This window comes from Actinomadura sp. 6K520 (assembly GCF_004349245.1).
GTDB lineage: Bacteria > Actinomycetota > Actinomycetes > Streptosporangiales > Streptosporangiaceae > Spirillospora.
The window spans coordinates 1-54165 of sequence record NZ_SMLC01000001.1 but is presented as its reverse complement, the minus strand read 5'-3'; the positions used below and the strand labels follow the sequence as shown (position 1 = coordinate 54165).

The following is a 54165-nucleotide window of genomic DNA, read 5'->3' as shown; positions in this document are numbered from 1 at the left end:
GAGACGATGGAGATCACCGTCGTGCACGCCGACTCCCTGGAGGCCGGACGGTTCTTCCGCCCGGCCTCCTTCGACCTGATCGTCACCGATGCCCCGTACGGCGTGCAGCACGGCAGCCGCCCCAAGGGCGGGCGGCCGTCCGGCAAGGGCAGGCCGCAGCTGTCGCGGAGCCCGGTCGAACTGCTGGCGGCGGCCGTGCCGGAATGGGCCCGGCTGCTCCGTCCGGGCGGCGCCATCGGCATCTCCTGGAACACCTTCGTGGGGCGCCGTGAGGACATCGCGGAGATCCTCGCCTCCAGCGGTCTCCGGGTCCAGGACTCCGAGGCCCACCGCGCCTTCCGGCACCGCGTGGACCAGGCCATCTCGCGAGACCTGATCACCGCCCAGAAGCCCCCCGGCTAGATCCAGCGTTCGATGTGGGGAAGCAGCTCGTCCAGGCCGTGGATCACCGCGTCGGGCGGGGCGAGGCCGGGGCGTTCGAACGCGTGGGTGGTCTGGTGCCGGATCTGGACGGCGCGGAGACCGGCCGATTTGGCGCCGTGGATGTCGTCGTAGGGCCGGTCTCCGACGAAGACGCAGGAGGCGGGGTCGGTGGCACCGACGGCGTCCATGGCGGCGCGGAACGCGCCGGCGTGCGGCTTGGTCCAGGGGATCTCGCTGGAGTAGACGGCACCGTCGAGCATGTCCAGGACGTCGTCGCGGGCGAAGACGCGCTCATGCCATTCCCGGGACCAGATGGTGTTGGACAGGACGCCGATCCGGATGCCCTGCTCGCGGAGGGTGGTGAACAGGCCCGGGACGGCGGGGTCGGTGTGCGTGTGCGGCGTCCACGTCTCGAAGTGCGTCGCCAGCAGCTCCTCGGTGGGCTGGATGCCGGCCATCTCGAACGCCTCGGCGAGCGTGGCGCTGCGGTGCTCGTCGGTACCGCGGCGCCAGAGTTCCAGTTCCGCGTCGGCGAGCGCCGTCGCGGCCTTCTCGACGTCGTCCGTGGGTAGGTGGGCTGAGCAGATCGCGCGCCACATGTCGGCCAGTTCGAGGTCGTGCCACGGGGTCAGCGTGCCGCCCCAGTCGAAGATCACTGCTTGTACGCCCATGCCCGGATGGTAACCATCGAGGCGCCCTGGACGATCAACCTTTTGCGCGGTGGATCGTCCCGGAGGGCGCGACCGGGGCCGCCCGAGCCCGTCCAAAGCCTGCCCTCAGCCCGCCGTCCAGGAGCCGCCCCCATGCGCAGACCCTTGCTCGCCGCCCTCCTGTCCGTCGCGTTGTCCGCCGGTATGGCGGGGGTCGCCGTCCCGGCGGAGGCAGACCCGATCCCGGACGGCCCCGGCCGCGGTTTCGTCCCGGCCTACGTCGGCGGGCCCGCCACGCCGAAGCCGCTGGAGGGACGTCCCGTTCCGGCCAACCCGCACCAGGGGCCCGCGGGGTTGTCGTCCATGCACGCCGACAGTTACGCGTCCGACACGTACCCGTTCCTTGGGCCGCTCGGCCGCGACCCCGAAGTGCTCAACGAGGCGAAGGGCGACGGCCTGCCCGGACTGTGCTCGACGGTGACCTTCGCCCGCGGGACCGGACTGATCGTGGCGCAGTGCACGCGCGGGCAGAACTTCATGCTGCGGCTGATCGACCCCAGGACGCTGAAGGACCTCGCCACCTACGAGCTGCCGCCCCGACCGTCCACGGTCCAGGCGGTCTTCTCGCTGAGCCTGGACAAGGTGCTCACCGATACGTCGGGCGGGGCCTACTACTACCTGGACGCGCAAGACCGCGCCGTCCTCGCGGACTCGGCGTTCCATCTGCGGCGGTTCGCCCACGAGAAGGGCCCGGACGGCAGGTGGCGCTTCACGGTGACCGATGACTGGGATCTCAGCGGGTACCTCCCGCACGACTGCGCCACCTGGACGAATCCGTGGCCCGCGGGCGAGTGCGACCCCGTCACCGCCGTCGGCCCGGACTGGGGCGGCCTCATCTGGTGGATCACGCGGAACGGACGGATCGGCACCCTCGACCCCGATTCCGGCACCGTCCGGATGACGCGGCTCCAGGGCGAGAGCATCCAGAACTCGTTCGCGGCGTCCGAAGACGGTCTGTCGATCGTGTCCGACCATGCGCTCTACCAGATGCGCGCGGATCGGGACGGCACGCCCGAGGTCATCTGGCGCGAGCCCTACGACAGGGGAAGCGGACGCAAGCCCGGCCAGATCGACCAGGGCTCGGGGACGACGCCCACGTTCTTCGGCGACGGGTACGTGGCCATCACCGACAACGCCGACGACCGCATGCACGTGATCGTCCGCCGCAGGGCCGACGGCCGGCTGGTGTGCCAGGTCCCCGTGTTCGGCAGCGGAGCGAGCGCGACGGACAACTCGCTCGTCGGGTACGGCGGCAGCCTCCTCGTGGAGAACAACTACGGCTACCGCAACTTCTTGGAGCTTCCGCCGGGCGGCTCGTCCGTCGGCGGGGTCAGCCGCGTGGACGTGCGGCCGGGCGGGAACGGCTGCGAGACCGTATGGACGAGCAAGGAGCGTTCGCTCTCCACCGTCCCCAAGGTGTCGGTCCCCGCCGGGCTCCTCTACCTGTACACGAAGGAGCCGCGGAAGGACTTCATCGACGCCTGGTACCTGACGGCGGTGGACGTCCACACCGGCCGGACCGTCTACAAGGTGCTGACGGGCCCCGGCAAGTGGTTCGACAACAACTGGGCGCCCATCACCCTCGGCCCGGACGGAACCGCGTACGTGGGGGTCCTCGGCGGGCTCGTCGCCGTCCGCGACCGCGAGTAGGCCGCCCCTCAGCGGGGATACCGGTCCGATCAGCGGAACCGAGACGGACGAGCGAGACGGACGAGGAGGAGGCATGCGGGCACGCGAGCCCGGTGAGAGCCGCGACTTCCGCGAGGACGTCGACGAGATGGGCGACAACGACCAGGACCTGGAGATCGGGCTGACCGAGGAGTACGTGACCGACCCGCCCGAGGGCCTGCGCATCGAGGAACCGGAGGAGAGCAGGGACGGTCTGAGCATCTCCGAGCACGAACGGCAACTGGCCGACGAGGGCGCGGCCCAGCGGCCCCGCCCGGACACCCCCGCCGAGTCAGACGCGGTCAACCCCACCCGCAGACCCTGACCCGCAAAGGCGGCGCAGGTGGCCCGCAACGACGCCGACCGACACGCGAGCGCCTTATCTGACCGGCGAGGCGACGCCGAAGGCGAGCCTCGCCGGGAAGATCGCGAAGCGATGGGCGCTCGCACAGGCCAGGTCACGTAGCGAGCGCCGGCGAGCGAAGTGAGCCTGGCCTGCCTAAAGCACGGCCTCCGGGGCCCGTAGCCGGGTGAGGACCTGGACCGGGTCGGACAGGACCTCCGCGAACGCGAACTCGGCGGCGCCGACGAGGGTCGTGTCGTCGCCGAGGGCGGCGGTGCGGAGCTTGACCCTCTCGCGGGGCGCCGCGAGCGCGCCGGTCGCCATGACGCTGCGGATCTGCGCGGCGGCGCCGAGGTAGATGTCGCGGAGCGTCCCGCCGAAGACGACCATGCCGGGGTTGAAGACGTTGACGAGGTTGGCGACGCCGAGGCCGAGCCAGCTGCCGACCCGCTGCAGCGCCTCCCGGGCGACGATGTCGCCGGCGTCGGCGGCGGCGACGACGGAGCGGACCGCGTCGCGGCCCGGCTGGTCGGGGGACTCCTCGCGGCCGGCGTGGGCGAGCAGCGTCCGCTCCCCCACCTCGGCCTCCAGGCAGCCCTTCGACCCGCAGGCGCAGCGCCGCCCGCCCGGGTTGATGATCATGTGGCCGATCTCGCCGCCGAAGCCCTCGTCGCCGCCGAGCAGCCGCCCGTGCGCGATGATGCCGCCGCCGACGCCGACGTCGCCGTGCAGGTAGATGAGGTTGTCGCAGCCGACCCCCGCGCCCCGTTCGTGTTCGGCGAGGGCACCGAGGTTGGCGTCGTTGCAGACCGACACGGGGATGCCGAGGCCGAGCCGGCGGGACAGGGCGTCGCCGAGCCGCAGTTCCCCGACGTCGAGGTTGGGGCCGAACATGATCGTGTCGTCGGAGCGGCGGACGGTGCCGGGGAAGCCGAGCGTGGCGCCGACGCAGACGGCGTCGCGCTCGGCCTTGCGGACGAGGGCGCGTGCCCCGGCGACCAGCACGCCGAGCAGTTCCGCGGGGTCGGAGCCGCGGGCCCGCACACCCTCGCGGCGGTCCAGGACGACGCCGCCGAGCCCGACGCGCGCGACGACGAGCCGGTCGACGCCGACCTCGAACGCCAGCACGTAGACCCGGGTCGACTCGGGCCGGACGACCAGGGACGGGCGCCCGGCGCGGCGTCCGGGGCCGCGCGGCAGCTCCTCGCGGACGAGCCCGGCGGCGGTGAGGTCGGCGGTCAGCGCCATGATCGTGCTGCGGTTGAGGCCGAGGGACTCGGCGAGCGTGGCGCGCGACGCCGGGCCGCGCAGGTGCACGAAGCGCAGGAGTGTCCCGAGGTTGTGCCGCCGGATGTCCTCTTGTGACGGGCCGCCCTTCATCATCGGCGCAGCCCCAGCTCTCCGCTGGCACCCGAGGTGATCAGCTCGACGACCTGCCGGTGGGTGATGTCGGAGGTCCGCACCTGGGCGACCATCCGGCCGAGGTACATCGCGGCGATCCGGTCGGAGACCGCGAATACGTCGTTCATGTTGTGCGAGATCAGCACGACGGCCAGGCCCTTGTCCGCGAGCCGCCGGACGACCTCCAGCACCTGCTGGGTCTGGGCCATGCCGAGCGCGGCGGCGGGCTCGTCCAGGACGACGACCTTGCTGTCCCACAGGACGGCGCGGGCGATCGCGACGGTCTGCCGCTGCCCGCCCGAAAGCGTCGCGACCCGCTGCCGGACCGAGCCCATCGTGCGGACGGCGAGACCGGACAGCGTCGTGCGCGCCATCTCCTCCATCGCGGTCTCGTCCAGCGTGAGGCCGCGGCGCTGCTCCCGGCCGAGGAAGAGGTTCTGGACGATGTCCAGGTTCTCGCAGAGCGCGAGGTCCTGGTGGACGATCTCGATCCCGAGGCGGGTGGCCTCCCGGGGGCCGCCGACCCGCACCGGGCGGCCCTCGAAGCGGTACTCCCCCGCGTCGAACGGGTGGATGCCGCCGATGCACTTGACCAGTGTCGTCTTGCCGGCGCCGTTGTCGCCGACCAGTGCGGTGACCTCGCCGGGGTAGGCGGAGAACGCGACGTCGTGCAGGACCTTGACGGAACCGAAACTCTTTTCGATTCCGCGCAGGTCCAAGGCTGGTGTCACTGACATGCCGAGGGGCTCCCACCGTGCCGCACCGCCGCCGCGCGGCAGGCGGTCGTGGCCAGCGAGAATATCAGCAGCGCTCTTCGCCCGGAAACCGCCGGACGGCCCGCGGGGGCCGTCCGGCAGGGCCTGGGAGCCGATGGTGCGTGCCACCGGCTCCCAGGACTCCCCGGCCGTGTTCACGGGATCACCGCTCCCACGGCCACCGTGCGCACGTCGTCACCGTCCTACGTTGGATCGCCGTCGTCTGGCCAGCGCGTCCATGCTGGCGGCGAGCAGCAGCACCACACCGGTGATGAGGAAGCTGAGGTACGCCTTGGTGCCGAGCAGGCCGAGCCCGTTCTCGATGGTGGCGATCACGAGCCCGCCGAACACCGCGTCGCGGGCCTTGCCGCGCCCGCCGAACAGGCTCGTCCCGCCGATGACGGCGGCGCCGACCGCGTACAGCAGCGTGTTGCCGGCCCCCGCGCTCACCGCGACCGAGTTGAGCCGGGACGCGGCCAGGATGCCGCTGACCGCGGCGAGCCCGGAACAGATCATGAAGACCGAGATCCGGATGCGGATCACGTTGATGCCGGCCCGGCGGGCGGCCTCGGCGTTGCCGCCGACGGCGTAGATGTGCCGGCCGAAGGAGGTGCGGCTCAGGAGGAACGTGCACACGATCAGCAGGGTGCCGACCAGCGGCACGCCCCACGGGATGCCGGCCAGTTCGATCAGCGGGCTGGCGGCGCGGTCCAGGCTGAGCACGTACGTGGCGCCGAGCAGCACGGCCGCGACGACCGCGCACTGGATGAGCACGAGCTCGATCGGCTTGGAGTGCAGGTTGCGGGCGTGCTGGCGGCGCCAGCGCAGCAGCTGCGTGGCCGCGTAGCCGGCGGAGCAGGCCACGGCGAGCGCCCAGCCGAGCCATACCGGCATGTTCTTGGTGGCGAGCGCCACGATGACGTCGTCGCGGACGGGGACGGTCCCGCCCTCGCCGATCAGCCACAGCGTGATGCCCTGCAGCCCGAGGAAGAACGCCAGCGAGACGACGAACGAGGGGATGCGCAGGACCGCGACCAGCCAGCCGATCGCGGTGCCGATGATGATGCCGGCCGCGACGGCGCTGATCACCGCGACGTACCAGGGCTGCCCGCTCTCGACGAGGAGCTTGGCCATCAGCGCCGCGCAGAGACCGCTCGCCACACCGGCCGACAGGTCGATCTCCCCCACCAGCAGCACGAACACCAGGCCCATGGCGAGGATCGTGATGGGCAGCGCCTGCGTGGAGAGGTTCGCGATGTTCCCCGTGCTGAGGAACGTCTCGGGCTTCAGGATGGTGAACAGGACGAACAGCGAGGCCAGGCCGATGATGGCGGGGAGCGCGCCCAGCTCACCCGCCTTGAGCCGGTACCAGTAGTCCAGCAACGCCGACTTCACGTCGTGTTCGCGCCGGTCCGTTGCGAAATCCGAGTCCGCCAGCTTCACGGCGGCCTCCTTGCCTTCGGGGATGTCGGTGGACACCTGGTCCCCCTTCAGATGCTCTCGGCGGCGGTCTGCGGCGCGAGGCCGAGATCGCCGGAACGGCCGGCGGTGATGAGTTCCACGACCTGGCCGTGGGTGACCTCGGTACGGGCGACGTCCGCCGCGACCCTGCCGAGGTAGAGCGCGGTGATGCGGTCGGCGACCTCGAACACGTCGTTCATGTTGTGCGAGATGAGCACGACGGCGTGCCCGGTGTCGGCGAGCCGCCGGACGAGATCGAGCACCTGGCGGGTCTGCGCGACGCCGAGCGCGGCGGTGGGCTCGTCCAGGATCACGACCTTGGACTCCCACAGCGCGGCCTTGGCGATCGCGACGGTCTGCCGCTGCCCGCCGGACAGGCTCGCGACCTGCTGGCGGACGGACTTGACGGTGCGGACCGACAGCCGGGCGAGCGTCTCGCGCGCCGCCTCCTCCATCGACGGCTCGTCCAGGACGAGGCCCTTGCGCCGCTCGCGGCCGAGGAACATGTTCTGCACGATGTCGAGGTTGTCGGCGAGGGCGAGGTCCTGGTACACGACCTCGATGCCGAGTTCGGACGCGGCGCGCGGCCCGTCGATCGTCACCTGGCGGCCCTCGAACTCGATCTGCCCCGAGTCGAAGGGGTGGATGCCGGCGATGCACTTGATGAGGGTGGACTTGCCGGCGCCGTTGTCGCCGACGAGCGCCATCACTTCGCCCAGCCGCACCGTGAAGTCCACGTTGTGCAGCACATGGACGGCGCCGAAGCTCTTGTTGAGCCCGGTCAGGCGGAGGACGGGGTCTCCGTTTACAGCCACGTGGTTCCTTCCAGGGTTCACGTCGTGCCCGTGGCGGGCCCCCGGCGTCCCGGGTTTCCGGGTACCCGGGGCGCCCCTCAGCGGTGCGGGGGCCCGCCACGAGGTCAGCGGGGGGCGGCTACTGGATGCCCGCGTCCTTGCACTTCGCCGCGTAGGCCCCCTTGCAGAGGTCCTCGACCTTGACGAACCCGTCGTCCACGACCTTCTTCATGTTCTCCTCGTCGACGCCGATCGGGGTCAGCAGCACCGACGGCACGTCACGCTTGCCCTCCGGGTCGTTGGTGGTGCCGTTGGTCTCGCCCTTCTCGCCCTTGATCAGGGACACGGCCAGCTTGGCCGCCGCGTCGGCCTCCTGCTTGACCGGCTTGTAGACCGTCATGCACTGGGTGCCGTCGAGGATGTTCTGCAGCCCCTGGACGGTCGCGTCCTGGCCGGTGACGGGGACCTTGCCGGCCTGCTTGTTCTTCTTGAGGATCGAGATGACCGAGTTGCCGAGGTTGTCGTTGGCGGCGAGCACGCCGTCGATCTTGCCCTGCTGCTCGGTCCACATCTGCTCGAAGATCGTGGCGCCCTTCTCGGCGCTCCAGTCCGGAACGGGCTGCTCGGCGACCTTCGTGTAGTTGGCGTTCTTGTCGAGGATGTTGTGCGAGCCCTGGGCGAACAGGGTCGCGTTGTTGTCGGTCGGCGCACCGTTCAGGTACACGATGTTGGACTTCTCTTCGCCCAGGCACTTCGCCAGGCCCTTGCCCATCTCCTCGCCGACCTTCACGTTGTCGAACGACACGTAGTAGTCGGCGACGCCACCGAGCGTGAGCCGGTCGTAGTCGATGGTCTTGACGCCCTGCGACTGCGCCTTGCGCTGGACCGCGGCCGCCGAGTTGGAGTCGAGTCCGGTCAGGAGCAGGACGGTGGCGCCGCTGGTGAGCATCTGGTCGGCGATCGTCTGGAACCGCTGGGCCGAGCCCTCCGCGTTCTGGATGTCGCTCTCGACACCGGCCGCCTTGAACGCCTGCTCCAGGTACGGCCGGTCGAAGCTCTCCCAGCGGTCCGAGGAGGCGGTGTCGGGCAGGATCACACCGACCTTGCCCTTGACCTCGCCGGAGCCGCCGGCGTCGTCGGAACCGTCGTCGCCGCAGGCGGTGAGGGTGAGCGCCCCGGCCGTCATGACGGCCATCAGGCTGAGGATCCCCTTGCGCATATGCCCGGGTCCTTTCTGGGGTGGGCCGCCGTGGCGCGGCCGAGGGGGTCGCAGGCCGGTGAGCGAGATCACATGTCCACCGGCGTGAATGTTGTGCCCCGCAACTTATGTCGGCCTTGTCCGGTGCGCCAGACCTGTCGCCGGACCAATTTGTTGTCGGGCGTAACAATCACGTAACGCGAGATCAACACGGGCGTGACGCGGGGGTGCGCTGACGGGGGGATGAGACGCGGCGGGCAAAGCCGTCCCACCACGGGGGCGCGGTATGTTCGACGGCTCAACATTCCCCTGAGCCCGGGGGCGGCCGTTCCGGGGCGGCTCGCGGGCGCGCCAGGACCATGCCGGGGCGGCAGGAGACCACCCCGGCCGGCGGACGGGCCGTTTCGGTCGGTACTCGGCGCGGCGGCCTCAGTTGACGGCGGCCGCGCTTGACGGCGGCCTCAGTTGACGGCGGCCTCAGTTGACGGCGGCCTCAGTTGACGGCGGCCTCAGTTGACGGCGGCCTCAGTTGACGGCGGCCTCAGTTGACGGCGGCCTCAGTTGACGGCGGCCTCAGTTGACGGCGAGGACCAGCGCGACCCGGTCGGCCGCGGTGGCGACGTCGTCGGCGGCCGCGATCCGCTCCGCCCACGACCACCAGTACCACCAGCCGTCCGCGCCCTGCTCCGCCAGGATGTTCTCGGTGAGGGCGGACGCGTCCGGATTCAGCACGTGCAGGCTCGGCGACTGGCCGCGGGGCAGGGTGAGACGCACCCGGAAGCCACGCTTGACCAGCTCGTCGCCCAGTTCTTCCAGATATTCGATCCGCGTCTTCGACGGCGCGGCGGTTCCCGTATCGTCAGGCGTCATCCTCAGTTCCTCACGGACTCCGCGCGGCCCGACGAGACCTCAGCCTCCCGCTTCGCCCGCCCGTGCGCAAGTACTTCGGGCTGGTCAGCAGGGTGTCGGCGGTGCCCGGCCGGTGGGCCGGCCGGCGGACGGCCGGGGTGGGCCGCCGCGTTTCGGAGCGCCAGGGCACCTTATCCGGGATATCTTGCGCGTAGCACATGAACCGGAATGTGGGGGGACGATGACGGTTGGCGCGGGGGCGGACCCGGGAGCCACTCCGGTCACCGGTTCCGAAACGGGCGGCGGGGCGGGCGGCCCCGGAGCCGGCGGGGCCGGAGCCGGACCGGCGCCGGACCAGACCGTGCAGGAACCGCCCGTGCAGGACACGCCCGTGCGGGAGTCGCCCGTGCAGAAGGCGGCGCGGAAGGCTGCGCAGAGCTCGTCCACGTGGCACCGCTTCCACTACGCGGTCGGCGTCTTCCTGATCGCGTACGGCGGGACCGGCATGCTCAGCGCGGTGCTGATGTGGGGCGACCGGCAGGACGAGGTCGAGGGCTACTTCGGGGCCCTGCCCGCGACGGCCGTCCTGGTCCTGGTCAAGGTGATCGAGCTGGTGCTCGTCGCCTCGGCCGCCGCCGCGCTGGTGCTGCGCCGGGACATCCTGCTCGTGCCGCCGATGGTCGGCTGGATGGCCGGGTTCGCGATGTTCGCCGTACTGGACGTCTTCACGGCCAGGTGGGGCGGCCTGGTCGAGCACCTGCTGTACCTGGCGGCCTTCGTCGTCCTGCTGTTCCTGTCCTACGGGCTGAGCGCGAAGGCGCAGCTCGCGGGGGCGGCCGGGGACGACGGGGACGGCTCGCCCGGCGGCGGGCGGCAGCTCACCCGGACGCAGGAGTTCGCGCTCCAGGCGATCAACCGGGCCGCCGCCCTCACCGGGCCGCGGCCGCGCCCCGGCCGACCCGCCTGATCTTGGCAGATCTTGCCCTTGGTGGGTCACCGGCCCGGTGTCACTTTGTGGCTCATGAGAGCCCGAAAACTGGTGTGGCCGCTGGCGCTGGTCACGTCCCTGGCGCTGCCGGCGTCGCTCGCGGCCCCGGCCGCCGCGCAGTCCCCCGCCGCACCTCCGGCGAGCTGCGATCCGACGCGGACCGAACCGGTCTACCGGGGCAAGGTCCCCTCCCCCGAGCAGGTCCTCGGCTTCGAACTCGGCGAGCGGCCGGTCAGCGCGGCCGAGTCCGACAGGTACCTGGAGACGGTCGCCGCGAAGAGCGAGCGGGTCGTGTCCGGGACGCTGGCCACCTCCGCGCAGGGACGCCCGCTCAGGTACGCGATCGCGGGCCGCCCCGGGCTGGTGACCAAGGCGGGGCTGGCGAAGGTGCGCACGGAGGCCGGCCTGCTGCGCGAGCCCCGCACGCCCGACGCGCTGGCCGAGCGGATCACCAGGCACGGCGTCCCGATCCTGTGGGTCAGCGGCAACGTCCACGGCAACGAGCCGAGCGGCACGGACGCGGCGCTCCGGGTGCTGCGCGGCCTCGGCGACCGGACCGACTGCGCCGCGAAGGCGATCCTCGACAACGCGCTCGTGGTGATCCTGCCGACGCAGAACCCGGACGGCCGCGAGGCGGGGACGCGCCAGAACGCCTACGGCTTCGACATGAACCGCGACTGGTTCGCGCGCACCCAGCCGGAGACCGACGGCAAGCTGGCGATGCTCACCCGGTTCCCGCCGGCGCTGTACATCGACGCGCACGAGATGGGCGGGACGTCGTACTTCTTCCCGCCGAACGCCGACCCGATCTACCACGAGACGCCCGAGCAGGCGATCGGCTGGATCAACGACCTGTACGGCGCGTCGATGGCCGCCGAGTTCACACGGCGCGGCATCGACTTCTTCAACCGCGACGTCTACGACCTCTTCTACCAGGGGTACGGCGACTCGGTGCCGACCAGCGGGTTCCACGCCGCCGGGATGACGTTCGAGAAGGGCAACTCCAGCCCGTACCCGGAGAAGGTGGAGGAGCAGTACCTCACCCAGTGGGTGACGCTGTCGGCCGCGGCCGCCAACCGGCGGCGCGTCCTCACCGAGTGGCGCCAGATGACGGTGGACGCCCACCGGCAGGGCGTGGCCGGGAAGCTGGAGCCCAACCAGATCTACAATCCGCCGAACCAGATCGACCGGCAGGTGCCCGACCGCAAGGTGCGGCACTACTTCCTGCAGGAGGGCGACCCGGCCAAGCGCGACGAGGTCCGCACGGTCGTGCGCAGGCTCCAGCGGATGGGCGTCCGCGTCGAGAGGCTCGTCCGGCCGCTGACCGTCCCGGACTTCAGGCCGTACGGGGAGGCCGAGGGCAAGGAGACCCTCCCCGCCGGGACGTACTGGATCTCGATGGCCCAGGGGCAGAAGCACTGGATCCAGGCCATGCTGAACGAGGACTCCTACACCCCGTTCCCGTACTTCTACGACGTGACGGCGTGGAGCCTGCCGCTGCTGGCGAACGTGCGGGGCGGGTCGTCCGGCGCCGTCCTGCGCCCGCGGGCCGTCCCGGTGGGGACCGTCCCGGCGCCGCGTCCGGGCCACGAGGGGAAGGCGCCGCGGCTCGGCGTCCTCCAGCTCTCCGCGACGTCGTCGGCGGCGCGCGAGTCGGCCGGCTGGCTGCGGCACCGCCTCGACCGCGACTGGAAGCTGCCGTACACGATGCTGACCCCGGCGGACGTGGCGGCGGGCGGGCTCGCGGGCATCGAGGTCCTGGTCACCCCGGACGGCCCGGCGTCGTCCGCCTACGACGCGCTCGGCGACGCCGGGCGGGCCGCGCTCCAGGAGTGGACGCGCGGCGGCGGCCGCTACATCGGCTGGCAGGGCGGCACGCAGCTCGCGGCGCGGCTCGGCCTGACGACGGCGACGCTGTCGGAACCGACCTCCGACATCCCCGGCACGCTGTTCCGCGTGAAGGTGGACGAGGACGGCCCGCTCGCCGAGGACGTCGGCGGGACGGTCTGGAACTTCACGGCCTACGACCTGGTCATGCGGGCGTCCAGCGGCGTCGCCGCGGCGTACCCGGAGGCGGATTCGCCCGAGTGGTTCGTGTCCGGGTTCGAGCGGGGCGCGGCGGAGCTGGGCGGCACGGCCGCGGTCGTGGACCAGCCCGCGGGCGAGGGACGCTCGGTGCTGTTCGCCGCGGAGCCGAACTTCCGAGCGTTCACCGACGGCACGGCGAAGCTGCTCTACAACGCGATCCTGGGCCCGGCCCCGGAGCGTGCGGCGGCTCCGCGGGCGGCCGCGGCGGCCGAGGCGGCGCGGCGGGCGGCGGCCCTCCCGTCGCACGAGTCGCCGATCCGGGTCTCGGTGCGGGCGTCCGACGCGGCCGCGGCGGCGTCGGTCCTGCGGTCGGTCGGCGCGACGTGGGACGAGGGCCGCGACGGCGGCGTCGTCCACTACGTGGTCGACAACCCGCGCGGCCTGCCGACCGACCACCACCCGTTCGCGGGCAGGCTGCCCTCGCTGATCGCCGAGGCGGGGATCGACCCTGTCGCCGTCACGCTGCCCTGACCGCCTCCGATGACCGTGCGGCGTGCCGGACAACGGCGTCCGGCACGCCGCGCCGCGTTCAGGTCCCGCCCCGGGGGCTCCCGGCTACTCGCGCACGAGCCAGGCGGCGGCCGTCATCGTGCCGGGCGGGACCTCGGTGAAGCCGCCGTCGCGGACCACGACCGCCGCCTGCTTCACGCAGCTCCGCCACGGCACGTCCCTGACCAGGTGAACCGCCGCCCCGCCCCGCACCCAGTCGGCCACGTGCCCGCGGCGGCCCTTGCGCAGCAGGAGCTGGGCCGCGTGCCCGCACTGGGCGGCGGCCTTGCCGGTCGTGATCGTCACGTCCGGGTTGAGGGCGATCGCGGCGTACGGGGGCGCGGGCGGCGGGCCGGGCTCGTCCGCGTCGGCCAGGTCGAGGCCCGCGACCTGGAGCTTCGCCAGCTCCGGCGGGACGTCCGGCACCGGGCCGGGCGGGAAAGCCCGCACCTGCGCGCCCGCGTGCTCGACCGTCACGCCGGGCAGCGCCGCCGCCTCCGGCCAGCGGACGCCGCGGGCCCGCCGCGTCACCTTGCGGATGCGGCGCGACTCCCACTCGCGGACCGCGTCGTGCCACGCGCCGCCGGGCTCGGCCGCACGCGGATCGGTGAGCAGCATGACGACCGCGGCCGCCGCCGCCTCGCAGACCGCGCCGTGATTGGGCGGATCGGCCTTCTCGGCGCGTACCACCAACTGCATCGCCCACGGCGGGTCGTCGAGGGGGTCCACGAAAGGCGCATGGTCAGGTCGCACGTGTGGAGTATTCCAAACCCGATCCGGCTTCCCCGACACGGATGTGGGTACTGCAACTCTTACCGTCCCCCGGACGTCGTTCCCTATACGGGCTGGACGGTCCCCGCCGGAGAGGGCGGGGGGACACGGCGGAGAAGTCGGGTCGGAGGTCACCGGTGACCAGTGGCGCGTGGAACGATTCCATACCGGGGATCGGAACGTTTTTCGTCGGCATCGACGTGGCACCGGGCCGTTACCGGTGCGACGACGGCAAGGGCGGCTGGTGGGTGCGCTTCACCGGACCCGGCGGGGGCGACCCCGTGGGCTCGTGGCCGCTGCCCCCGGGCCCCACCGAGATCGAGATCGCGCAGACGGACTTCGCGTTCGAGACGCACGTGTCCACCTACTGGCGGCGGATCGCGCCGCCCCGCGCCCCCGAGGACGGCTCGCCCGCCGAGCCGCGCCCCGTCGCCGACCCCGCCCTGCGCGCCGAACTCGACACGATCGTCGCGCGCCGCCGCCCGCTGCTGTGGCTGGCGCCGCTGACGGTGCTCGGCCTCGGCCTGCTCGGCTCGCCGCTGCTCGGCTCGCTGTGGCTGATCGGCCTCGGCATGCTCGCGGTGCTGGTCGCGCTCGGCACCCCCTCGGTCTCCCTCGACCTGCGGCGCGCCCGGGAGCTGGAACGGCGCCGCGACCGCTACCTCACCCCGCAGGACTTCGACGACGAGGGCCGCGCGATGCTCGGGCGCGTGCAGGCCGCGATCGACGCCGTCCGCGACTCCGAGGTCAACCGGGAGGGGCTGCTGGACGCCGTCGACAACGCCGTCACGCTGCCGCGGCAGGAGTGGGAGATCGCGCAGGTGCTGGCGCGGCAGTCGAAGCTGCGCGCCGAGCAGGAGGAGCTGGCGGCCGGCGGCACGCTGCTCCCCGAGGTCGAGGCCGCGCTGGCCCCGCTGCGCGACAAGCTCGGCATCTCCGTCGAGGCGGTGACGCGGCGCGTGGAGGCGCTCGAACGCTACGCGGAGCGGGCCAGGTCGGCGGACGAGGTGCTGCGCGCCCAGCGGCACCTGGAGTCCATCGCGGAGAAGGCCCGCCAGTACGACGAGCTGATCGCCGACACCGTCCGCGACGATCTGGCGCTGCCCGCGATCGAGCGGCTGACCGAGCAGAGCGACGAGCTCGTCCGGACGCTGCGCGAGCGGCTGGCGAAGGCGGCCGAGGCGGGCGGCGAGCTCCCTCCCCCCTCCTAGCGAGGGCCGGTCAGAACAGCTCGTCCAGGTGGTGGCGCAGGATGTCCATGGCCGATTCGGGGCTCCGGTGTCCCACCAGCACGCTCGTCCCGAGCCCGTGCGCGAGCGCGAGCAGCCGCGCCGCCTCGGTCTCCGGGTCTCCGGCGACGCCCGCGCCGGCGAGGACCCGCGTGAGCCGCCGCTCCAGCCGGTCGGGCCCCGCCACGAACGGCTGGGCCGCCAGCGACGGATCGGTCAGCGCCAGGACGGCATAGGACGTCCAGACCTGGTGGAACACGCGGCTCTCGGAATCGGTGGGCAGCGCCTCGGCGACCAGCGCCTCGACGACCTCCCGCGGCGACGGGTCCCGCAGCCCCGCCAGCCGCGCCGCCCACCGCTCGTGGCTCTGCCGTTCGAGCCGGTCCAGCGCCGCCTTCATCAGCTGCGCCTTGCTCTCGAAGTAGTACTGGACGAGCCGCAGCGACACCCCGGCCTCCCCGGCCACCGCCCGCAGGGTGACGGCGTGCAGCCCGTCCCGCCCGGCCACCCGGACGAGCCCGTCGATGATCTGCGCGCGGCGCGCGTCGTGGTCGGCGGTCCTCGGCACGCTCCATCCCTCCCGGTGTGTGATACACACGTATCATATTGATACAGCCGTATCACAATGGAGGATGGATGACACCGCGCCGGCGGCTGGTGCTCGCCCTGGCATGCACCGCGCAGTTCATGGTCGTCCTGGACGTCTCCGTGGTGAACGTCGCCCTGCCGTCCGTCCAGGCGGACCTGGGCATCGCCCCGGTCGACCTGCAGTGGATCGTGAACGCCTACGCGCTGACCTTCGGCGGGCTCCTCCTGCTCGGCGGCCGCCTCGCCGACCTCTGCGGCCTGCGCCGCACCGTCCTCGGCGGCCTGGCCCTCTTCACCCTCGCCAGCCTGGCGGGCGGACTCGCCGCGGACCCCTGGACCCTCATCGCGGCCCGCGCCTTCCAGGGCCTCGGCGCCGCCGTCCTCGCCCCGGCCACCCTGACCATTCTCACCACCACGTTCGAGGAGGACCTGCGCCCGCGCGTCCTGGCCGCCTGGACGGCCGTGGGGCTGGCCGGAGGAACCGCCGGCAACCTCATCGGCGGCGTCCTCACCGACGCCCTGTCATGGCGCTGGATCCTGCTCATCAACGTCCCGGTCGGCGCGCTGGCCCTCCTGCCCACCCGCCTGCTGCCGGACAGCAGGCATCCACGCGGGCGCCTGGACGTCCCCGGAGCCGTCCTGGCCACCGCAGGCGTCGCCTCCCTCACTTACGGCATCACACGCGACTGGAACGTCCCGGCCCTCGCTTTCGGCGCCGCCGCCCTGGTGGCCTTCACCGTCCTGCAATCCCGGTCACAGACACCCCTGCTCCCCTTGCACCTCTTCCGCATCCGCACAGTGGCCGTAGGGAATGTGACGATGCTGCTCGCCGGTGCCTGCCTCAACCCGATGTGGTACTTCCTGACGCTGTCCATGCAGAACGTCCTGCACTACAGCCCCCTGCAAACGGGCTTGGGCTTCCTCCCCCACACACTCCTCACCCTGGCGGTCGCCCTGCACGTCACGCCCCGCCTGATGGAACGCACCGACGACCGCACCTTGATCACCATCGGCGCCCTGACAGCCGCCGCGGGCTTCCTCTGGCAGAGCCGCCTGGCCCCCGGCGACGGCTACCTCACCGGCATCCTCGGCCCGGCGATCCTCGTCTCCGCCGGCGCCGGCCTCCTCAACACCCCGCTCACCAAGGCCGTTACCTCGAACGTCCCCGCCCACGACGCCGGCGCCGCCTCCGGCCTGATGAACACCACCAAACAAACCGGCGCCGCCCTGGGCCTGGCCGTACTGGTCACCCTGACGGCCCCCCTCACGCCCCAGACGACCACATACGGCCACGCCTTCACCACGATCGCCGCCCTCCTCCTGGTCGCGGCCACCACCGCCCGCACCCTCCCCGCCCCGGACCGCCGGGATCGTGGTCTCGCCGTCCGGATGCGCGCCGAGGAGTGACCCGATGGAGGCGCGCAGGCGGTGGCGGCCCGGCGCGGGCGGGGGCCGTCAGCCGACGAGGGCGCGGACCTGGGCCGGGGAGGTGAAGAGCTCGGCGCGCATGCCGGTGTCGCGGGCGGCGAGGACGTTGCGCTCGTTGTCGTCGAAGAAGACGACGTCGGAGGGCCGGACGCCGAGGCGCTCGGCGCAGATCTCGTAGGCGCGGGGGTCGGGCTTGGCCACGCCGATGCGGCAGGAGTAGGTGAGCGCGTCGAAGCGGCCGAGCACGGCGCCGTGGCGGGCCTCGAAGCGGGGCACCAGGTCGCTGATGATGTTGGACAGGAGCCCGAGGGTGCGGCCCTCGTCGGCGAGTTCGTGGACGAGGGCGACCATGGTGTCGTCCACCTCGGTCCAGGACTCCAGGTCGGCCTCGATGAGGGCCGGGACGTCCGGGAAGGTGGTGCCGAGGAGTCCGGCCACGTCGGCCCAGTAGGCGGCGCTCCGCTGGCCGGCGTCGTAGGAGGGGCGGCACGACCAGTAGGCGTCCCAGAACGAGGGGCCCGGATCGCCGGCGATCTTCTCGATCCGCCGCACCGCCTCGGGGGACTGGGTACGGGCGATCACTCCGTACAGGTCGAAAACGATCACGTCGGGCATGGCCCGAGCCTATGCGGGACGCGCGGCGACCGAAATGCAGCAAGCGCTTGTTAACAGCAAGTAACCTTGGTGCGGGCGACGAGCAAGCGGTTGGGCGACACGGCATAATGAGAGGGTGACGACCACGAGCGCCGACTCCGGACGATCCAGAACCCGCGCCGGCGGTGCCCGCCGCCGCGGCAAGGGCTCCGCCGCGCTGGCGTCGGAACGGCGCGAGCACCTGGTCAGGCTGGCCGCGGAACTGTTCGCCGAGAAGGGCTTCCAGGCCACCACGGTCCGCAACATCGCCGACGAGGCCGGCATCCTCTCGGGCAGCCTCTACCACCACTTCGACTCGAAAGAGTCGATCGTCGACGAGATCCTCGCCAGCTTCTTCAACGAGATCATGGCGTCGTACCAGGCGGTGCTCGACCGGGGCGAAAGCCCGCGCGACACCATCGCCGGGCTCGTCCGCGTCGCGTTCGGGAGCCTGGAGCCGCACCGGGCCGCGATCACGGTGATGCAGAACGACTGGAACTACCTCAAGGGTATGGACCGCTTCTCCTACCTGAACAAGTCCGAGGACGAGGTCGAGAAGATGTGGGTCGACACCTTGAGCGCGGGCCAGAAGGAGGGGTTGTTCCGCGACGACCTCGACCCGAAGCTCACCTACCGGATGATCCGCGACACCATCTGGGTGGCGGTCCGCTGGTTCAAGCCGGGCGGCAGGCTGGACGCCCAGGGCCTCGCCGACCACTACCTCAAGGTGATGTTCGACGGCATCAACCTCCACTAGGCGGCCCGGGTCCCCGCGGCCGGGTCCGTCGGCGGCCGGGACCGTGCATGGTCACGGCACTCGCTTCGCAAAGATCACGCACCTCGCCACCGGGCGTCGCCATCCCCGGGGACCCGTCTTTACGGACATGCCGGGGCAATTCGGTTCGGCGAATACCTCCGTTCGGGCACAACCGGCGCGGAATCCCACTGTGCACGTGCCCTAACCCCCATAGTGTGCTTAGTCACTATTTGCCGAGTAGGGGTGACGCTTTGGCCCGTGGGGACGCTGTTACCGAGGAGATCTACGGGGGGAGGGCGACGTGACGGCTCACGGGGGCGCCGGCCGCGACGAGCCCACACCGGAGGCGATGCGCGCCGCGACGGCGCGCGGGCTGCAGGAGCAGTTCCCCGGGGTGCGCGTCTGGTTCGGTGAGGCCACCGGATCCTGGTGGGCCATGGTGCCGCTGCGCGGCGGTCCGCGGCTGCTGGAGGCGCCGTCTCCGCAGCGGCTCCGCGACGAGATCATGAGCGTGCGCAGCCGGGGATGACCGGCCGCCCACCGGGAACGGGGCGCGATCCGTCCCCGGAGGGCGTCCCAGCGACGCTAACCGAAACCCGTTCTACGCACAAGCGCTTGCTCGGTTACGTCTCCCTTTCGGCAGAACCCGCCTACGCCTCGTACTGGATGGACGCCCGCTCCGCGACGATCGGCGCGATGTACTGCTCGACCACCGCACGATGGGCCGGGTGGTCGCGGTAGGCGAGGTAGGCGTCGCGCCCGGCGAAGTCCGCGACCACGACGAAGTCGTACGCGCCGGGATTCACGCCGGCGTCCACGCCGATGCTGTACTCCCGTATCTCGCCGATGAGGCCGGGCAGTTCACCCAGCCTGGCCGCGACCTCTTCCTGCTGGCCCGTCGTCGTCCCCTCGGCCCACTTGAACATCACCACGTGCCGGAAACCACTCATGGCGGCACGCTATCGCCGCGAGCGTCAGATACCGGCGACCTCGGCCGCCGTGATCGCGCCGAGTTCCCAGCACGACTCCAGATCGGCCTTGGCGGGCTCGCCGGTGACGACCACCGGCGGCTGGACGGCCTTCCACTTCAGCCCGGTGGTGATCGACTCCAGCGCGCGCAACGCGCCGGTCGCGTCGTTGTTGCCGTGCAGGAAGGCCCCGAACGGGCGCCGGACGGTCTCCTCCAGGCACGGGTAGTAGATCAGGTCGAAGAAGTGCTTGAGGGCGCCGGACAGGTAGCCGAGGTTCACCGGCGAGCCCAGGAGGTAGCCGTCCGCCTCCAGGACGTCCACGGCGGAGGCCGCCAGCGCCGCCCGCGCCACCACCTCCACGCCTTCGACCTCGTCGGTGGACGCACCGGCGCGCACCGCCTCGAACATCGCTTGGACGGACGGCGAGGGGGTGTGGTGGACGAGCAGCAGCCTCTTCATCACCACGAGCCTAACCGCGCCCGCCCCTTGCCGTCCGTAGCGGCGAGTGACCGCATGTAGCGGTCGGTGACATCGAAACGCCGCCGCCGGGTAGGGCTCCTTGAAGGTTTCTGGTCGGGGATGGTGGTGCAGGTGTCCTTCGTGCGAACGGGCGAGGCGTCACGGACGGCGGCGTCCGGCGTGCCGGACCGGCCCGTGTGGCCCATCGCGCTCGCCACTCTGCTCGTCGCCGCCCTGGTCGCGATGCCCACGCCGGCGCACGCTCCGCCCTGGCTCGGCGGGCCCGCACGCCTCGTCACGGGCGGCGCGCCGCTCGCCCCCGCCCACGCCGCGGCCCTCGGCCTGGCCCTCGCGATCGTCGCCCGCGGTGTCCTGCTGCGGCGCCGCGCCGCCTGGTGCGGGCTGGTCCTGCTGGCCGTCCTGGGCCTGCTGTCCGCGCTCACCGGCGACGGCGAGCCGTGGCGGGTGCCGCTGCTCGCGGCCGTCCTGGGCGGGCTGTGGCTGGAGCGCGGCCGCTTCCCGGTCCCCGTGCACCCCGAGCGCGTCCGCGCGGCCGTGCGGACCGGGGCGCTCCTGGTCGCCGTCGCGGTCTCCGGCTCGCTGCTGTTCGGCGGCGTGTCGGCCAGGTCGGTCGGCCAGGTCGCGGGCGGGCTCGGCTCGACCGGCGCGCCCATGGACGGCGCGTCCTGGCTGCCGGACGTCCTCGGCCTCGCGGGCGCCGCCGGGCTCCTCGTCCTGGTGGTCATCCTCCTGGCGCCCGCCCCGGCGCCGCCGCCCGCCGACGAGGCCGACCGCCGCCACGTCGCGGGACTCGTCGCCCACCCCGGCTCGGACACCATCGCCCCGTTCGCGCTGCGGCGCGACAAGGCGTACGCGTTCAGCCCGGACGGGCGGGCCGCGGTCGGCTACCGCGTCCTGTTCGGCGTCGCGGTGGCGGGCGGCGACCCGGTCGGCGACCCGGCCTCGCACGCGGACGCGATCGGGTCGTTCCTCGCCCGGTGCCGGACCGCCGGCTGGCGGCCCGCCGTCCTCGGGGCGAGCGGCGGGGCGCTCCCCGCGTGGGGGCTCGCCCGCTCGATCGGCTACGGCGACGAGGTACTGGTCCGGCCCGGCGCGTTCAGCATGTCCGGACGCCGGATGCGCAACGTCCGCCAGGCGGTCCAGCGCACCGTGAACGCCGGGGTGACCACCCGGATCGTCCTGGAACGGGACCTCGACGCCGGCCTGCGCGAGCGGCTCCTGGACGTCGCGTCCCGCTCGCTCGGCGGGGCGGCCGAGCGCGGCTTCGCCATGAACCTCGACGAGCTCCTCACCGGACGCCACCCGGGGGCGATCGTCGCGGTCGCCTACGACGAGGACATGGAGCCGATCGCCTTCCAGCGGTACGTCACCGCCGGCGAGGGCGTCAGCCTGGACGCGATGCGGCGCGTCCCGGGCGGGCCGAACGGCGTCAACGAGCGCCTCATCGCCGAAATGGTCGAGTACGCGGCCGACCGGGGCCACGGCGTCGTCTCGCTGAACTTCGTCCCGTTCCGCGCACTGCTGGACACCCGGGAACGCACCACCCTGGAGCAGGCCGCGTACCGCGCGCTGCACCTGCTCGACCCATGGATCGCGGCCGAGTCCCTCTTCCTCTTCGACCGGAAGTTCGGCCCGTCCTACAAGCCTCGCCACGTCGCCTTCCGTTCCTGGCTCGATGTCGCCTGGCTGGCCGCCGCCCTCTTCACGCTGGAGTTCGGGCGGGTCCGTCCCGTCCAGCGGGCCGCGAGCCCGGTGACCGAACCCGCCCACGACCTGAGCCGCCCGTGACCGGGCTCGGCGGGACTTCCTAGAACGTGATTCGATGGAGCTTCCCGTCGAGAGGAAGCGCGCATGACCACGGTGCAGGGGCACTGCGACCCGGCGTTCGCCCGTGTCCGCGAGGTGTTCGAGGAGAACTTCGCCGAGGGGCGCGAGCTGGGCGCGGCCGTCGCCGTCTACGCGGGCGGCCGCAAGGTCGTGGACCTGTGGGGCGGCATCGCCGACCGGCGCACCGGGCGCGAGTGGCTGCCGGACACCCCCTGCTTCGGGTTCTCCTGCACCAAGGCGGTGACGGCCGCCGCGGCGCTGCTGCTCGCCGAGCGCGGCCTGTACCAGTTGGACGGCCCGGTGACGGCCTGGTGGCCGGAGTTCGGCGCCGCGGGCAAGGAGGCCACGACCGCCGAGCACCTGCTGACCCACCAGGCCGGCCTGCCCGCGTTCGCCCGCCCGGTGTCGGCGGAGGAGGCGGCCGACCCCGCGGCCCTCGCGGCCGAACTGGCCGCGCAGGAGCCGGAGTGGACGCCCGGTGAGACGCACGGCTACCACGCGCTGACCTACGGCTGGCTCGCCGGTGAGATCGTCCGGCGCCACTCGGGCAGGACGGTCGGCGGATTCGTCAGGGACGAGTTCGCCGGCGGGCTGGACCTGTGGGTCGGCGCCCCCGACGACGTGATCGAGCGCGCCGCGAAGCTGTCGGCGGGACGCCGGGTCCAGGGCGGCGGCCCCGCCCGCGCGGGGGAGGGCGGCGGCGCCGACTCCCCCAGGACCATGGCCAGCGACCTCCTCAACCGCCTGGCCGCCGCGTACACCGACCCGCAGAGCACCATGAACCGGTCGACAGGCAACCCGCATCCGGGCAAGGGCGGCTACAACAACCCGGTCGTGCTGCGCGCGGGATGGCCGTCCGCCGGGATGCTCGCCACCGCGCCCGCGCTCGCCGCCTTCTACCGCGACCTCGTCACGGGCCGGATCCTGCGCCCGGAGACCCTGCGGGAGGCGATCCGCCCGAGGGTCGCCGGGCCGGACCGGACGATGCTCATCGACAGCTCGTTCGGCCTCGGCTTCATGCGTCCCGCCCAGACGTTCTTCACCCCGAAGGCCAGCCGGGACTCTGCGTTCGGGCACACCGGCGCGGGCGGCTCGATCGGGCTCGGCGACCCCGAGGCCGGCCTCGCGTTCGCCTACCTGCCGAACCTGATGAGCGACATGGCGGCCGGCGACCTGCGCGCCTACCGGCTGGTGGACGCCGCGTACGCGTCGGTGTCCTGAGTCCGCGGTAGCGTGCCGCCCCATGGAGGTACGCGACCTGCACGCCTGGCCGTCCACCCCGCGCGAGGCCGAGGCCGTCCAGGACCGGCTGCGCCCGATGCTCGAACTGGGCGAGCCGGGCCCGGCGAGGCCGCGCACCGTCGCGGGCCTGGACGTCGCGTACGCGGGCGGCGGGGGTGGCGCCGGGACGCGCCTGGCCGCCGCCGTCGCCGTGCTGGACGGGACGAGCCTGGAGGTGATCGAGGAGTCGGTCGCCGTCGGCACCGCCGCGTTCCCCTACGTGCCCGGCCTGTTCGCGTTCCGCGAGCTGCCCACGCTCCTGGACGCGCTGCGCGGGCTGAGGACCGTCCCGGAGCTGCTCGTCTGCGACGGCTTCGGGGTCGCGCACCCGCGCCGGTTCGGGCTGGCGTGCCATGTGGGCGTGCTGACCGGGCTGCCCGCGATCGGCGTGGGCAAGACGGCCTTCGTCGGCGCGCACGAGGAGCCGGGACGGCGGCGCGGCGACGCGAGCCCCCTGCTGGACGGCGGCGAGGTCGTGGGGCGGGTGCTGCGGACGCGCGACGGCGTCAAACCGGTGTACGTCTCCGTCGGGCACCGCACCGACCTCGATACAGCGTGCCGGAACGTCCTCGATCTCACGCCCGAATACCGCCTTCCGGAGACCACCCGCAGGGCCGACCGGCTGGCGCGCGACGCCCTCGCCGGGTAGCGCGCGATACCGGAAGATGGCACTCTCGTGCACAAGGATGCGGAGACACCCCTGGTCATCCGCGACACCGCTGGACGGTGCCCATGGACACCCGGCCGATGCGGGCCGACGCCCGCCGCAACTACGAGCGACTGGTCGCCACGGCCCGCACGGCCTTCATGGAGCACGGGACGGACGCCTCCCTCGACGACATCGCGAGGCGCGCGGGCGTCGGCTCGGGGACGCTGTACCGCCACTTCCCCACCCGGGACACCCTCCTGCACGCCGTCCTGCACGACCGGATCGAGGGGCTTCTCGCGCACGCCGACGAGCTGCTGTCCGAACCGGAGCAGGACCCGGAGAGCGAGGCGCGCGGCGCGGACGCCGCGCTGGGCCGCTGGCTGCGCGCCTACCTCGCGGGCGCGATGACGCCGCGCGGCACCTCCACGGTGATCATCCAGGCCATGTCGGCGGAGTGGGCCGGGACCGGGCTGGGCGCGGCGGCGGCCTCGATCCGCGACGCCCTCGGGCTGCTGCTGGCGCGGGCGCAGCGGGCGGGCTCGATCCGCGCGGAGATCGATCCCGGCGACCTGCTGCGGCTCACCAACGCGATCGGCGTCGCGTCGGAACGCACGCGGGATCCCGCGGCGTACGCCGACCGGATGCTCACGCTGCTCTTCGACGGCCTGCGGGCACGCTGACCCCGCCCGCCGACCCCGCTTGTTGCCTTGACCAAGCGTTCGCTAGGTTTACGACGATGGTCACCGGCGACGAGGAGCGTTGATGGGGCAGCTTGACGGCAAGGTGGCGCTGATCACCGGCGGTGCGCGCGGCATGGGCAAGTCCCATGTCCGCCGCTTCCTGGACGAGGGCGCCAAGGTCGTGTTCGGCGACGTCCTGGAGAAGGAGGGCGCCGAACTGGCCGCCGAACTCGGCGACGACGCGCGGTTCGTCCGGATGGACGTGACGCGCGAGGAGGACTGGAAGAACGCGGTCGACACCGCCACGGAGACCTTCGGCGCGCTGCACGTCCTGGTCAACAACGCCGGCATCATCAGGCACAAGACGATCGAGGACATGACCCTCGACGAGTTCCGCCGCATCCTCGACGTCAACCTGATCGGCCAGTGGCTCGGCGTGAAGTCCGTGACCGCCGCCATGCGCGAGGCGGGCGGCGGCTCCATCATCAACGTCTCGTCCACCGAGGGCTTCATCGGGGCCCACGGGCTGGCCGCCTACAGCGCCAGCAAGTTCGGCGTCCGCGGCCTCACCAAGGCGGCCGCCCGGGAGCTCGGCCGGTACGAGATCCGCGTGAACAGCATCCATCCCGGCGGCGTCCTGACTCCCCTCTCCCTCCAGGACGACGTCGTCTCGGCCACCGCCGACAGCGCCGACGCCTTCCTGAAGGCCCTGCCCCTCGGCCGCATGGGCAAGTCCAAAGAGGTGTCGGGCCTCGTCGTCTACCTCGCCTCGGACGACTCCTCCTACTGCACGGGCAGCGAGGTCCTGGTCGACGGCGGCATGCTCACCGGCGCCGGGTACTGAGGTCCTGACACGGAACACGACGGGCCGCCGGCAACGGTTCGGACCCCCGGCGCCGGCGACCCGTCGCGCGGCTACGGACGCCGCTCGACCCACCCCTCGACGGCCTCCAGCTGAGCGGCGAGCGAAATGAGCGTCCCCTCGTCGGAGTCGTGCCCGAGGAGCTGGGCCCCGATCGGCAGCCCGGCCTTCGTGAAACCCGCGGGCACGTTCACGCCGGGCCATCCGAGGACGTTCCACGTCCACGCGTAGGGGCAGGCGGCGGCCACACCGGACTGCGTCTTCTGGTATCCGGCCCCGTCGAACGCCCCGATGCGCAACGGCGGCCGCGCCGTGGTCGGGGTCAGCACCACATCGGCCACCTGGAATATGCGGCCGACCTTCCTGCGCAGGTGGGGGTCCATTCTCTTGGCCAGCGGAAGCAGCCGCTTCCCGGCCACCCGCCCGATCCGCGCCTCGACCTCCGTCCGCCGCTCGGGCCGCGGGTCGGGCATCGCGTCGAGCATGTCGGCCACCGCCGACGTGCCGCGCGGAATGAGCCCGAGCCCCACGAGCCCGTAGTCGGGATCAGCGGGAAAGACCTTGTGGCCCAGGGCGGTGAGCCGCCTGGCGAGCCGCTCGACGGCGCCGCGGATCTCCGGGTCGAGTTTCCCGCTCACCCCGAAGGCCGTCCGGAACGAGACGGCGATGCGCAGCCGTCCGGGCTCCCGCTTCGCGAACTCCGCGAAAGGCGTGACCGGCGGATCGATCTGATACACGTCCTCGGGATGGCTGCCGGTCAGCACGTCCAGCAGCAAGGCGGCGTCTCCCACACTTCTGGCGAGTGGCCCCCACACGGTGATCCCATTGAACGGATCGGTATTCGGATACCCGGAAACACGTCCCCGCTGAGGTTTGATGCCCACCAATCCGCTCCAGGCCGCCGGAATGCGGATCGACCCGGCCCCGTCGGACCCGACCGCCCCGGCGACCATTCCCGCCGCCACGGCGGCCGCCGACCCGCCCGACGACCCGCCCGGGGTGTAATGGGGGTTCCACGGGTTCCTGGCGATCCCGAACTCGGGCGATTCACTGAAGGGCCACAACCCGAGCTCGCAGGTCGTGGTCTTGCCCACGACGATGGCTCCCGCGGCCCTCAGCCTGCGCACGACCTCCGCGTCCCGGGCCGCGGGGCGGTGGTCTCCGGCCACGGCGAACGGGGTCGTCTCCCCCGCCACGTCCGTGTCGTCCTTGACCGCGACGGGGACCCCCAGCAACGGCAGCCGCTCCCCGTCCGCCAGCCGCTTGTCGGCCTCCAGCGCCTCCTGCGCCGCCGCGTCCCAGCGCACCACCCGGAACGCCCCGAGCGACTCCTGCCGCCGGATGCTCTCCAGGGTGTCCTCGACGAGCTCGCGGGCGGACACCTCCCCCTTCGCCAGCGCCTCCGCCTGCCCCGCCAGCCCGCCCAGCACCACGCCGCCTCCCAGGGTATCGTTCGTTCGAACGAACGATACAGAACGAGTCGATCTTAGGGAAGACTGTGCAGCGATGAGCGCCCGCGACCAGATCCTCCAGGCCACCCTCCGCCTCATCGGCGAGCAGGGCATCGGCGCCGTGACCAACCGGGCCGTCGCACGCGCGGCAGGCGTCTCCCTCGGCTCCCTCACCTACCACTTCCCGAGCCAGGAGGACCTGCTCCGGGAGGCCCTGCAGACGTTCGTGGACGAGGAGATCTCCCGGATAACCGCCTACGTCACCGCCCTCGCCACCTCGGGCATGGCCCCCGTCGAGGCGGCCGACGCGGTCGAGAAGGCCGTCGTCGACTTCGCGTACGGCCCCGAGCAGATAGCCAACCTCGAACTCCACCTGCACGCCGCCCGCGACCCGGGCCTCCGCGAGACCTCGGCCCGCTCCGTCGACGCCTACGACCGCCTGGCCGCCGCCGTCCTCGCCGCCCTGGGCATCCCGGACGCCGAACGCCACGCCCCGTCGATCGTCGCCATGCTCTACGGCCTCGCCGTCCGCCGCCTCGCCACCGGCGACACCACCGCCACCGGCACCGCCGACGCCTTCCGCCTGCTCCTCCTGGGCGCACTCCCCCGGACCTGAAAAGGCTTCTGGCCCGCACGGCCCCAGAGCGGGGTTACGGGGCCGTGCGGGCCAGAAACCTGTCTCAATCAGGAACCTCAGTCGGAACCTCAGCCGACGTTCGCTCTGCTCTCCGCCTGTGCACCTCCGCCGTGTCTTCGATCTGACACCCGTAACGCTATGGCCCCCCACCCCCCAACAGAACGCCCTTAAGCCTCACTTAGGGAACCACTGAGCAAGGCTTATTCAGAGGCCGTCCGAAGCCGTCCGGGGAAGTCGCGTCGAGAGCCGTTCACCTGCAAGAACTGGGGAAGGAGCCCAGGGGAACAGTCCGGCACAGTCGACCCGAGTCGGTTAACTCCGACCTACGTTGGCTCCCGGCTCTGGCTCCCCTGGCTCCCTCCCTCTCAGCAGGGAGGAGGGGTCTCCATGGCCCTCGAAATCACCGAAACAGCAATGACCGCGACCGTAAACGGCGAGGTCATCGCCACCGGCACACGCGTAGGGAACGCCTGGCACGTCACCACGTGGCCGCGCCCACTCGACCGGAACTCCGCCATCACGGCGCTGTCGCTCGCCGAACGCGTCATCACCCACGGCGAGGACGACCCATGCGTGACCGAGTGGCGGAGGGAACTGGCTCGTGACTGACCGCCTCATCAGGATCACGACCGCTCTCGCCGTGGTGGCGGTAGCCGCCGTGGCAGCCGTCATCTCATACCGCCACGCCTACGAACTCGTCCACGCCCACGGCGAGACCGGCCCCACGGCCCGCCTCGTCCCGTTCACAGTGGACGGCCTCATCTGGGCCGCCTCCATGGTGATCCTGGACGCAAGCCGCCGTAAGCAACCCGCACCACCGTTGGCCAAGTGGAGCCTTGCCGTGGGCATCGTGGCGACGGTGGGCGCCAACGTGGCGCACGGCGCATCCCACGGGGTCATAGGCGCGATGGTCAGCGCTTGGCCCGCGCTCGCCTTGGTGGGGTCGTTCGAACTCCTGATGACCCTCACCCGCAACGCGGCACGCTGCTCTGACCTCCCTAAGGGCGAGGCATCCACCGAAGCGGCACAACCCGCACCACCGCGCACCGAAGTGGAGCGGACGCCGGAGCAAGCCGTCTTGGATGAGTACAGGGCGAGCTTGAACGGTCCGGGTCGTCCGCTGTCTCAGCGCTACCTCGCCGAGAAACACGGCATCGACCGGCGCAAGATCAAACAGATCATCACCAGTACGGAACAGTCCGTAGCGTGAACCACAAAGCCCCCAGCCATGGCCCCATCCCATGGCTGGGTGCTCTCGTATGCCCACGGCTAGGCGAGCGAGCCTCATTCGCAATCGTGCAAGGCTCTCACGTAAGTACCCCATACCGCCACTCTCCACAGGCGCTGAAAGTCAGAGGATGAGCGGACGGGGAGTCACAATTGATCCGTGCGACATCAATAGCACACAACGTCCGGCGAAGCTGTACACTTTACCGAAGTCACCCCCAACGTCCCATAAAGGAATTCCGAATGAATCTAGATGACAATGTAAACGTGAGCGTAAGGCTTTCCTGGCGACCGCTGGGGGATGTCAAAATAAACGATGAAGGAAGTCTTATCTTCCCCTCAATGCACTCCCTCCTAAACAAAGGCGGCATATATCGAATCACAGGGAGGCGTCCTATCGACTCCAAGGGGACCCACGACCGCCCAGCCCGCTGGTGGTTCTATATTGGCCAGACAGGGAATATCCAAGCGCGCATGTACAAGTACCGCAATCCAGGCCCGGACCAGAAAACGAATATACGAATCAACAATGCTCTACGCTTCGAATTGGAACGGGGCACGGAAGTCTACCTGCACGTTTCATTCGATATGGAGCTCAGAGTTGGCCGACAGTGGATGGATCTCGACACTGACAGCACAACACAGAGGACATTGGCCGAAACTGCGGCTCTTTATCAGGCCTACAGAACAGCAGATCCACTTGATGTAGACATGCTCAATAAAGGTCTAGACGATTCAGTTGATCGTGAATTTAAGGACGCGCCATGGCCATACTGACACTCTCGCCACCTCGCGACATCCATGAAAATTCATTGTCCGAAACTTAGGACAATGTAAACGCGGTTGACCACACGCGCTCGAAGCTCTCTACATACGTGCTCGCCATGTCCCCGTCCTCCATCCGTCGCAAGTGCAGGACTGGCGCGTGTGACGCCGCGATGCCGTAGGCATGCGGGTTGATCAGTAGGTCGCCATCGGCGCGGTAGATCGAGTTGTAGAGGACGGTGTCATGCAGCCTGATCTCAGCGCCGTCCACGTCCCGTAGGGCGCTGTAGTGGACGAGGGCGTTGCGAATCTTCGCGGCCATGGATTCGCCTACGCCCTCGTCACTGCCGCGCTCAGCGACGCAGGTTCCGTCCGGGTCGCCGAGCAGGATGCGCACGCAGACGCCGTCACGCGCCCTCTCGGTGAGCGCGCGCATGATGCCCATGTCCTCGGCGAGGAAGAGCCCGGCGTAGGCCAGGATGCCGATCTCGTCCCGCGCGCCTTGGAAGAGCTGGTGCCAAACCGGACGAGGGACGGCCCACCGGTGCGGATAGGTCGCAAGGATGTCGATCACCGATGGCTCTGCCTGAACGTTCACCATTGCGAGTTGCGGCCACAAGTCCGCCTGGTCGCGCCCTACCAGTGACGCGACCTTCGTCCGGTTGCGCGGGTAGGGCACGCGTCCGGCGACCCATCGGTGGACGGTCTTGGGGTCGACGCCCAACCGGGCCGCAACGCCGGCTTCGGTTAGACGCGCATCGGCAAGGGCACGCCGCAACAAGTCGTTCACCGGGCCTCCCGCGGATTCAAGTGAGAAGGACGCACAACCGACGGTAACAGAAGACGTCCCAAGACGTCCCTAGATGCCGATGGAGAGGTCCCACCCCGGCCGGAAGGCTCAAGACGCACGGCGAAGACACCACATCGCCCCAAGACCCGCACGCAAGCCAAGGAGCCACCATGTCCACCGAATGGCCCAACCAGGCCGCCCCGAACCCGTACGAGACCGACCCACGCGCGGCAGACGAGGCGCTCGCCAAGTTGCGCCGGGACTTCACCGGTCACCGGATCTGGCGCGCCGTGCGTTGGGACGGACGCCTCGGGGACTGGGTGGCCAGCTTGCACGACCCGCTAGCCGGTGTGGACCTCACGGTGATCCGATCGAGCCCCACCGCGCTACGCGAGGCGCTCGTCAACGAGGCGGAGCGCGCCCGGGTCGCGCGTGTGGAGAGCCGGTGATGGCGCGGTACCGATTCCTGCAGCCGTCACCGAAGGAGGCCGCGAAGGAGAGCGCGGCCTCACAGGGTGGGGCGGAGGTGGCGCGGTCGGTGTGGCTTCCCCCGTATGCACCGCCCGCGCTCCCTCTGCCCACCTACAGCGGCCCATGGCGCGCACGCTGGCACCTCAGCCTCCTCGCCCTCGTGATGCGCCGAGACGGCTGGAAGACCGAACTCCGCACTACCGGGCCGCGCCGACTCCTTCGCATCTACGCCAAGTGCACTCCGACCATCGGCGAGAGTGTGTCCGTGGCGTGGGGCGATGGCGCCTGGTGGTACCAATCCAGCACCGGCCTGTGGCTCACGCCCTGCCGAAAGATCGAACTCGCCGCTGACAAGCTGGCCATCCTGCTCACACCTTGGGTCGCAACGGCATTCGACCCGCTCAGGGACGAGTACCTCTGACATGACCCGCCGCACGGCATGGGGCACCTACACGCGTATTACCGCTGCGCTACGCCAACGCATCACCGATGGCACCTACGCCCCCGGCTCCCGCCTACCGAGCGAGGCCGCCCTCTGCGCCGAGTTCGGCGTTGCCCGAAACACCGTGCGGCGGGCCCTGTCCACCTTGCAGGACGAGGCCCTCATCACCGTCCGTCCCGGAGTTGGCCGATGCATCCAGGACGACGCCCCCCAACCGCGCACTCGTTCCGAGCACATCGCCGCGCACCTGCGCCACCAGATCGAGACCGGACGCTTCCGACCGGGCGACCGGCTACCGAGTGAGGCCCAACTGTCCCGACGCTACGGCGTATCCCGCTCCACAGCCCGCACAGCTCTCAAGGCCCTTGAAGCCGCTGGCTTGGTCACCTGCGTCCACGGCAAAGGACGCTACGCCCGCCAAGACGTCCCCAGATGAGCCATACACGCCCGTGGACGTCCACCCACGCCGCCGTAGCGTCGAACCCATGAACAAGAACACCGCAGCATGGGCACGCGACCTCGCACGCAAGCACCTAGAGACTTCGCTCCCCCGCCGCTGGGCACACACCCAAGGCGTAGCCTGCCAAGCCCGGACCCTCGCCCCCATCCTCGGCGACCATGCCGACCTACTAGAAGCCGCCGCATGGCTCCACGACATCGGCTACGCCCCCGACCTCATCCAAACCGGCTTCCACCCCCTAGACGGGGCCCGTCACCTCCGCGACACACACCGCGCCGCCGAGCACCTATGCCGCCTCGTAGCCCACCATTCATGCGCCCTGATTGAGGCGCGTGAACGGGGACTCGCTCATCACCTCATAAGCGAATTCGGGGCCATGGCCCCGAATCTAGACGCTGCTTTGATCTATTGTGACATGACGACGAGTCCGACCGGCGCCTACCTTTCTGTTGACCAGCGCCTTTCCGAGATCAAAACTCGCTACGGCTCCGATCATACAGTCACGCGCGCCATCATCAAATCCACCCCATGCCTAACCAGCGCCACAGAGAAAATCCATCAACAACTTATCGAACTGAACCGACGGTTCTCAACATGATTCACAAGTTGAAGTGCACGGCAATTTTGCGATATAGATCACTGATTTCTTTGGGGCGGGGGTGGTTTGCAGCAAAGAATGACCCACGCCTAGGCTTGCTTTTACCACTTTGAGTACTGGCCCTTTCATACAAATCACTGTCGAGACGCTCTAGGTATGCTTCGAACTCTCCTTGCTTACCTCCATCATCGCCAAAGCTTTCAGCAAGAGTGAAGGCCCCTGCCTGTTGCCAGTACTCGCGCCAATCGGCAAAGTCTTCGCCATCAGGTTCACTAGGCGGTGCGTGGCCGTTTTGCCTTAGTTGCTGAGCAAGTTTGCTGCCCCTTCGCAGCGCTGGACCATCAGCAATAATCGCCCACGGAACACCAAAGGAATCCAGGAATTCTACGTACACGCCGAAACGGCTATCACCATCAACACTGACGATTGGAATGTTGGCCGCTTCGGGGTCAACTAAACCTAGATCCAGAGTATTGTGCCACCATTGAGGAAGCGCCCCTGTCTCGGTTGTCCCTTCGCACAATATGACCCGCGCAGCAAACAACAACGCTCGGACATGTGTCGGTTCCAGTAGTTGGATCCAGCGTGAATAATCCGCCGTTGTCAACGAAGAAGCGCGCTTGATCTCAGGACCGTCAACTTCTGGCTTCAGGCGAACAATTCCGTTAATATCTTCCGGTACGGAGCAAGGAACCATATCAGGGCTGTGAGTGATGACCAGGCATTGACTAATCGCGCGAAGCGCTGACATAAGGCGCCTCTGCATCGTGGGCTCCAGATTTACTGCCGGCTCATCAAAGACAAGTACGCGTCCATCAGAGTCAGCCAACAGCGTACTTAGCACCAGCGCCTCAGCAACGCCAGCCCCGGAAAATTCCAACGGCACCTCCCGCCCATCCACAACAACTGTCGGTTCAATATTGAATCCTTCGAAGTCTCCACTCCGTGCTGGCACGGCCCGCAGGCCAAGAACTCTTCCAGTGAGAAAACTGAATCTCTCCTCCACGCGTGAATACAATTTACGATCATCGATCGCTCCATTTTTGAGCTGGAATAGCCTAGCAGCAACGTTGCCGCCATCCTGCATGTCAAGGGAAGCCGCCAAGCGACTATGACTAAAGAAGCGCCGGGGTGGAATTCTACGATTTTCCGTCAGGACAAAGGAACGTTCGATAATTCTGTCGAGCACCTGCAGAAAACTGAAAGCTTGACGATAGAGTTCATGATGTTCGACACCGAAGGCGTTTGCCAATAGTTGCAAACTGGCAGGAATTGGGTTCGACTGCCTAGTCAATGCTGGTACAGCGAGCTTGACTAGTTGCGTCTTGCTTGATTCTCGCTTAAACGCCCCAGCCAAATCGAAGTCCCTGGCCAACCTCACAAGAGCCCGAAATTCTTCAATATCTGCCTGTCTGCTTATGTTTAGAACGAACCGCGCGAGATCATTCTGGGGATGTTGAGAGATGCTGAAAGGCGTCATTACCCCCGGATGGATGAAATCAGTCCGACCAGTTCCGACGATGGGAACCGTCCATGTGTCGCCTTCGTTTTCAAATTCCCACACCACCCACCAGGGACTCAACATCGAAGCATCGAAGCATACGCGCAGCCTTCCAGAATACAACGGAGAGATAGATTCGTGACTCATCTTTTCGATGGCTTCTATATCTAGCTCTCCAGCCCATTCATCACTCGCGGCAGAATCGTTACAAGCGAATGCAGCCCGCATAAAGTCCAGCAGTAGCGACTTTTCCCAATCCTGATCAAAAACAAGACCGAGCGATACCTCAAAGGCCTTATGACCGTTCCGGCCAGCGGCTTTATAAAGTTCCAATCTATCGTTCAATCTCTTTCCTGCATGGGCCGCCAAAACAGTACGTACAAGGTCAACGCAGCGCCCGACGTTAGTCTTTCCGACACCGTTTGGACCGGTGAGCACTGTTACACCGCCCCAAAGCGTGAGTTCAAAATCGCCGAGCGACAGAAAGTCTTTGGCTATGACACATTGAAGTCTCATTGGGATCACCTCCTGCTACATCTAGGCTATTATTGGTCGATCACCATCTGACAAATAGTCCCCAATGCGCATCCACATTGATCGATCCATCTCATATCCTGAAATCCTTTTCGTCGATATCCATTTAGATTCGCGCGATTCTTGACTTACTTGCAGACTCCCCCCTACTGGCCGTCCGGCAACAAGGATCGAAAATTCCTGACGGACTTCATTGTTGCTGGTGTAGTGGATTAAGTGTTTTGGGTCACTGTAGATGCCTACTAGGCCGGTGATCTCTACGTCAATTCCGGTTTCTTCTTTGGTTTCGCGTATGGCGGCTTGAGTTACGGATTCGCCTAGGTCGATTGCGCCGCCCGGTAGGGCCCAGTTGTCGTTATCGGTGCGGCGAATCATGAGAATCTCGCCCTTGTCGTTCTCTACGACAACGTTGACGGATGGGACGAGGCTGTTGGCCTTGGGGGCGTTGGGGTCGTCGTAGTAGTCGATTCTGCGGCCCATGGGTCAGTCCCCCGGTATGGGTGTTGCGCCTTCCCAGACGCGTTCGAAGCTTTCTAGGTAGGTGTTGACCAGGTCTCCGCCGGCTATGCGGCGGAGGTGCCACACGGGGGCGTGTGGGGCCGTAACGCCGTAGACGTGGGTGTTGACGAGGAGCTGGTCGTCTGCGCGGTAGATGGAGTTGTAGAGGACCGTGCGGTGAAAGCGGAACTCTACGCCGTCTTGTTTGCGTAGGTTCTTGTAGAGGACGAGGGCGTTGCGGATCTTTGCGGCCATGGCATCGTCTACGCCCTCGTCCAATCCGCGTTCGGCGACCTGTGGGCTGTCAGGGTCACCGAGGAGGATGCGGACGCGTACGCCGTTCTTGGCCTTGTCCACGAAGGTGCGTTGTATTCCGGAGTCTTCGGAGAGAAAGAGGCCAGAGTAGACCAGGACGCCTATCTCCTCCTTGGCGGACGCGAAGAGACGTCCCCATGCGTCCCTTGGAACAGACGTGCGGTGCGGGTAGAGCGTCACTAGCTCGCTGGTGGACGCTGCGGTGACTTGCTCGTTGGAAAGGGCGTCCGGCCACAAGAAGGTCTCGTCTACGCCCAGGCGTGAAGCCACTGCGTAACGGTGCCGCCGGTATGGGGTGCGGTCTTTGGTGATCCAGCGTTCTACCGTTTTGGGGTCCACGTCGATCGCTTCGGCGAGCGTGGCGATAGTCAGGCCCTGCTCTAGCAGAGCGGCGCGTAGGCGTTCGTTCGGCATGCACCCGTCCGGGATCCGGGACGTCCTGGGACGCGATCAACCCTATGAGGACGTCATGAACACGTCCAGTCATGTAGTGATCTCGTCCCTCAGGTCAAGCGCATTCTCTTTCTCGTAAGTCACCGAACGCCCGAAACCGCCCCCGCCGGATACGGGCTTACGAGAGGAGTGATCGCACATGATCCTCGTCCTGGCATCGATCATCGCCGTCTTCCTCGCCGGTTCCACCTGCGGCATCTTCGCCATGCTCGTCCTCGGCATCCATGCCGAGGAGCGGCGGGCGGCGCGGGGGCGTACCGAGTCGTCCCGCTGCGGCGCGGCCTCGCGGCGTCTGCTCAGCACCCGGACGGGTGACGAGCTTCCCCACCGTGTTCCGGCGGGGCGGTGAGGATGCAGCGAATGCCTCGCGTCATCACCGGCCACGCCTGCGCGTGCGGCGCGCGGGTCGAGCCCGGTAACCGGCGGTGCCGCAAGTGCCGCGCCCGCGCCCGGTGGCTGCGGCGGGGGCGCGGTTCGCGGTTCCCGGACCTGTGGCTGTGAGGGGGCGCCTGTGGATGTCTCGGTTCCCCTGGTGGTGATCCTCGGCGCGGTGGTGTGGGTCGCGTGGCGGTACATGGGGCTTCGTGGCTGGCACATCGCGGTGTGTCTGCTGTTCGGGTTCTTTCTCGCCGCTACCAGTACCGCGCCGGAGATTCGCCGGCTGGTGTCGGTCCTGCTCCAGTCGGTTTCTCAGCACTGACGTCCCCTGACCGAAGGGAGGGATGCCCTGGTGCCGGATACGCCGCCGCACGTCAAGGTCAACGTTCAGGAGGTCCGTACGCGCAACCTCGCCGCGCGTGAAATCGTCGCCAATCTATCCGCCGCGATGCCGTCCATCGAGGACTTGTGGCTTCGCCTGTACGCCGCACTCGCCGACGTCCCCGCACTCGTCTCGGAGATCACCCGCCTTGCGTCCGTTCTGGCCAAAGTGCGGCGCGACCGCGCGAACCTGGTGGCCGCTGGACGCGCCACCCTCAAAGCCGAACGGGACGCCGAACCCGACCCGCTCTACTACCTGCGTGACGAGCTACGAGCGCAAGGACACCTTCCCCCGGACGCCTGGGGACGCTCATGAGCCGGACACGTCAGATGCGGCGGCACGCCCACAAGATGCGCCGCAACGGCCTTCAGCCCATGGTGATCATCGACCGTGACGACCAGTTCCCGGACCTGGCCGCCGTGCACGTCGCACGGGCCCTGTGGCGATACCGCTCCGAACTGGCACCGGCCTACCTGGTCGCCGTCCTCGCGATCTCGGCGCCGGTGCTGCACCTCGCACACCCGGAATGGTGGCCGTGGCTGCTGGGCCTCGCAACGGTGGCTGGGTGGGCATTCGCCCTGTTCGGGGAACGGGTCGGCCTCGTCCGTCGAATCGAGCGGCTCTATGCCGCTACCGTCACCATGGCCGGTGGTGGGTGGCTCTCTGCCGCTACCGCACTGGGCGTGACGTTCCGGCCGCTCCCCCTCTTGCTCGCCGGTGGCGGGTTCGTCCTCGCCTTGCCGTGGTGGGCACACCGGAGAAGGCGCGCCAGGGTGCGCGTCGATCGGCAGATAGCCGCGTGGCCGGAAATCGCGCAATCGGTCGGCCTCGCCGGATCACGCGCGCAATCCGCGGTGGTGGACGTGTGGGGATGGCGCGCACGGTTCGCCCTGGCACGCGGCCAAACGATCCAGGACGTCATCGGCAAGGTTCCCGAGATCGAGTCGGCTCTTGGGACCTTCCGGGGCGCGGTGCGGGTCTCTCCGACGCGCGACGACAAAGCCAACCGGTTCGAACTCCGGGTCTTGGACACCGACCCGCACGCCGACGCGATCCCGTGGCCTGGACCGTCTGTCTCGTCCATTACCGAGCCGATCGACCTGGGCCCGTTCGAGGACGCCACCGGCGCGCGTGTTCTGCTGCTGCGCCGTCACGGCCTCATCGGAGGCGTGGCAGGCTCCGGGAAGAGCGGCGGAATCAATGTCCTGATGGGCAATCTCAGCGCATGCCGGGACGTGGTCATCTGGGCCATCGACCTCAAGCGCGGGATGGAATTGCAGCCCTGGGCGTCCTGTATCGATCGCCTCGCCACCACTCCGGAGCAAGCACGCGCCATGCTGAGAGACGCCGTCACCGTTCTTGAGGCGCGCGCCGAATGGCTCACGGCCAGCGGGCGGCGTGTGTGGGATCCGACCCCGGAGTTTCCCGCGCTGGTCATCATCGTGGACGAGTACGCCGAACTCGCCGACGATGCGCCCGATGCCGCCGGCGACACGGACTCAATCGCGCGACGAGGCCGAGCGGTTGCCGTGACCCTCGTTGCCGCCACTCAGCGGCCCACACAGAAGGCCATGGGCAAGGGCGCCGTCCGTTCTCAGATGGACGTCCGCGTGAGCTTCCGCGTCCGGGAACGCAAGGACGTCGATCTCATCCTTGGGCAAGGCATGCTCAACGCCGGATGGCACGCCCACACCCTCAATGCACCCGGCAAGTTCCTACTCTCCGCACCAGAACACGACACACCCCGACGAGGCCGCGCCTACCTGCTCAGCGATGCAATCGTGGCGGAGACGACAGAACGGCACGCGCCCATGCGTCCGACGCTGGACGAGGTCTCTCAGTGCGCACTGGACGAGGCGCGAATGGCACCCGTCGACGAGCCGACCGTCCCCGTGACGCCGTCCCGCGACGACCCTGCCGAGAACGCGCTGAGGAAGGCCCTGGATGGCGCGCCGGACGAGGGGCTTCCAATCGCACACCTCATGATGCTCACGCAACTCAGCCGACCGACCCTCTACCGGCGCCTCGCACACGCGGTGAAGTCAGGCCACGCCGTCCAGGTCGGCCGAGGCCGCTACAAGTCGTCCGATCACGCCCAGTAGTCGTCTCACCGTCTCATCTCACGCGCGTGCGCCTGCACGTATGGGTGGCAGAGACGTCCGTGAGACGAGACGGAGACGAGCACCCACCGTAGCCAAGGAGATGATCACCGACCCACATCGCGACGCACCGGCCCGGACTAACCGGGCGAGAGGAGGTGGTGTCCCCGTGCAGGCGTACACCGTCGAGCAGGTGGCCGAGATCCTCAACATCGGACGGGACAAGGTCTACTTCCTGATCCGTACCGGCCAGCTCCGCAGCATCAAAATCGGCAAGCTGCGCCGCATCACTGACCGGCACCTCGCCGAGTTCGTCACCTCCCTGGAAGAGCCCTCCCTCGAAGAGGCCAAGCGCTGACACCCGCGTGGGAGGTCCGTCCGGGCACCTCGTCCGGAAACGGACCTCCCAACCTAGGGACGTCTTGGGACGTCTTAAGTTATGGTCGGTGGTGACCTCGCCAGACACGAGGAGGGATCCGTTGGCAAAGATCCTGGTCGGCACGTACGAAGGATCGATCTACGAGGAGGGCGACGGGTACACCGGCGCACTCTCACTCGGGTTCGGTCCGGACGGCAAGCGCAAGCGACTCAAGAGGAAGGGACGCACCAAGACAGAGGTCAAGAACAAGCTCAAGGAAGCCGTCGAAGAGCTGGACAAGGGCGTCAAGACGGACCGCAACTACTACGTCCGCGACGCGGTGAACGAGTTCCTCACCGCGTTCGCCAAGTCCGGCAAGTCACCGAAGACACAGGAGGTCTACCGCTCTCTCGCCGATCACCAACTCATCCCGTTCATCGGCCGGACGAGACTCAAGGAACTCACGGCCGACGACGTAGAGAAGTGGCTCAACGGCAGAGCCGAACACCTCACCTCGTCCTCTCTCGGCATCGTGCACAGCATCCTCAAGCGCTCGATCCGCAGAGCGGCGCGCCATGACCGCATCGGCCGGAACGTCGCCGAACTGGTCGACACACCGGACGGCAAGCCCGCCCGCAAGTCGCGCTCACTCAGCCTGGAACAGGCGAGAGCGCTACTCGCAGAGTCGAGCAAGCCGAGTCACCGACTCGGCGCCTACGTCGTCCTAGCGATCGTCTCAGGACTCCGCACGGAGGAACTCCGCACCCTCAAGTGGAGTGACGTCGATCTCGACAAGGCGACCGTCTACGTCCTCCGAGCCGACCGCCACAAGGGCGAGACCAAGACGACGCTGAGCCGACGCGGTCTAGGCATCGCAGACACGGCCGTGGAAGCACTCCGCACCCTCAAGACCCGACAGGCCGCCGAGAAGCTCAAAGCAGGCGAGGCATATCAAGACAACGGCCTCGTCTTCTGCCACGAGGAGGGTCGCCCCTACACCGCACAACACGTCCGCCATCGGTTCCGCATGATCCTGAAAGCGGCCAACCTCAACCCCACCGAGTGGTGCCCCCGCGAACTGCGGCACACGTTCGTGTCCATCATGAGCGATCACGACGTGCCCATAGAGAAGATCAGCACCCTCGTAGGCCACTCCAGTACGAAGATCACCGAAACCGTCTACCGCCACCAGCTCAGGCCCGAGATCCGCGATGGGGCCGAGCACATGAACGACATTTTCAAGTCCGCGTAGGCGAGTTGGCTCCCGACATGGCTCCCCAAGACTTCGGACGCTACGGCCCCCATCCCCCACCTGGATCAACTCAAGATCCAGCCCTGGGCCTCACTTAGGGAAGGGCTGAGCAACCCTTATTCAGGGGTGGGTGGCGGGTGTTTTCCGGGGGGTTTTCGGCTGCGGAACAAAGGGTGGCGGGGGTCTGCGCGCGGGGGTGATACGTAATGGGGCCGGGAGTTGACCGAAGCCTCTTCATTACTTTACGTCTTCATCTCGTGACTCTGGGTAGTCAAGTGGCGGCACGTCGGACACACCTGGAGGAAGAGATGCATGTAGGGGTAAAGGTCGGCATCGGGCTCGCCACGGCCGCTCTGGCGGGGGGCGCGCTGGGCGGCGGTGCTGCCGCCGCCGCGCAGCCGCCGCCGGTCCCGGGGATGGAGCAGCAGGGCACCGCCGAGCCGCAGCACTGGGAGGAGGAGGAAGGGCACGGGCCCGGCGCCATCCACGTGGGGCCGGCAGGCGCCGCCAAGGCGGAGGGACGACTGGAAGAGCGGGATCACGTGCGCGCCCGCTGGTGCAACGGGAGGGTCCTCCCGCTGAACGGGCTCAACGTCCGGACCGGGCCGGGCACTGCCTACCGGGTGGTCGGGGCACTGGCTCGCGGTACGCGGGTCACCACGAACTGGGACACCATCCAGCGCCGGAACGGGTACCTGTGGGTACAGCTCCGCAACAGCAGCAACTGGATCGCCGACTACAAGGTCGGCAACGGTAACGGCAAGTGGTACGTGGCCTACAGCAACTGCTGAGGCGTCCGCCCACCGCCCCGCCTCATCGGCCGCCGGTCATGGGGCGGGGCTTCGCGCCGCGGACGCCACCTTGATCGTGTACCCGCTGGGGCCGGTGGGGATGTTGCCGCTCGCGCGGATGGCGAGGACGGCGATGAGCGCGGCGACGACGAGGCCGACCACGCCCACGAGGCCGGCGGCCACGTACTGGGAGCGCCGGGGCTCGTACGGGGAGCGGGGACGCTTCATGCCCGCCAGGCTAGGAGGGCGCGGGGGCGCCTTCCTCTTTGTTAAGGCGGATTTAAGCTCCGGCTATGCCGATCCGGCGGCGGGCCGCGCCGGCCGCCGCGAAGCCGCGCGGCGGCTAGGTGCGCGAGTGGCGGCGGCGGACGAGGCGGCGGGAGCGCCGCGCGGGCGGCAGCCACTTCGTGCGGAACCACATCTGCACCTGGGCGCCGCCGAGGACGCTGCGGTGGATGCGCAGGTAGCCGCCCGTCGACTCGGCGGCGCGGCGGGCGATGTCCAGGCCGAGGCCGGTGGAGCCGCCGCCGCTGCTGCCGCGCTTCAGCGCCGCGTCCGGGTCCGTTATGCCGGGGCCGGCGTCGGCGACGAGGATGCCGGTGACGCCCTGGCCCTGGTGGAGGGTGACGGCGAAGCCGGTGCCCTCGGCCGTGTGCCGGAAGATGTTGCCGAGCAGCGCGTCGACGGCCGCGGCGAGCTCGGTGCCCGGCAGCGGGAGCTCCGCGGGGGCGTCGGCGCCGATCAGCTCGCAGGAGCGTCCCTCGTCCTCGGCGAGGACCGACCAGAACGAGACGCGGTCGCGCAGCACCTTGGCGGCGTCGCAGCTGCCCCGGCCCGTCGGCCGCCGGACGGTCCGGATGATCTGGTCGACCTCGTGCTCGATGCGGTCGACGGCCTCGCGGGTCTGGTCGGCGACGGGCCCGTCGCCGAGGGCCTCGGCGTTGAGGCGCAGCGCGGCCAGCGGCGTGCGCAGCCGGTGCGAGAGGTCGGCGGCCATCTCCCGTTCGGCGGCCAGGAGCTGGACGACGTGGTCGGCCATCGCGTTGAACGCCAGCCCGGCCTCGATGAGCTCGGGCGGCCCGTCCGGCTCGATCCGCACCGACAGCTCGCCCTCGCCGAACGCGCCGGCGGCCTCCGCGAGCCGGCGGGTCGAGCGGATCATCCGGGCGCCCAGCCGGTCGGCGACGGCGACGGACCCGGCGACGAGCGCGGCGGCGACGGTCGTCATGACGAGCCACGCCTGCCATACCCCGCGGGACAGGTCCTCGTCGGGCAGGAAGACCTCGACGACGGCGGTCCGGCCCGCGTCCAGCGACACCGGCTGCAGCAGCGCGTAGCCGCCGTTGACGCGGGCGTTGTAGGCGCGCCCGCGCCGCCCGGCCTCGGCGAGCTGCTCGGGACGGGCGCTGAAGTCGCCGTGGCCCTCGCGCGGGACGAGCCCGCCGTCGGGCATGTGCACGGTCATCCGGCCGGCGGCGCCGGCGGCGGTGCTGGCGACGGCGCGTTCGAGCGCGGCGGGGTCCTCGGTGACGACGAGGACGGGGCCGAGCGCGCTGGCCTGCCGCTCGGCGGTGGTGAGGGCGCGGTCCCGGGCGATCTCCCGGACGGTCAGCGCGAGCGGTATCAGGAACGCCAGCGCCACCATCGAGGTGACCGCCAGGGACACCAGGACGAGCGTCTTCCTCATGGCCGCGGGTCGGGCTCGGCCAGCCGGACCCCGACCCCGCGCACCGTGTGCAGGTAGCGCGGCGCGGCGGCGGTCTCGCCGAGTTTCCGGCGGAGCCAGGACAGGTGGACGTCGATGGTCTGGTCGTCGCCGTACGCCTGCCGCCACACCTCGGCGAGCAGCTCGCGGCGGGCCACGACGCGTCCGGGCCGGGCGGCGAGGTAGGCGAGGAGGTCGAACTCGCGGCGGGTCAGTTCCAGGGGCTTGCCGTCCAGCGTGGCCTCTCTGCGGTCGAGGTCGATGTGCAGGCCGCCGACGGTGAGCTCGGCGGTCGGGCCGGAGCGCGCGGACCTGCGCAGGACCGCCGCGAGCCGGGCGCTGAGATGCTCGATGGAGAACGGCTTGATGAGGTAGTCGTCCGCGCCGGCGTTCAGTAACCGGACGATCTCGGGCTCGTCGTCGCGCGCCGTCGCGATGATGACGGGGACGTCGGAGATCCCCCGCAGCATCTTCAGGACCTCCGCGCCGTCGAGGTCGGGCAGCCCCAGGTCGAGAACGACGACGTCGGGCGGCGACTGTGTGACCTCCCGCAGCGCGTCCATCGCGGTTCCGACGCTGCGTACGACATGTGACCGCACACTCAATTCCCGAATCAGGGCAGTCCGGACATTCGCATCATCCTCGACCACCAGAACACTCGCCATGGCGGAACCGTATGCCACCATGTGCCCATGCGTCGCGCGATGTCGTATGTTGCCCCGTGGGCGGGGGTGACCGCGCTCGCGGTGGCGCTTTCCTGGCTGGGGGTCCGCGGCGTTGTGCGCGGCGCGGTGTCGGAGAGGTCGTCTCCACCGCCGATCGCGGGTCCGGTGATCCGCTCCAGCCCGCCCGGCCCCACGTCGATCGGCTCTCCCACGTCCCATCCGGGGCCTCCCCCCGGCGAGGACCGGGGGCCGAAGCCCGCCAAGAGCCCGAAGGCGCCGCCCCCCGCGACGCCCGGCGAGCGGGAGAGCGGCGGCACCGCCTCCCGGAAGCCGCCCGACAACGTGCGCAGCTACGCCACGCGCGGCGGGCGCACCGCCATGGCCTTCGAGAAGGACCACGTGCGGCTGGTGTCGGCGACGCCCAACCCCGGCTACGAGACGCGCGTGACGAAGGCCAGGGGCTGGCTTCGGGTCGACTTCCTCAACGACGACCACACGTCGTCGGTGATCGCCACCTGGGCGGAAGGCGATCCCGCGGTGAAGGTCTACGAGTACTGAGACAGGCCCGCGTCACCGGCCCGCGTCACCGGCCCGTTTCACTGCCCCGAGGCGACGAACCGATCCGGCATGACGAACATCGCGGTGGCCTCGACCGTGACGCGGCCGTCCGGACCGGAGATCGTCCCGGACGCGTAGACCTTGCGTCCCTCCACACGGCTCGCCTTCGCCTCGACGGCGAGCGGGACGCCGAGCGGGGTGGGGCGCCGGTAGCGGGTCTCCAGGGTCGCGGTCATGCCGGGCGTGCCGGAGACGGCCGCGGCCATGCCGAGGGCCTGGTCGAGCACCATCGCGGAGACGCCGCCGTGCACGTACGTCGGCGGCCCCTCGTACAGGTGGCCGAGGGTGAACTCGCCGCGGACGAGGCCGTCCGGGCCGGCCGTCAGGCCGACCGGGGGCGCCAGCGGGTTGAGGGCCCCGGTGACGGGGTTGGCGGCGGCGCGGTCCAGGACGCCCTCACCGGACAGCTTGTACGGGGGCGCGTCGTGGCGCCGCCCCGACAGCCGGGCGGTCAGCGCCGCTACCTCGTCCGCCACCGCGGCGGCCTCGGCGGCGCCGGTCCCGGTGAGGACGGCCGCCTCCGCCAGCTCGCGGATCCTGGCGGCGAGTCCCGCCAGGGCGGCCGACTCCTCGTCCCCCAACTCGTGCCGTTCCATCGGCATGGCGCTCATCGGCCCTCCCGTCTACCAGAACGTGATTCTAGGATGGGGGCGGGCATGACCGGGACGGCGGGGTCCGGCGGCCGCGGTGCACCTGCGGCGGACCACGGCGTTCGGTAGATTCCTGCAACACACCGAAAGCTCCGAAGGAAGACCATTGACGGACCATCCCCCGCCGCCGCCCGGGCAGCCTCCCCCGTACTCGGGCCCGTACGGCAACGCGCCCGGGCAGCCCCCTTACGGCGGGCCTCCGCCCGGCTCACCACCTGGGCAGCCGCCCTATGGCTCGCCTCCCGGCGGCGGTCACTATGACCAGCCTCCCGGCGGCGGTCACTATGACCAGCCTCCCGGCGGCGGTCACTATGGCCAGCCTCCCGGCGGCCCCTATGACCCGCACTACGGCTACGGGCCGCCCCCGCCCCAGGGCCCGGCCCAGGCCGAGGACTCGACGTGGGCGATCTTCGCCTACGTCGGGAACCTGCTGATCGGCTTCCTGCCCGCGCTGATCATCTACCTGGTGAAGAAGAACACCTCGCCGCTGACCCGCTTCCACGCGGCCCAGTCGATGAACTACCAGCTCACGCTGCTGATCCACCTGCTGGTCGTGGTGGCCGTCTGCGTGCCGCCGGCCATCGTCTTCGACACGCCGCTCTTCCTCATCGCGCTCGCCGTCCCGTATCTGGAGCTGCTCATCGCGGGATGGTGGCTCCTCATCCTCGGCGCGATCAAGGCCGGCAAGCAGCAGTACTACCGGTTCCCGACCTTCTTCTGCTTCCGGATGATCCGCTGACCCGTCCGGCCGCCGATTCCGTTCAGATGAGGACGGCCCGGTCGTCCACGCGGGCGACGGCGCGGGCGGGGGCGCCGTCCGCGCCGGAGAGGGCGATCGGGAAGAGCGACACCTCGATCGCGCAGCCCGACTCCTGCGCCTCGACGACCCGTCCGAGCCCGGTCAGGTTCTCCGCGATCACCGCGCCAGCCCCGCAGAGGACGCGGTGGGAGGCCAGGGAGAACTCGTCCGCCCCCGGCGGTGCGGTCGGGTCGACGCTGAGGGCGTCGATGCCCACCGTCCGGACGCCGGAGGCGACCACCGCCTCGGCCGTCTCCGGAGCGACGTAGGGGTGGCCGAGGTAGTCCTCGCTCCCCCACCGCTCGGACCAGCCCGTGGCGATGAGCAGGACGACCCCGGGTTCGAGACCGGCCGGCAGGAGGTCCGGGCCGATGGGGGCGCGTGGCGGCAGGCCGCGGGCGTCCATGACGACGGCGGGTCCGGTGAAGCGGGTCAGGGGAAGCTCGTCCAGGCGCGGCAGGGCGTCGTCGATGTGGAAGGGGGCGTCCACATGGGTGCCGGACTGCGAGCCCATGTGCAGGCGCAGAACGTTCACCCCGGACTCGGCGACCGTCAGCGCGGGCACGGCCGCCACCTCGGGATCCCCCGGGTAGACGGGCATTCCCGTGACGATCGGCACCGACAGGTCGAGCAGCTCAACGCCCATGTAACCGTCCTCCAGCCCCCACCCGCCACCATTCAAACGACGAGCTCCGCTCGGCACATCGATTATCCCGGGTGCGTCCCCGCCCGATAGCGTTGCGGCGTGTTGCCACATGTGACGGCCATCCGATACGTGACGCCGCTGCGCGAGGGGGGGTCGCTGCCGGGCATCGTCGAGGCCGACGATCTCGGCACCTACGTCACGAAGTTCCACGGCGCCGGGCAGGGCCGCAAGGCGCTGATCGCCGAGGTGATCGCGGGCGAGCTGGGCCGGCGCCTCGGCTTCCGGATCCCCGACCAGGTGCTCGTCGACCTCGATCCGGCCATCGGACGGCACGAGCCCGACGCCGACGTGCAGGACCTGCTGAAGGCCAGCCCCGGCTGGAACCTCGGCGTCGACTTCCTGCCCGGGTCGCTCGGATTCGACCCGCTCGGCTGGCGCCCCGACCCGGGCTTCGCGTCCCGGGTGCTGTGGTTCGACGCGTTCATCGGCAACGTGGACCGGAGCTGGCGCAACCCGAACATGCTGGTGTGGCACGGCGACATATGGCTGATCGACCACGGCGCGAGCCTCATCTTCCACCACGCGTGGTCGAACGCCGCGCGGCTCTTCTCCGGGCCGTACGACGTGGACGACCACGTGCTGACGCCGTACGCGACGATGCTGGAGGCCGCCGAGGCGGAACTCGCCCCGCAGATCACCGAGGAGCTGCTGCGCGAGGTGACCGGACTCGTCCCCGACCGCTGGCTGGCGGACGAGCCGGGATTCGACGGCCCGCAGGACCTGCGGGACGCCTACGTCGACATCCTGCTGCCGCGCGCCGGGAAGCCGCGTGACTGGCTGCCCGTGACGGACGTGTCCGGCCACCGGCCCGACACCGCGTCCAGGCGCGGCAGGAACCGCCCCGACTGGCTCGGCGGCGCCTCATGAGCAACATCAGGTCCCCGGAGGACCCCACGGTGTTCGAGTACGCGGCGCTGCGCGTCGTCCCGCGCGTCGAGCGGGGCGAGGCCATGAACGTGGGCGTGGTGGTGTACTGCCGCGCGCTCGACTACCTCGGCTGCCGCACGCACCTGAACGAGCGGCGCCTCCTGGCGCTGGACCCCTCCCTGGACCTGAAGGGCGTGGGCGCCGCGCTCAAGGCCGTGGACGCCGTCTGCTGCGGCGGTGAGCGGGCGGGGCAGGCCGCCCGCGAGAGCCCCGGCACGCGCTTCCGGTGGCTGACCGCGCCCCGCAGCACGATCGTCCAGCCCGGCCCCGTCCACGCGGGCCTCACCGAAGACCCGAAGGCCGAGCTGGACCGGCTCCTCCACCTGCTGGTCAAGTAGCGCGGCGAAGCCCGTGCCCCGGCTACGTCCACTCCCAGCGGATGCCGTGGTAGCCGGCGGCCACGCCGAACTCGATGAAGTGGACGCTGTGGTAGCTGGACAGCCGCAGGTCGGCCGAGTCCTTGAGCGCGGTGTGGCCGTCGGGCCGCCACGTCCGGTAGCAGCGGGCGGGCAGCGCGGCGGGGTGGAACCGGACCTCGATGAGGAACTCGTGCTGCGGCGTGCGGAACCCGCGGCCCTCCTCGGTCACGGGCGGGCCCGTCTCGTCGAAGCCGAAGCCGTACTCCAGCAGGTAGGTCTCGCCGCGGCCGAGGGCGCGGTCGAACAGCAGCTCGGCGGCGATGAGGCCGCTCGCCTCGTCCATCCTGACCCGCCCGAACCGGCAGCCGCGCGCGGTGCGCGAGGACGGCAGGACGCCGTGCGGGTGGTGGTACACGGCGATCCAGCGGTCGACGCCGCGCCGCTGCGCCTGGAACACCGCCCGGGACCGGACCTCGCGCAGCTCCCGCCGCCGCCCGATCGTGTGCTGGTCGTGCAGGCTGAGTCCGGTGAGCTGCCGCCCGCCGCGGTCGCCGATCTCGTCGAGCAGGTCGCGGACGCCCGGCTCGGGGCACAGCTCCTCCACCGGGAGCCACGCCCCGGCGGAGCGCTCGGCGGTCGGCTTGAGCAGGGTCAGCAGCGAGTGGCGCGGCAGTTCGAGGATGACCTCCAGGCCGCGGACGGCGCGCATGGAGTCGGCGCGCTCGGGACGCGTCCGGCCGCGCTGCCAGTAGCTCAGCGTGGACAGGCTGACGGCGATGCCCTGTGCCTCCAGGCGGCGCCGCAGCGAGTCCAGGCTGAGGCCGCGGGCCTGGATGGCCGCGTGGAGCGCGACGTTGAAGGGACCGTACTGCAGTACCTGTAGAAGATCGTCTTCTGCGACACTCTGCACCGCTGGCCTCCGGATCCGCTCCGGCCGGCCCCCGCATGACGGCCTTGACTCCTGCGCTTGCGACTTCAGCGCTCACTGTAAGGCCAGGGAGGCGCGATTCCAACCGGCAATTACCTACAACCGCGGTCCGCTGCCGGTGCCGCGGCGGCGCCCCGGCTGCGGCGTCCCCCGGCGCCCCGGCTTCAGTGTCCCTCGGCTTTCAGTGCCACTCCCACTCGATGCCGACGATGCCGCGGCGCACCGTGCCGACCGCGATGTTCGCGCTGCCGGACGTGCCGATCCACAGCTCGCCGAGGCGCCGGCGGGGTGCCAGGGAGCTCTCGGCGGTGAAGCCGTAGCAGCGCGCGGGGAGCCGGTCGCCGGTGAACTGGATGATCGCCACGTAGTCGTGGACCGGGTGGGGGAAGCGCCGGTCGTAGCTGTCGGCCGCGGGCTCCCCGACGGGGCCGAGCTCGTACTCGACGACCGCGGTGTCGCCCGCCGACAGGACGCGGTCGAAGACGAGCTCGAACGCCATGAGCCCGCCCTCGGCGCGGATCCGGCCGGGCCGGCAGTACCGCACCTGCGTGAGAGCGACCCTCCCGGCCCCGGCCGGGACCGCGGGGGCGCCGTCCGGTCTGCGGACGGCGCCGTTGCCGAGGCGGTGGCCGCCGTCCGCCTCGCCGAGCCCGCCCGTCTGGTGGACGCACACGACCCGGTCGATGTCGTCGCCCGCCGCCCGCAGGACGGTGCGCACCGACAGCGTCCAGGAGCGGCGCGCCTCGTCCAGCCGGTAGACGTCGTGGATGCTGAGCCGTTCGAGCCGGTGGTCGCCGGACCGGTCGAGCTGGCCGACGAGGCCCGCGTACCGGTCCGGGTCCGGCCACAGTTCCCGTACCGGGCGGCCGCGCTCGGCGGCGGCGAGGCCGGCGGCCGTTCCGGCGCGGACGGCGGGCGCGGTGGGGGCGGCGTCGTCCAGCGGTTCGGTGAGGGTCCCCGGCGGCACCTGGAGGATCTCCTCCAGCGCGACGACCACCTCCCGCGAGCGCGGGCGGCTGCGGCCGCGCTGCCAGTAGCTGAGGGTCGCGACGCTGACGGTCAGGCCGCGCCGGCAGAGCCGGTGCCGGATCCGTTCCAGGGTCAGCCCGCTGGCCTGGATGGCCTGCCGTAACGCCCCGGCGAACTCCACGGGCCGGATGGTATCGGTCCGGGAAGATCGATTCATGTACCCGTGAGTACCATTCACGCCACGGCGGGCCGCGCAGAACGGACAAAAAGCCCTAGAAGAGGATGGACATGAACGAACCAACCTCGGTGAATCCGACACGCCGGTAGGCGGCCCGCGCCCGCGTGTTGTAGTCGTTGACGTACAGCGAGACGGTCGGCGCGATGCTCCGCAGCGACTCGCGCACCACCGCGGACATCCCGGCCACCGACCGGCCCTGGCCCCGCAGGTCGGGCGGCACCCACACGCCCTGCACCTGGCAGGCCCGCGGGGTCACGGCCCCGATCTCGGCCTTGAACAGGACGCGGCCGTCCTCGATCCGGGCGAACGCGCGGCCGTCGCGGATCAGCTCGGCGACGCGGGCGCGGTAGAGCACTCCCCCGTCCCCGGCGTTGGGCGAGACCCCGACCTCTTCGGTGAACATCGCCACGCATGCGGGGTAGATGACGTCGAACTCCTCCATCCGGACCCGCCGGACCCCGGGGTCGGGCGGCACGTCCGGAACCGCGGAGGTGGCCATCACCGGCTGCTCCGCTCGGACGGCCCGGGGCGGCCCCCAGTAGGGCGAGAGGATCTCCCACAGCTCGCCGACCGCGTCGACGGGCCCGACGATGGAGGAGCAGCGCCGCCCTTGGGCCCGCGCCCGTTCACCGAACGCGCGGACGGCCTCCGGCCCCGCCGCCACCGGGATGAGGTTGGCGCCGGAGTAGCACAGCGAGGTGAGCCGGCCGTCCCGCAGGAAGCCCCACATCTGGGCGCCGAGCCGGCGCGGGTCGAGCCCCGCGATGTGCACGCGGGAACCGACGAAGACGTTGGACACCGGATCGGCGTCCAGGATCGCGAGCGCCTCCGCCCGGTGCCGGTCGTCCAGCACGCGCACCGGCATCGAGCCGAGCATGCGCACGGCTACCGGCTCCGCGACGGGAACGGCCCCCGTTCGGCCCTCACCACTGAAAGCACCACGTGGACAAGACTATGTGGTCCGGGCGTTCGCGCACCTTCAAGGGCCCGGTCAAGGCCGGGTCGGGCGGGCTCGGACACTCCCGGCCCGGGTGGCGAGAACCGGTGGTGGGCGGCTCAGCGGTGAGCGGCCCGCTGGTCGGCGGTGACGTGACCGGTGCTCTCCGGCCCGTTCTTCCCGGGCTTCGCGGCCTTGGCCGGTTCCGGCGCGGGCGGGGCCGCGCACGAGGCGTCCGGGCCCGGCCGGCTCGCGGGCAGCTCACCGCCGGCGAAGTAGGCGGCGACGGCCCCGTCCACGCACCGGTCCCCGCCCAGCGTGACGCCGTGGTTCCCGCCGCCGGCCTGCACGAGCAGCCTGGACGTGGGGAACCTGCGGTGCGTCTCCAGCGCGCCGGCGTACGGGGTGGCGGCGTCCTCGGTGGCTTGGACGAGCAGGATGGGCGGGAGCGTGGCGGTGCCCCGCACCTCCGGGCGCGGCCCGCCCGGCACTCCCCAGAACGCGCACGGCGCGTTGTACCAGGTGTTGCTCCAGGTCTCGAAGCGGTAGCCCTGCCGGTAGAGGCGCGTGGCGTCGTCGTGCCAGCGGCTCCAGTCGCGTGGCCACGCCTCGTCGCGGCATTCGACCGCTGTGTAGACGGCGTAGGCGTTCTGCTGGCGCTGCCCGAACGGCCGCCATGCCTTGCGCAGCGGGGCGTGGTCGTCGCGGTTGACGTAGGCGGAGAGGGCGCGGGCGTGCGACGCCCAGGTGCCGTCGCCGTAGCCGTCGGAGAGGAAGATGTCGTCCAGTTCGGCCGGCCCGATCCTCCCGTCGATGGGGGCGGCCTTCAGGGCGGCGCGTGCCTTGGCGTAGGCGGCGGTGACCTCGCGTCCCGTCGTCCCCAGCCCGTAGGTCTCGTGGTGACGGGCGATCCACCTGAAGTACACGCGGATCCGCTTCTCGAACGCGATGTTCTGGTCGACGTTGTTCTCGTACCAGACGCCGCTCGGGCGGGGGACGCTGTCGAGCACCATGCGGCGCACATGCTTCGGGAACATCGTCGCGTACACGGCGCCGAGGTAGCCGCCGTAGGAGTAGCCGAAGTAGTTGATCTTCCGCTGGCCCAGGGCCTTGCGGATCTCGTCCATGTCGCGGGCCCAGTCGGCCGTGCCCATGTGCGGGAGGACCGTCCGGTACTTCCCGGCGCAGTCGTCGGCGTACGCCTTGGCCCTGGCCTTCCAGGCCCGCTCCTCCGCCGCGCCGGCGGGGATGGTGTCCGGGCGCGCGCGTCCGGGGTCCTGGTATGTCGGGTCGCAGGTCAGCGAGGGCTCGCTGGCACCGACACCGCGCGGGTCGAAGCCGATCCAGTCGTAGGACGCGGCGACCTTCCCGGGCAGCGAGCCCGTGAAGAAGGCGGGGAGGTCGCGTCCGTGCGCACCGGGCCCGCCGCGGTTCAGCAGCACGACGCCCTGGGACTCGGACGCGGTGTGCCGGGCCCGGGTCAGCCGGAGCGTGACCTGCTCGCCGTCCGGCCGGGCGTAGTCGAGCGGCACCCGGATCGACGCGCACTGGAGGTCCTTGATGCGACCGCCCTCCCACGGGTCCTGGGCGGGGCACGGCTTCCAGGCGAGACCGGCGGGCCTCGGGGCGGGGCCGGATCCGGGACGTCCCGCGACGGCGTGGGCGGACGGGACGGCGGCCCCGGCGGTCCCGAGGGCGAGCGCGGCGGCGGCCGTGCCGGCGGCGGCCTTCTTTCCAGCGTCGTTCAGCACCCCGGTTTTCTACCGAAGGGGCGCCGGGAACCGCAGGACCCCGGGGATCGCGCGATTCCTCCCCGAATCCGGACCGTCCCCATCGAACGGCGCGGTGCCGCTCCGGCCGGAACGGCGCGTGGCGTGCCCGCCGGCCCCACGGTGTGGAGCGCGGCGGGCACGCCACGGATCAGCGTGCTCCGGCGTCAGCGGGTCACGGGCGTCCGACCGGAAGGTCCTTGCCCGCGGCGGCCCCCGGGGCGGCCTTGAGCTGCACGGCTGTCGGGTCCGGGTCGTTCAGCGCCGGGACGGCGTCGCAGTAGGCGTCCGGGCCGCGGCTGCCATCCGGCAGCGCACCGGTGTCCAGGTACGCCGCGACCTTGTCGTCCAGGCACGCGTTCCCGTTGAGCGTGTTGGAGTGGGTCTTGCCGCCGACCTCGAACACCAGGCGTGAGGACGGGAAGACCTTGTGCATCTCCAAGCCGCCCTCGACCGGCGTCGCCGCGTCCTTCGTGGACTGGACGAGCAGCATGCCCGGCAGGTGCTTGCTGCCCTTCAGATTGAGCGCGGGCCCGCCCTTGAACGGCCAGAAGGCGATCGGCGCGTTGAACCAGACGTTGCCCCACGTCTCGAACTGGTAGCCCTGCCGGTGGAGCTTCGCCGCGTCGTGGTGCCACCTGGTCCAGTTGCGGGGCCAGCGGGCGTCCGCTCCCTGGACGGCGAGGTAGACGGCGAAGCCGTTGTCGTCGCCGCCGGAACCGAGCCACTGGAGCAGGACGGAGGGGTCCCTGTCGTTGATCCAGGCCGAGAGCGCCTCGGCGAACGGGATGTAGTAGCCCGTGTTGTAGCCGGCGCTCAGGATGATGTCGGTCAGTTCGGCCGGGCCGATCCTGCCGCCGATGGGGGATTCCTCGGCCGCGTGGAGGGCTTCGTAGTACTTGGCGCGGACGGCCTTCTCGGACGTGCCGAGGTGGTAGACCGAGTCGTACTTGGCGACCCAGGCGAACCAGGCGCGGATGTTGCGCTCGAACGCCTTGTCCTGTTCGAGCTGGCTCTTGTACCAGACGTTCTTCGGGTTGACGTTCCCGTCCATCACCATCCGCCTCACCCGCTTGGGGAAGAGCGTGGCGTAGGTGGCGCCGAAGTAGGTGCCGTAGGAGAAGCCGTACCAGCTGATCTTCTCCTGGCCGAGGGCGGCGCGGATGGTGTCGACGTCGCGCGCGGCGTCGGTGGTGCGCATGTGCGGCAGCATCCAGCCGAACTTCTCTTCGCAGTCGCGCGCGTAGCCCTTGGACTTGACGATCCAGGCCAGCTCGTCGCGCCAGGATTCGGGGACGTAGGCGGGACGGACCGGGTCGTTGTAGTCCGGGTCGCAGGTGATCGCGGGCTTGCTGGAGCCGACGCCGCGGGGGTCGAAGCCGATGATGTCGTACTTGGCGGCCACGTCGGCGTGGCCGACGCCGCCGAGCCAGCGGGCGAGGGCGGGACCGTAGGCGAGGCCGGAGCCGCCGGGGCCGCCCGGGTTCACGAACAGGACGCCCTGGTAGTTCTCCTCGTCGGTGTGCCGGAAGCGCGACACCGCGATCGAGATCTTGCGCCCCTCGGGCCTGCTGTAGTCGAGAGGCACCTCGACCTGGGCGCACTGCGCGTTGTTCATCGGGTCATTGGGGCCACTGACCTCGCATTCGCCCCAGTCGATGCCCTGGGCCGCCACCGCGGCGGCGGCCCCGGACGGACCGGTGTCCGCGCTCGCGGGGACGACGGCGCCGGTGCCGCCGACCGTCGTGACCAAGGCGGTCGCGACGAGAACGATCCTTTTCATTTGACCCTCTCCCATCGGCGGCTCCGGGCGCCCCGCCATCGGGGCCGGGGGGAGCCACGCCGATGCGTAGCGGATGCCGATTGCGTGGAGATTGTTGGCACTTCGTCCCTTATGACGGCAAGGGCCGAGATGACTGGATACGCAATCGTGACAAGATCATCGGAACTTCGTGATCCCGCGGAACGTTCCGCGTCCGCCGGGCGGCGGGTGCCGGGCACCGGCACGCGACACGGGCACGCGACACGGGCACGCGACACGGGATCGAGTAGGAGGGCCGGGTCGCCCGGCCCTCCTCTCACACCACCGGACATGCGGGCCCGCATCCGGCGGTTCGTCAAGCCGCTGGTCTGAGTCTGCGCCAGGTGGCTTGAAGCCCTAGCAGGCCAA

At 70.2% G+C, this 54165-nt stretch carries 61 protein-coding genes (1 of these 61 only partly in view); 34 read left to right on the top strand and 27 right to left on the bottom strand.

Features of this window, described 5'->3' with window-relative positions:
- A protein-coding gene (locus tag E1289_RS00300; protein WP_131974032.1) for an SAM-dependent methyltransferase crosses the window boundary here: on the top strand, positions 1 to 402 show its 3' portion. It extends 663 nt beyond the left edge of the window; 402 of the gene's 1065 nt are visible here — the last part of the coding sequence; the start codon falls outside the window, past its left edge; the stop codon is at positions 400 to 402.
- Here the strand turns inward: E1289_RS00300 and E1289_RS00295 are convergent.
- On the bottom strand, positions 399 to 1094 hold the full coding sequence (locus tag E1289_RS00295) for an HAD family hydrolase (protein WP_131974031.1): 696 nt from the start codon (positions 1092 to 1094) through the stop codon (positions 399 to 401). The two genes, E1289_RS00300 and E1289_RS00295, sit on opposite strands and share 4 nt — an antisense overlap.
- Positions 1095 to 1226: 132 nt before the next feature.
- Here E1289_RS00295 and E1289_RS00290 point away from each other — a divergent pair, with 132 nt between their 5' ends.
- Together E1289_RS00290 and E1289_RS00285 are read left to right on the top strand one after the other, a co-directional pair.
- On the top strand, positions 1227 to 2783 hold the full coding sequence (locus E1289_RS00290) for a hypothetical protein (protein WP_131974030.1): 1557 nt from the start codon (positions 1227 to 1229) through the stop codon (positions 2781 to 2783).
- A 73-nt stretch (positions 2784 to 2856) separates the two neighbouring features.
- The gene (locus tag E1289_RS00285; RefSeq protein WP_131974029.1) at positions 2857 to 3126 is read left to right on the top strand and encodes a hypothetical protein; all 270 of its coding nucleotides are present in this window, start codon (positions 2857 to 2859) and stop codon (positions 3124 to 3126) included.
- Positions 3127 to 3300: 174 nt separating this feature from the next.
- On the opposite strand, the gene E1289_RS00280 is transcribed toward E1289_RS00285, so the two are convergent.
- The 6 genes from E1289_RS00280 to E1289_RS00255 all read right to left on the bottom strand — a co-directional run bounded on the left by E1289_RS00280 (position 3301) and on the right by E1289_RS00255 (position 9623).
- The gene (locus tag E1289_RS00280) at positions 3301 to 4524 is read right to left on the bottom strand and encodes an ROK family transcriptional regulator (RefSeq protein WP_131974112.1); all 1224 of its coding nucleotides are present in this window, start codon (positions 4522 to 4524) and stop codon (positions 3301 to 3303) included.
- Entirely contained in the window at positions 4524 to 5282 is a 759-nt protein-coding gene (locus tag E1289_RS00275) for an ATP-binding cassette domain-containing protein (protein ID WP_131974028.1), read from the bottom strand. The genes E1289_RS00280 and E1289_RS00275 overlap by 1 nt, the downstream gene beginning before the upstream one ends.
- Positions 5283 to 5495: 213 nt before the next feature.
- A complete protein-coding gene (locus tag E1289_RS00270; RefSeq protein ID WP_131974027.1) occupies positions 5496 to 6779 on the bottom strand; it encodes an ABC transporter permease in 1284 nt (427 codons plus the stop codon).
- An 11-nt stretch (positions 6780 to 6790) separates the two neighbouring features.
- Positions 6791 to 7576: an ATP-binding cassette domain-containing protein gene (locus tag E1289_RS00265; RefSeq protein WP_131974026.1), complete on the bottom strand. Its 786-nt coding sequence runs from the start codon at positions 7574 to 7576 to the stop codon at positions 6791 to 6793.
- Positions 7577 to 7694: 118 nt separating this feature from the next.
- Positions 7695 to 8774: a sugar ABC transporter substrate-binding protein gene (locus E1289_RS00260; protein ID WP_131974025.1), complete on the bottom strand. Its 1080-nt coding sequence runs from the start codon at positions 8772 to 8774 to the stop codon at positions 7695 to 7697.
- A gap of 552 nt (positions 8775 to 9326) precedes the next feature.
- Positions 9327 to 9623, bottom strand: coding sequence for a hypothetical protein (locus E1289_RS00255; protein ID WP_131974024.1), 297 nt, complete (start codon positions 9621 to 9623; stop codon positions 9327 to 9329).
- A gap of 355 nt (positions 9624 to 9978) precedes the next feature.
- On the opposite strand from E1289_RS00255, the gene E1289_RS00250 reads away from it, so the two are divergent.
- The gene (locus E1289_RS00250; protein WP_131974023.1) at positions 9979 to 10569 is read left to right on the top strand and encodes a hypothetical protein; all 591 of its coding nucleotides are present in this window, start codon (positions 9979 to 9981) and stop codon (positions 10567 to 10569) included.
- 54 nt (positions 10570 to 10623) lie between these two features.
- Entirely contained in the window at positions 10624 to 13149 is a 2526-nt protein-coding gene (locus tag E1289_RS00245; RefSeq protein WP_131974022.1) for a M14 family zinc carboxypeptidase, read from the top strand.
- 84 nt (positions 13150 to 13233) lie between these two features.
- On the opposite strand, the gene E1289_RS00240 is transcribed toward E1289_RS00245, so the two are convergent.
- A complete protein-coding gene (locus E1289_RS00240) occupies positions 13234 to 13920 on the bottom strand; it encodes a hypothetical protein (protein WP_131974021.1) in 687 nt (228 codons plus the stop codon).
- Between the two features lie 155 nt (positions 13921 to 14075).
- On the opposite strand from E1289_RS00240, the gene E1289_RS00235 reads away from it, so the two are divergent.
- Positions 14076 to 15149: a hypothetical protein gene (locus E1289_RS00235; RefSeq protein ID WP_131974020.1), complete on the top strand. Its 1074-nt coding sequence runs from the start codon at positions 14076 to 14078 to the stop codon at positions 15147 to 15149.
- Positions 15150 to 15159: 10 nt separating this feature from the next.
- Here E1289_RS00235 and E1289_RS00230 read toward each other — a convergent pair whose 3' ends face one another.
- Positions 15160 to 15735: a TetR/AcrR family transcriptional regulator gene (locus tag E1289_RS00230; RefSeq protein WP_131974019.1), complete on the bottom strand. Its 576-nt coding sequence runs from the start codon at positions 15733 to 15735 to the stop codon at positions 15160 to 15162.
- A 68-nt stretch (positions 15736 to 15803) separates the two neighbouring features.
- Between E1289_RS00230 and E1289_RS00225 the strand changes: the two genes are divergently transcribed.
- Positions 15804 to 17162, top strand: coding sequence for an MFS transporter (locus tag E1289_RS00225; protein WP_131974018.1), 1359 nt, complete (start codon positions 15804 to 15806; stop codon positions 17160 to 17162).
- A gap of 48 nt (positions 17163 to 17210) precedes the next feature.
- Here E1289_RS00225 and E1289_RS00220 read toward each other — a convergent pair whose 3' ends face one another.
- Entirely contained in the window at positions 17211 to 17798 is a 588-nt protein-coding gene (locus tag E1289_RS00220; protein ID WP_131974017.1) for an HAD family phosphatase, read from the bottom strand.
- A 115-nt stretch (positions 17799 to 17913) separates the two neighbouring features.
- On the opposite strand from E1289_RS00220, the gene E1289_RS00215 reads away from it, so the two are divergent.
- Together E1289_RS00215 and E1289_RS00210 are read left to right on the top strand one after the other, a co-directional pair.
- The gene (locus E1289_RS00215; RefSeq protein ID WP_131974016.1) at positions 17914 to 18573 is read left to right on the top strand and encodes a TetR/AcrR family transcriptional regulator; all 660 of its coding nucleotides are present in this window, start codon (positions 17914 to 17916) and stop codon (positions 18571 to 18573) included.
- A gap of 301 nt (positions 18574 to 18874) precedes the next feature.
- A complete protein-coding gene (locus E1289_RS00210; protein ID WP_243712502.1) occupies positions 18875 to 19102 on the top strand; it encodes a hypothetical protein in 228 nt (75 codons plus the stop codon).
- Positions 19103 to 19223: 121 nt separating this feature from the next.
- Here E1289_RS00210 and E1289_RS00205 read toward each other — a convergent pair whose 3' ends face one another.
- Together E1289_RS00205 and E1289_RS00200 are read right to left on the bottom strand one after the other, a co-directional pair.
- The gene (locus E1289_RS00205; RefSeq protein ID WP_131974015.1) at positions 19224 to 19523 is read right to left on the bottom strand and encodes a Dabb family protein; all 300 of its coding nucleotides are present in this window, start codon (positions 19521 to 19523) and stop codon (positions 19224 to 19226) included.
- 24 nt (positions 19524 to 19547) lie between these two features.
- Positions 19548 to 20003, bottom strand: coding sequence for an NAD(P)H-dependent oxidoreductase (locus E1289_RS00200; protein ID WP_131974014.1), 456 nt, complete (start codon positions 20001 to 20003; stop codon positions 19548 to 19550).
- A 132-nt stretch (positions 20004 to 20135) separates the two neighbouring features.
- Between E1289_RS00200 and E1289_RS00195 the strand changes: the two genes are divergently transcribed.
- The 5 genes from E1289_RS00195 (at position 20136) to E1289_RS00175 (ending at position 25305) form a co-directional block, all read left to right on the top strand.
- Complete coding sequence (locus E1289_RS00195) at positions 20136 to 21812, top strand: phosphatidylglycerol lysyltransferase domain-containing protein (protein ID WP_131974013.1); 1677 nt, start codon at positions 20136 to 20138, stop codon at positions 21810 to 21812.
- Between the two features lie 63 nt (positions 21813 to 21875).
- Positions 21876 to 23072 (top strand): serine hydrolase domain-containing protein, encoded by a 1197-nt coding sequence (locus E1289_RS00190; RefSeq protein WP_131974012.1) that lies wholly within the window; start codon positions 21876 to 21878, stop codon positions 23070 to 23072.
- A 22-nt stretch (positions 23073 to 23094) separates the two neighbouring features.
- Positions 23095 to 23781: an endonuclease V gene (locus E1289_RS00185; protein ID WP_131974011.1), complete on the top strand. Its 687-nt coding sequence runs from the start codon at positions 23095 to 23097 to the stop codon at positions 23779 to 23781.
- Positions 23782 to 23864: 83 nt separating this feature from the next.
- On the top strand, positions 23865 to 24461 hold the full coding sequence (locus tag E1289_RS00180; protein ID WP_207928701.1) for a TetR/AcrR family transcriptional regulator: 597 nt from the start codon (positions 23865 to 23867) through the stop codon (positions 24459 to 24461).
- Positions 24462 to 24543: 82 nt separating this feature from the next.
- Positions 24544 to 25305 carry a glucose 1-dehydrogenase gene (locus E1289_RS00175; RefSeq protein WP_131974010.1) on the top strand — a complete coding sequence of 254 codons (762 nt, stop codon included), beginning with the start codon at positions 24544 to 24546 and terminating at the stop codon, positions 25303 to 25305.
- Between the two features lie 71 nt (positions 25306 to 25376).
- Here E1289_RS00175 and E1289_RS00170 read toward each other — a convergent pair whose 3' ends face one another.
- On the bottom strand, positions 25377 to 26756 hold the full coding sequence (locus E1289_RS00170) for an amidase (RefSeq protein ID WP_131974009.1): 1380 nt from the start codon (positions 26754 to 26756) through the stop codon (positions 25377 to 25379).
- 73 nt (positions 26757 to 26829) lie between these two features.
- Between E1289_RS00170 and E1289_RS00165 the strand changes: the two genes are divergently transcribed.
- The 4 genes from E1289_RS00165 (at position 26830) to E1289_RS00150 (ending at position 29415) form a co-directional block, all read left to right on the top strand.
- Positions 26830 to 27390, top strand: coding sequence for a TetR family transcriptional regulator (locus E1289_RS00165; protein ID WP_131974008.1), 561 nt, complete (start codon positions 26830 to 26832; stop codon positions 27388 to 27390).
- A gap of 435 nt (positions 27391 to 27825) precedes the next feature.
- Positions 27826 to 28020 carry a hypothetical protein gene (locus E1289_RS00160; RefSeq protein WP_165970274.1) on the top strand — a complete coding sequence of 65 codons (195 nt, stop codon included), beginning with the start codon at positions 27826 to 27828 and terminating at the stop codon, positions 28018 to 28020.
- Positions 28013 to 28621, top strand: a complete 609-nt coding sequence (locus E1289_RS00155; protein ID WP_243712501.1) for a DUF2637 domain-containing protein — start codon at positions 28013 to 28015, stop codon at positions 28619 to 28621. Before E1289_RS00160 ends, E1289_RS00155 begins: the two co-directional genes overlap by 8 nt.
- Before the next feature lie 284 nt (positions 28622 to 28905).
- Positions 28906 to 29415 (top strand): hypothetical protein, encoded by a 510-nt coding sequence (locus E1289_RS00150; protein ID WP_165970273.1) that lies wholly within the window; start codon positions 28906 to 28908, stop codon positions 29413 to 29415.
- 46 nt (positions 29416 to 29461) lie between these two features.
- Here the strand turns inward: E1289_RS00150 and E1289_RS00145 are convergent, their stop codons facing one another.
- Positions 29462 to 30193 (bottom strand): XRE family transcriptional regulator, encoded by a 732-nt coding sequence (locus tag E1289_RS00145; protein ID WP_131974005.1) that lies wholly within the window; start codon positions 30191 to 30193, stop codon positions 29462 to 29464.
- A gap of 170 nt (positions 30194 to 30363) precedes the next feature.
- Between E1289_RS00145 and E1289_RS00140 the strand changes: the two genes are divergently transcribed.
- Genes E1289_RS00140 through E1289_RS00125 form a run of 4 tightly spaced genes read left to right on the top strand, consistent with a single transcriptional unit; the run spans position 30364 to position 32164 of the window.
- On the top strand, positions 30364 to 30642 hold the full coding sequence (locus tag E1289_RS00140) for a hypothetical protein (protein ID WP_131974004.1): 279 nt from the start codon (positions 30364 to 30366) through the stop codon (positions 30640 to 30642).
- Entirely contained in the window at positions 30642 to 31085 is a 444-nt protein-coding gene (locus E1289_RS00135; protein ID WP_131974003.1) for a hypothetical protein, read from the top strand. Before E1289_RS00140 ends, E1289_RS00135 begins: the two co-directional genes overlap by 1 nt.
- A 1-nt stretch (position 31086) precedes the next feature.
- Positions 31087 to 31542: a winged helix-turn-helix domain-containing protein gene (locus E1289_RS00130; RefSeq protein WP_131974002.1), complete on the top strand. Its 456-nt coding sequence runs from the start codon at positions 31087 to 31089 to the stop codon at positions 31540 to 31542.
- Between the two features lie 49 nt (positions 31543 to 31591).
- Positions 31592 to 32164, top strand: a complete 573-nt coding sequence (locus E1289_RS00125) for an HD domain-containing protein (protein ID WP_131974001.1) — start codon at positions 31592 to 31594, stop codon at positions 32162 to 32164.
- A 1-nt stretch (position 32165) separates the two neighbouring features.
- Here E1289_RS00125 and E1289_RS00120 read toward each other — a convergent pair whose 3' ends face one another.
- From E1289_RS00120 to E1289_RS00110, 3 genes are read right to left on the bottom strand one after another with little or no spacing between them, the layout of a single operon-like run.
- Positions 32166 to 34181: an AAA family ATPase gene (locus E1289_RS00120; protein ID WP_131974000.1), complete on the bottom strand. Its 2016-nt coding sequence runs from the start codon at positions 34179 to 34181 to the stop codon at positions 32166 to 32168.
- A gap of 21 nt (positions 34182 to 34202) precedes the next feature.
- Positions 34203 to 34679: an NUDIX domain-containing protein gene (locus tag E1289_RS00115; protein ID WP_131973999.1), complete on the bottom strand. Its 477-nt coding sequence runs from the start codon at positions 34677 to 34679 to the stop codon at positions 34203 to 34205.
- A 3-nt stretch (positions 34680 to 34682) separates the two neighbouring features.
- Entirely contained in the window at positions 34683 to 35426 is a 744-nt protein-coding gene (locus tag E1289_RS00110; protein ID WP_131973998.1) for an XRE family transcriptional regulator, read from the bottom strand.
- 178 nt (positions 35427 to 35604) lie between these two features.
- On the opposite strand from E1289_RS00110, the gene E1289_RS00105 reads away from it, so the two are divergent.
- From E1289_RS00105 to E1289_RS00075, 8 genes are all read left to right on the top strand, one after another.
- On the top strand, positions 35605 to 35814 hold the full coding sequence (locus E1289_RS00105) for a hypothetical protein (protein ID WP_131973997.1): 210 nt from the start codon (positions 35605 to 35607) through the stop codon (positions 35812 to 35814).
- An 11-nt stretch (positions 35815 to 35825) separates the two neighbouring features.
- Entirely contained in the window at positions 35826 to 35966 is a 141-nt protein-coding gene (locus E1289_RS37895; RefSeq protein ID WP_165970272.1) for a hypothetical protein, read from the top strand.
- A gap of 10 nt (positions 35967 to 35976) precedes the next feature.
- A complete protein-coding gene (locus E1289_RS00100) occupies positions 35977 to 36165 on the top strand; it encodes a hypothetical protein (protein ID WP_131973996.1) in 189 nt (62 codons plus the stop codon).
- 30 nt (positions 36166 to 36195) lie between these two features.
- Positions 36196 to 36540: a hypothetical protein gene (locus E1289_RS00095; RefSeq protein WP_131973995.1), complete on the top strand. Its 345-nt coding sequence runs from the start codon at positions 36196 to 36198 to the stop codon at positions 36538 to 36540.
- Between the two features lie 59 nt (positions 36541 to 36599).
- A complete protein-coding gene (locus tag E1289_RS00090) occupies positions 36600 to 38327 on the top strand; it encodes an FtsK/SpoIIIE domain-containing protein (RefSeq protein WP_243712500.1) in 1728 nt (575 codons plus the stop codon).
- 166 nt (positions 38328 to 38493) lie between these two features.
- Positions 38494 to 38682 carry a helix-turn-helix domain-containing protein gene (locus E1289_RS00085; protein WP_243712498.1) on the top strand — a complete coding sequence of 63 codons (189 nt, stop codon included), beginning with the start codon at positions 38494 to 38496 and terminating at the stop codon, positions 38680 to 38682.
- A 121-nt stretch (positions 38683 to 38803) separates the two neighbouring features.
- Positions 38804 to 39934, top strand: a complete 1131-nt coding sequence (locus E1289_RS00080) for a site-specific integrase (RefSeq protein WP_131973992.1) — start codon at positions 38804 to 38806, stop codon at positions 39932 to 39934.
- 308 nt (positions 39935 to 40242) lie between these two features.
- Positions 40243 to 40725, top strand: coding sequence for a hypothetical protein (locus E1289_RS00075; RefSeq protein ID WP_131973991.1), 483 nt, complete (start codon positions 40243 to 40245; stop codon positions 40723 to 40725).
- A gap of 36 nt (positions 40726 to 40761) precedes the next feature.
- Here the strand turns inward: E1289_RS00075 and E1289_RS00070 are convergent, their stop codons facing one another.
- From E1289_RS00070 to E1289_RS00060, 3 genes are all read right to left on the bottom strand, one after another.
- Complete coding sequence (locus tag E1289_RS00070) at positions 40762 to 40953, bottom strand: hypothetical protein (RefSeq protein ID WP_131973990.1); 192 nt, start codon at positions 40951 to 40953, stop codon at positions 40762 to 40764.
- Between the two features lie 115 nt (positions 40954 to 41068).
- The gene (locus E1289_RS00065) at positions 41069 to 42412 is read right to left on the bottom strand and encodes a HAMP domain-containing sensor histidine kinase (protein WP_131973989.1); all 1344 of its coding nucleotides are present in this window, start codon (positions 42410 to 42412) and stop codon (positions 41069 to 41071) included.
- Positions 42409 to 43095, bottom strand: a complete 687-nt coding sequence (locus E1289_RS00060) for a response regulator transcription factor (RefSeq protein ID WP_131973988.1) — start codon at positions 43093 to 43095, stop codon at positions 42409 to 42411. The genes E1289_RS00065 and E1289_RS00060 overlap by 4 nt, the downstream gene beginning before the upstream one ends.
- Positions 43096 to 43134: 39 nt before the next feature.
- Between E1289_RS00060 and E1289_RS00055 the strand changes: the two genes are divergently transcribed.
- Positions 43135 to 43653: a hypothetical protein gene (locus E1289_RS00055; RefSeq protein WP_131973987.1), complete on the top strand. Its 519-nt coding sequence runs from the start codon at positions 43135 to 43137 to the stop codon at positions 43651 to 43653.
- A gap of 38 nt (positions 43654 to 43691) precedes the next feature.
- Here E1289_RS00055 and E1289_RS00050 read toward each other — a convergent pair whose 3' ends face one another.
- Positions 43692 to 44324, bottom strand: a complete 633-nt coding sequence (locus E1289_RS00050; protein ID WP_131973986.1) for a PaaI family thioesterase — start codon at positions 44322 to 44324, stop codon at positions 43692 to 43694.
- Positions 44325 to 44469: 145 nt separating this feature from the next.
- Between E1289_RS00050 and E1289_RS00045 the strand changes: the two genes are divergently transcribed.
- A complete protein-coding gene (locus tag E1289_RS00045; protein WP_131973985.1) occupies positions 44470 to 45102 on the top strand; it encodes a DUF4870 domain-containing protein in 633 nt (210 codons plus the stop codon).
- A gap of 22 nt (positions 45103 to 45124) precedes the next feature.
- On the opposite strand, the gene E1289_RS00040 is transcribed toward E1289_RS00045, so the two are convergent.
- The gene (locus E1289_RS00040) at positions 45125 to 45808 is read right to left on the bottom strand and encodes a cyclase family protein (RefSeq protein WP_131973984.1); all 684 of its coding nucleotides are present in this window, start codon (positions 45806 to 45808) and stop codon (positions 45125 to 45127) included.
- A 99-nt stretch (positions 45809 to 45907) separates the two neighbouring features.
- Here E1289_RS00040 and E1289_RS00035 point away from each other — a divergent pair, with 99 nt between their 5' ends.
- Both E1289_RS00035 and E1289_RS00030 read left to right on the top strand, forming a co-directional pair.
- Positions 45908 to 46735: a HipA family kinase gene (locus tag E1289_RS00035; RefSeq protein ID WP_131973983.1), complete on the top strand. Its 828-nt coding sequence runs from the start codon at positions 45908 to 45910 to the stop codon at positions 46733 to 46735.
- Positions 46732 to 47133 carry a DUF3037 domain-containing protein gene (locus tag E1289_RS00030; protein WP_131973982.1) on the top strand — a complete coding sequence of 134 codons (402 nt, stop codon included), beginning with the start codon at positions 46732 to 46734 and terminating at the stop codon, positions 47131 to 47133. Before E1289_RS00035 ends, E1289_RS00030 begins: the two co-directional genes overlap by 4 nt.
- 22 nt (positions 47134 to 47155) lie before the next feature.
- On the opposite strand, the gene E1289_RS00025 is transcribed toward E1289_RS00030, so the two are convergent.
- From E1289_RS00025 to E1289_RS00005, 5 genes are all read right to left on the bottom strand, one after another.
- The gene (locus E1289_RS00025) at positions 47156 to 48064 is read right to left on the bottom strand and encodes a hypothetical protein (RefSeq protein ID WP_131973981.1); all 909 of its coding nucleotides are present in this window, start codon (positions 48062 to 48064) and stop codon (positions 47156 to 47158) included.
- 199 nt (positions 48065 to 48263) lie between these two features.
- Positions 48264 to 49232 carry a hypothetical protein gene (locus E1289_RS00020; RefSeq protein ID WP_131973980.1) on the bottom strand — a complete coding sequence of 323 codons (969 nt, stop codon included), beginning with the start codon at positions 49230 to 49232 and terminating at the stop codon, positions 48264 to 48266.
- Positions 49233 to 49323: 91 nt separating this feature from the next.
- The gene (locus tag E1289_RS00015) at positions 49324 to 50166 is read right to left on the bottom strand and encodes a GNAT family N-acetyltransferase (protein ID WP_131974104.1); all 843 of its coding nucleotides are present in this window, start codon (positions 50164 to 50166) and stop codon (positions 49324 to 49326) included.
- Between the two features lie 179 nt (positions 50167 to 50345).
- The gene (locus E1289_RS00010; protein WP_131973979.1) at positions 50346 to 51977 is read right to left on the bottom strand and encodes an alpha/beta hydrolase; all 1632 of its coding nucleotides are present in this window, start codon (positions 51975 to 51977) and stop codon (positions 50346 to 50348) included.
- 193 nt (positions 51978 to 52170) lie between these two features.
- The gene (locus tag E1289_RS00005) at positions 52171 to 53778 is read right to left on the bottom strand and encodes an alpha/beta hydrolase (protein ID WP_131973978.1); all 1608 of its coding nucleotides are present in this window, start codon (positions 53776 to 53778) and stop codon (positions 52171 to 52173) included.
- Between the last annotated feature and the right edge of the window lie 387 nt (positions 53779 to 54165).

What these genes read in the sequence shown, in the direction of transcription:
- E1289_RS00295 (WP_131974031.1), bottom strand. Translation starts at nt 1,094, where the DNA reads ATGGGCGTACAAGCAGTGATCTTCGACTGGGGCGGCACGCTGACCCCG.
- E1289_RS00290 (WP_131974030.1), top strand. Translation starts at nt 1,227, where the DNA reads ATGCGCAGACCCTTGCTCGCCGCCCTCCTGTCCGTCGCGTTGTCCGCC.
- E1289_RS00285 (WP_131974029.1), top strand. Translation starts at nt 2,857, where the DNA reads ATGCGGGCACGCGAGCCCGGTGAGAGCCGCGACTTCCGCGAGGACGTC.
- E1289_RS00280 (WP_131974112.1), bottom strand. Translation starts at nt 4,524, where the DNA reads ATGAAGGGCGGCCCGTCACAAGAGGACATCCGGCGGCACAACCTCGGG.
- E1289_RS00275 (WP_131974028.1), bottom strand. Translation starts at nt 5,282, where the DNA reads ATGTCAGTGACACCAGCCTTGGACCTGCGCGGAATCGAAAAGAGTTTC.
- E1289_RS00260 (WP_131974025.1), bottom strand. Translation starts at nt 8,774, where the DNA reads ATGCGCAAGGGGATCCTCAGCCTGATGGCCGTCATGACGGCCGGGGCG.
- E1289_RS00255 (WP_131974024.1), bottom strand. Translation starts at nt 9,623, where the DNA reads ATGACGCCTGACGATACGGGAACCGCCGCGCCGTCGAAGACGCGGATC.
- E1289_RS00245 (WP_131974022.1), top strand. Translation starts at nt 10,624, where the DNA reads ATGAGAGCCCGAAAACTGGTGTGGCCGCTGGCGCTGGTCACGTCCCTG.
- E1289_RS00225 (WP_131974018.1), top strand. Translation starts at nt 15,804, where the DNA reads ATGACACCGCGCCGGCGGCTGGTGCTCGCCCTGGCATGCACCGCGCAG.
- E1289_RS00220 (WP_131974017.1), bottom strand. Translation starts at nt 17,798, where the DNA reads ATGCCCGACGTGATCGTTTTCGACCTGTACGGAGTGATCGCCCGTACC.
- E1289_RS00205 (WP_131974015.1), bottom strand. Translation starts at nt 19,523, where the DNA reads ATGAGTGGTTTCCGGCACGTGGTGATGTTCAAGTGGGCCGAGGGGACG.
- E1289_RS00200 (WP_131974014.1), bottom strand. Translation starts at nt 20,003, where the DNA reads ATGAAGAGGCTGCTGCTCGTCCACCACACCCCCTCGCCGTCCGTCCAA.
- E1289_RS00190 (WP_131974012.1), top strand. Translation starts at nt 21,876, where the DNA reads ATGACCACGGTGCAGGGGCACTGCGACCCGGCGTTCGCCCGTGTCCGC.
- E1289_RS00185 (WP_131974011.1), top strand. Translation starts at nt 23,095, where the DNA reads ATGGAGGTACGCGACCTGCACGCCTGGCCGTCCACCCCGCGCGAGGCC.
- E1289_RS00180 (WP_207928701.1), top strand. Translation starts at nt 23,865, where the DNA reads ATGGACACCCGGCCGATGCGGGCCGACGCCCGCCGCAACTACGAGCGA.
- E1289_RS00175 (WP_131974010.1), top strand. Translation starts at nt 24,544, where the DNA reads ATGGGGCAGCTTGACGGCAAGGTGGCGCTGATCACCGGCGGTGCGCGC.
- E1289_RS00165 (WP_131974008.1), top strand. Translation starts at nt 26,830, where the DNA reads ATGAGCGCCCGCGACCAGATCCTCCAGGCCACCCTCCGCCTCATCGGC.
- E1289_RS00160 (WP_165970274.1), top strand. Translation starts at nt 27,826, where the DNA reads ATGACCGCGACCGTAAACGGCGAGGTCATCGCCACCGGCACACGCGTA.
- E1289_RS00140 (WP_131974004.1), top strand. Translation starts at nt 30,364, where the DNA reads ATGTCCACCGAATGGCCCAACCAGGCCGCCCCGAACCCGTACGAGACC.
- E1289_RS00135 (WP_131974003.1), top strand. Translation starts at nt 30,642, where the DNA reads ATGGCGCGGTACCGATTCCTGCAGCCGTCACCGAAGGAGGCCGCGAAG.
- E1289_RS00130 (WP_131974002.1), top strand. Translation starts at nt 31,087, where the DNA reads ATGACCCGCCGCACGGCATGGGGCACCTACACGCGTATTACCGCTGCG.
- E1289_RS00125 (WP_131974001.1), top strand. Translation starts at nt 31,592, where the DNA reads ATGAACAAGAACACCGCAGCATGGGCACGCGACCTCGCACGCAAGCAC.
- E1289_RS00120 (WP_131974000.1), bottom strand. Translation starts at nt 34,181, where the DNA reads ATGAGACTTCAATGTGTCATAGCCAAAGACTTTCTGTCGCTCGGCGAT.
- E1289_RS00115 (WP_131973999.1), bottom strand. Translation starts at nt 34,679, where the DNA reads ATGGGCCGCAGAATCGACTACTACGACGACCCCAACGCCCCCAAGGCC.
- E1289_RS00110 (WP_131973998.1), bottom strand. Translation starts at nt 35,426, where the DNA reads ATGCCGAACGAACGCCTACGCGCCGCTCTGCTAGAGCAGGGCCTGACT.
- E1289_RS00105 (WP_131973997.1), top strand. Translation starts at nt 35,605, where the DNA reads ATGATCCTCGTCCTGGCATCGATCATCGCCGTCTTCCTCGCCGGTTCC.
- E1289_RS37895 (WP_165970272.1), top strand. Translation starts at nt 35,826, where the DNA reads ATGCCTCGCGTCATCACCGGCCACGCCTGCGCGTGCGGCGCGCGGGTC.
- E1289_RS00090 (WP_243712500.1), top strand. Translation starts at nt 36,600, where the DNA reads ATGGTGATCATCGACCGTGACGACCAGTTCCCGGACCTGGCCGCCGTG.
- E1289_RS00075 (WP_131973991.1), top strand. Translation starts at nt 40,243, where the DNA reads ATGCATGTAGGGGTAAAGGTCGGCATCGGGCTCGCCACGGCCGCTCTG.
- E1289_RS00070 (WP_131973990.1), bottom strand. Translation starts at nt 40,953, where the DNA reads ATGAAGCGTCCCCGCTCCCCGTACGAGCCCCGGCGCTCCCAGTACGTG.
- E1289_RS00065 (WP_131973989.1), bottom strand. Translation starts at nt 42,412, where the DNA reads ATGAGGAAGACGCTCGTCCTGGTGTCCCTGGCGGTCACCTCGATGGTG.
- E1289_RS00060 (WP_131973988.1), bottom strand. Translation starts at nt 43,095, where the DNA reads ATGGCGAGTGTTCTGGTGGTCGAGGATGATGCGAATGTCCGGACTGCC.
- E1289_RS00055 (WP_131973987.1), top strand. Translation starts at nt 43,135, where the DNA reads ATGTCGTATGTTGCCCCGTGGGCGGGGGTGACCGCGCTCGCGGTGGCG.
- E1289_RS00050 (WP_131973986.1), bottom strand. Translation starts at nt 44,324, where the DNA reads ATGAGCGCCATGCCGATGGAACGGCACGAGTTGGGGGACGAGGAGTCG.
- E1289_RS00040 (WP_131973984.1), bottom strand. Translation starts at nt 45,808, where the DNA reads ATGGGCGTTGAGCTGCTCGACCTGTCGGTGCCGATCGTCACGGGAATG.
- E1289_RS00030 (WP_131973982.1), top strand. Translation starts at nt 46,732, where the DNA reads ATGAGCAACATCAGGTCCCCGGAGGACCCCACGGTGTTCGAGTACGCG.
- E1289_RS00015 (WP_131974104.1), bottom strand. Translation starts at nt 50,166, where the DNA reads ATGCTCGGCTCGATGCCGGTGCGCGTGCTGGACGACCGGCACCGGGCG.
- E1289_RS00005 (WP_131973978.1), bottom strand. Translation starts at nt 53,778, where the DNA reads ATGAAAAGGATCGTTCTCGTCGCGACCGCCTTGGTCACGACGGTCGGC.